At 37.5% G+C, this 57,671-nt stretch carries 47 protein-coding genes and 1 pseudogene; 25 read left to right on the top strand and 23 right to left on the bottom strand.

Annotation, left to right across the window (positions count from 1 at the left end):
* The first annotated feature begins 140 nt into the window (after window positions 1-140).
* From odhB to LVD51_RS07115, 7 genes and pseudogenes are all read left to right on the top strand, one after another.
* Window positions 141-1,370 (top strand): 2-oxoglutarate dehydrogenase complex dihydrolipoyllysine-residue succinyltransferase, encoded by a 1,230-nt coding sequence (odhB, locus tag LVD51_RS07145; RefSeq protein WP_236970522.1) that lies wholly within the window; start codon window positions 141-143, stop codon window positions 1,368-1,370.
* 421 nt (window positions 1,371-1,791) lie between these two features.
* Window positions 1,792-2,178, top strand: a pseudogene (locus tag LVD51_RS20205) (DUF2157 domain-containing protein); the annotation flags it as partial.
* 889 nt (window positions 2,179-3,067) lie between these two features.
* On the top strand, window positions 3,068-3,640 hold the full coding sequence (locus tag LVD51_RS07135; RefSeq protein WP_236970520.1) for a GDYXXLXY domain-containing protein: 573 nt from the start codon (window positions 3,068-3,070) through the stop codon (window positions 3,638-3,640).
* Between the two features lie 259 nt (window positions 3,641-3,899).
* Entirely contained in the window at window positions 3,900-4,394 is a 495-nt protein-coding gene (locus LVD51_RS07130; protein WP_236970519.1) for an SRPBCC domain-containing protein, read from the top strand.
* A gap of 3 nt (window positions 4,395-4,397) precedes the next feature.
* Window positions 4,398-4,703 carry a hypothetical protein gene (locus tag LVD51_RS07125; protein ID WP_236970518.1) on the top strand — a complete coding sequence of 102 codons (306 nt, stop codon included), beginning with the start codon at window positions 4,398-4,400 and terminating at the stop codon, window positions 4,701-4,703.
* Between the two features lie 170 nt (window positions 4,704-4,873).
* Window positions 4,874-6,355, top strand: coding sequence for a pyridoxal phosphate-dependent decarboxylase family protein (locus tag LVD51_RS07120; protein WP_236970517.1), 1,482 nt, complete (start codon window positions 4,874-4,876; stop codon window positions 6,353-6,355).
* A gap of 30 nt (window positions 6,356-6,385) precedes the next feature.
* Complete coding sequence (locus LVD51_RS07115; RefSeq protein ID WP_236970516.1) at window positions 6,386-7,153, top strand: class I SAM-dependent methyltransferase; 768 nt, start codon at window positions 6,386-6,388, stop codon at window positions 7,151-7,153.
* A 99-nt stretch (window positions 7,154-7,252) separates the two neighbouring features.
* Here the strand turns inward: LVD51_RS07115 and LVD51_RS07110 are convergent, their stop codons facing one another.
* A complete protein-coding gene (locus LVD51_RS07110; protein WP_236970515.1) occupies window positions 7,253-8,914 on the bottom strand; it encodes a hypothetical protein in 1,662 nt (553 codons plus the stop codon).
* 152 nt (window positions 8,915-9,066) lie between these two features.
* Between LVD51_RS07110 and LVD51_RS07105 the strand changes: the two genes are divergently transcribed.
* The 3 genes from LVD51_RS07105 to LVD51_RS07095 all read left to right on the top strand — a co-directional run bounded on the left by LVD51_RS07105 (window position 9,067) and on the right by LVD51_RS07095 (window position 10,768).
* A complete protein-coding gene (locus LVD51_RS07105) occupies window positions 9,067-9,483 on the top strand; it encodes a DUF6157 family protein (protein ID WP_236970514.1) in 417 nt (138 codons plus the stop codon).
* 17 nt (window positions 9,484-9,500) lie between these two features.
* A complete protein-coding gene (locus tag LVD51_RS07100) occupies window positions 9,501-9,812 on the top strand; it encodes a putative quinol monooxygenase (RefSeq protein WP_236970513.1) in 312 nt (103 codons plus the stop codon).
* Window positions 9,813-10,219: 407 nt separating this feature from the next.
* Window positions 10,220-10,768, top strand: a complete 549-nt coding sequence (locus tag LVD51_RS07095) for a nitroreductase family protein (RefSeq protein ID WP_236970512.1) — start codon at window positions 10,220-10,222, stop codon at window positions 10,766-10,768.
* Window positions 10,769-11,161: 393 nt separating this feature from the next.
* Here the strand turns inward: LVD51_RS07095 and LVD51_RS07090 are convergent, their stop codons facing one another.
* Both LVD51_RS07090 and LVD51_RS07085 read right to left on the bottom strand, forming a co-directional pair.
* Window positions 11,162-12,511 (bottom strand): FN3 domain-containing metallophosphoesterase family protein, encoded by a 1,350-nt coding sequence (locus LVD51_RS07090; RefSeq protein ID WP_236970511.1) that lies wholly within the window; start codon window positions 12,509-12,511, stop codon window positions 11,162-11,164.
* Between the two features lie 49 nt (window positions 12,512-12,560).
* Window positions 12,561-13,160, bottom strand: a complete 600-nt coding sequence (locus LVD51_RS07085) for a 3-keto-disaccharide hydrolase (RefSeq protein ID WP_236970510.1) — start codon at window positions 13,158-13,160, stop codon at window positions 12,561-12,563.
* Between the two features lie 183 nt (window positions 13,161-13,343).
* Between LVD51_RS07085 and LVD51_RS07080 the strand changes: the two genes are divergently transcribed.
* On the top strand, window positions 13,344-14,270 hold the full coding sequence (locus tag LVD51_RS07080) for a DUF6807 family protein (RefSeq protein ID WP_236970509.1): 927 nt from the start codon (window positions 13,344-13,346) through the stop codon (window positions 14,268-14,270).
* A gap of 114 nt (window positions 14,271-14,384) precedes the next feature.
* Here LVD51_RS07080 and LVD51_RS07075 read toward each other — a convergent pair whose 3' ends face one another.
* Window positions 14,385-14,957, bottom strand: a complete 573-nt coding sequence (locus LVD51_RS07075) for a T9SS type A sorting domain-containing protein (RefSeq protein WP_236970508.1) — start codon at window positions 14,955-14,957, stop codon at window positions 14,385-14,387.
* A gap of 278 nt (window positions 14,958-15,235) precedes the next feature.
* Between LVD51_RS07075 and LVD51_RS07070 the strand changes: the two genes are divergently transcribed.
* Both LVD51_RS07070 and LVD51_RS07065 read left to right on the top strand, forming a co-directional pair.
* Complete coding sequence (locus LVD51_RS07070; RefSeq protein ID WP_236970507.1) at window positions 15,236-16,111, top strand: AraC family transcriptional regulator; 876 nt, start codon at window positions 15,236-15,238, stop codon at window positions 16,109-16,111.
* A 105-nt stretch (window positions 16,112-16,216) separates the two neighbouring features.
* Complete coding sequence (locus LVD51_RS07065; RefSeq protein WP_236970506.1) at window positions 16,217-17,524, top strand: DEAD/DEAH box helicase; 1,308 nt, start codon at window positions 16,217-16,219, stop codon at window positions 17,522-17,524.
* Between the two features lie 1,563 nt (window positions 17,525-19,087).
* Here LVD51_RS07065 and LVD51_RS07060 read toward each other — a convergent pair.
* From LVD51_RS07060 to LVD51_RS07025, 8 genes are all read right to left on the bottom strand, one after another.
* Window positions 19,088-20,404, bottom strand: coding sequence for a TolC family protein (locus tag LVD51_RS07060; protein WP_236970505.1), 1,317 nt, complete (start codon window positions 20,402-20,404; stop codon window positions 19,088-19,090).
* On the bottom strand, window positions 20,388-23,585 hold the full coding sequence (locus LVD51_RS07055; protein WP_236970504.1) for an efflux RND transporter permease subunit: 3,198 nt from the start codon (window positions 23,583-23,585) through the stop codon (window positions 20,388-20,390). Before LVD51_RS07055 ends, LVD51_RS07060 begins: the two co-directional genes overlap by 17 nt.
* A 20-nt stretch (window positions 23,586-23,605) precedes the next feature.
* Window positions 23,606-24,736, bottom strand: a complete 1,131-nt coding sequence (locus LVD51_RS07050; RefSeq protein ID WP_236970503.1) for an efflux RND transporter periplasmic adaptor subunit — start codon at window positions 24,734-24,736, stop codon at window positions 23,606-23,608.
* Entirely contained in the window at window positions 24,726-25,175 is a 450-nt protein-coding gene (locus tag LVD51_RS07045) for a MarR family winged helix-turn-helix transcriptional regulator (protein ID WP_236970502.1), read from the bottom strand. Before LVD51_RS07045 ends, LVD51_RS07050 begins: the two co-directional genes overlap by 11 nt.
* Window positions 25,176-25,708: 533 nt before the next feature.
* Window positions 25,709-26,152 (bottom strand): PEGA domain-containing protein, encoded by a 444-nt coding sequence (locus tag LVD51_RS07040; protein WP_236970501.1) that lies wholly within the window; start codon window positions 26,150-26,152, stop codon window positions 25,709-25,711.
* A 301-nt stretch (window positions 26,153-26,453) separates the two neighbouring features.
* Entirely contained in the window at window positions 26,454-26,903 is a 450-nt protein-coding gene (locus LVD51_RS07035; RefSeq protein WP_236970500.1) for a GatB/YqeY domain-containing protein, read from the bottom strand.
* Window positions 26,904-26,923: 20 nt separating this feature from the next.
* Window positions 26,924-27,592 (bottom strand): ribose-5-phosphate isomerase RpiA, encoded by a 669-nt coding sequence (rpiA, locus tag LVD51_RS07030; protein WP_262912738.1) that lies wholly within the window; start codon window positions 27,590-27,592, stop codon window positions 26,924-26,926.
* Between the two features lie 199 nt (window positions 27,593-27,791).
* A complete protein-coding gene (locus LVD51_RS07025; RefSeq protein WP_236970499.1) occupies window positions 27,792-31,043 on the bottom strand; it encodes a S41 family peptidase in 3,252 nt (1,083 codons plus the stop codon).
* 202 nt (window positions 31,044-31,245) lie between these two features.
* Here LVD51_RS07025 and LVD51_RS07020 point away from each other — a divergent pair, with 202 nt between their 5' ends.
* From LVD51_RS07020 to asnB, 3 genes are all read left to right on the top strand, one after another.
* Window positions 31,246-31,977 (top strand): hypothetical protein, encoded by a 732-nt coding sequence (locus LVD51_RS07020; RefSeq protein ID WP_236970498.1) that lies wholly within the window; start codon window positions 31,246-31,248, stop codon window positions 31,975-31,977.
* Window positions 31,978-32,471: 494 nt separating this feature from the next.
* Window positions 32,472-33,683, top strand: coding sequence for an MFS transporter (locus LVD51_RS07015; protein WP_236970497.1), 1,212 nt, complete (start codon window positions 32,472-32,474; stop codon window positions 33,681-33,683).
* 168 nt (window positions 33,684-33,851) lie between these two features.
* Entirely contained in the window at window positions 33,852-35,675 is a 1,824-nt protein-coding gene (gene asnB, locus LVD51_RS07010; protein ID WP_262912737.1) for an asparagine synthase (glutamine-hydrolyzing), read from the top strand.
* On the opposite strand, the gene LVD51_RS07005 is transcribed toward asnB, so the two are convergent.
* A complete protein-coding gene (locus LVD51_RS07005) occupies window positions 35,649-36,323 on the bottom strand; it encodes a hypothetical protein (protein ID WP_236970495.1) in 675 nt (224 codons plus the stop codon). The genes asnB and LVD51_RS07005 overlap by 27 nt on opposite strands.
* A gap of 320 nt (window positions 36,324-36,643) precedes the next feature.
* Between LVD51_RS07005 and LVD51_RS07000 the strand changes: the two genes are divergently transcribed.
* The 5 genes from LVD51_RS07000 (at window position 36,644) to LVD51_RS06980 (ending at window position 41,659) form a co-directional block, all read left to right on the top strand.
* Window positions 36,644-37,738: a mannose-1-phosphate guanylyltransferase gene (locus LVD51_RS07000; protein ID WP_236970494.1), complete on the top strand. Its 1,095-nt coding sequence runs from the start codon at window positions 36,644-36,646 to the stop codon at window positions 37,736-37,738.
* 11 nt (window positions 37,739-37,749) lie between these two features.
* The gene (locus LVD51_RS06995) at window positions 37,750-39,078 is read left to right on the top strand and encodes a glycosyltransferase family protein (protein ID WP_236970493.1); all 1,329 of its coding nucleotides are present in this window, start codon (window positions 37,750-37,752) and stop codon (window positions 39,076-39,078) included.
* 75 nt (window positions 39,079-39,153) lie between these two features.
* Window positions 39,154-40,434, top strand: coding sequence for an LVIVD repeat-containing protein (locus tag LVD51_RS06990; RefSeq protein ID WP_236970492.1), 1,281 nt, complete (start codon window positions 39,154-39,156; stop codon window positions 40,432-40,434).
* Window positions 40,431-41,180 carry a hypothetical protein gene (locus LVD51_RS06985; RefSeq protein ID WP_236970491.1) on the top strand — a complete coding sequence of 250 codons (750 nt, stop codon included), beginning with the start codon at window positions 40,431-40,433 and terminating at the stop codon, window positions 41,178-41,180. Before LVD51_RS06990 ends, LVD51_RS06985 begins: the two co-directional genes overlap by 4 nt.
* Before the next feature lie 14 nt (window positions 41,181-41,194).
* Entirely contained in the window at window positions 41,195-41,659 is a 465-nt protein-coding gene (locus LVD51_RS06980; RefSeq protein ID WP_236970490.1) for a hypothetical protein, read from the top strand.
* A gap of 5 nt (window positions 41,660-41,664) precedes the next feature.
* Here the strand turns inward: LVD51_RS06980 and LVD51_RS06975 are convergent, their stop codons facing one another.
* Both LVD51_RS06975 and LVD51_RS06970 read right to left on the bottom strand, forming a co-directional pair.
* Window positions 41,665-42,114: a VOC family protein gene (locus LVD51_RS06975; protein WP_236970489.1), complete on the bottom strand. Its 450-nt coding sequence runs from the start codon at window positions 42,112-42,114 to the stop codon at window positions 41,665-41,667.
* Window positions 42,115-42,141: 27 nt separating this feature from the next.
* Window positions 42,142-42,789 carry an MBL fold metallo-hydrolase gene (locus LVD51_RS06970; protein WP_236970488.1) on the bottom strand — a complete coding sequence of 216 codons (648 nt, stop codon included), beginning with the start codon at window positions 42,787-42,789 and terminating at the stop codon, window positions 42,142-42,144.
* A gap of 64 nt (window positions 42,790-42,853) precedes the next feature.
* Here LVD51_RS06970 and LVD51_RS06965 point away from each other — a divergent pair, with 64 nt between their 5' ends.
* Window positions 42,854-46,207, top strand: coding sequence for a hypothetical protein (locus LVD51_RS06965; protein ID WP_236970487.1), 3,354 nt, complete (start codon window positions 42,854-42,856; stop codon window positions 46,205-46,207).
* Between the two features lie 128 nt (window positions 46,208-46,335).
* Here the strand turns inward: LVD51_RS06965 and htpG are convergent, their stop codons facing one another.
* The 8 genes from htpG to LVD51_RS06925 form a co-directional block, all read right to left on the bottom strand.
* Window positions 46,336-48,237 (bottom strand): molecular chaperone HtpG, encoded by a 1,902-nt coding sequence (gene htpG / locus LVD51_RS06960; RefSeq protein ID WP_236970486.1) that lies wholly within the window; start codon window positions 48,235-48,237, stop codon window positions 46,336-46,338.
* A gap of 504 nt (window positions 48,238-48,741) precedes the next feature.
* The gene (locus tag LVD51_RS06955) at window positions 48,742-48,963 is read right to left on the bottom strand and encodes a DUF6132 family protein (protein WP_236970485.1); all 222 of its coding nucleotides are present in this window, start codon (window positions 48,961-48,963) and stop codon (window positions 48,742-48,744) included.
* Window positions 48,960-49,514, bottom strand: a complete 555-nt coding sequence (locus LVD51_RS06950; RefSeq protein ID WP_236970484.1) for a Tll0287-like domain-containing protein — start codon at window positions 49,512-49,514, stop codon at window positions 48,960-48,962. Before LVD51_RS06950 ends, LVD51_RS06955 begins: the two co-directional genes overlap by 4 nt.
* Window positions 49,504-49,755, bottom strand: a complete 252-nt coding sequence (locus LVD51_RS06945) for a hypothetical protein (protein ID WP_236970483.1) — start codon at window positions 49,753-49,755, stop codon at window positions 49,504-49,506. The genes LVD51_RS06950 and LVD51_RS06945 overlap by 11 nt, the downstream gene beginning before the upstream one ends.
* Before the next feature lie 318 nt (window positions 49,756-50,073).
* The gene (locus LVD51_RS06940; protein ID WP_236970482.1) at window positions 50,074-50,394 is read right to left on the bottom strand and encodes a rhodanese-like domain-containing protein; all 321 of its coding nucleotides are present in this window, start codon (window positions 50,392-50,394) and stop codon (window positions 50,074-50,076) included.
* Between the two features lie 280 nt (window positions 50,395-50,674).
* Complete coding sequence (locus tag LVD51_RS06935; protein WP_236970481.1) at window positions 50,675-52,093, bottom strand: MBL fold metallo-hydrolase; 1,419 nt, start codon at window positions 52,091-52,093, stop codon at window positions 50,675-50,677.
* Between the two features lie 472 nt (window positions 52,094-52,565).
* Window positions 52,566-52,874, bottom strand: coding sequence for a hypothetical protein (locus LVD51_RS06930; protein ID WP_236970480.1), 309 nt, complete (start codon window positions 52,872-52,874; stop codon window positions 52,566-52,568).
* A gap of 639 nt (window positions 52,875-53,513) precedes the next feature.
* The gene (locus tag LVD51_RS06925) at window positions 53,514-54,287 is read right to left on the bottom strand and encodes an AMP nucleosidase (RefSeq protein ID WP_236970479.1); all 774 of its coding nucleotides are present in this window, start codon (window positions 54,285-54,287) and stop codon (window positions 53,514-53,516) included.
* 228 nt (window positions 54,288-54,515) lie between these two features.
* On the opposite strand from LVD51_RS06925, the gene LVD51_RS06920 reads away from it, so the two are divergent.
* Genes LVD51_RS06920 through LVD51_RS06910 form a run of 3 tightly spaced genes read left to right on the top strand, consistent with a single transcriptional unit; the run spans window position 54,516 to window position 57,257 of the window.
* Window positions 54,516-55,361 carry a cupin-like domain-containing protein gene (locus LVD51_RS06920; protein ID WP_236970478.1) on the top strand — a complete coding sequence of 282 codons (846 nt, stop codon included), beginning with the start codon at window positions 54,516-54,518 and terminating at the stop codon, window positions 55,359-55,361.
* Window positions 55,362-55,397: 36 nt separating this feature from the next.
* The gene (locus LVD51_RS06915) at window positions 55,398-56,459 is read left to right on the top strand and encodes a VOC family protein (RefSeq protein ID WP_236970477.1); all 1,062 of its coding nucleotides are present in this window, start codon (window positions 55,398-55,400) and stop codon (window positions 56,457-56,459) included.
* Window positions 56,460-57,257, top strand: coding sequence for an SDR family oxidoreductase (locus LVD51_RS06910; RefSeq protein ID WP_236970476.1), 798 nt, complete (start codon window positions 56,460-56,462; stop codon window positions 57,255-57,257).
* Window positions 57,258-57,671 lie beyond the last annotated feature (414 nt).

Genomic DNA, 57,671 nt, shown 5'->3' with positions numbered 1-57,671 from the left:
ATGTTAATGAAAATATAAAAGAACTCCATATTATATACCGAAGTATTGGGATTTTTTTTGTGAAATTCTGTAGTTCAGTGAATAAATGTGGTTTATTTTGCATATTTGCAGAGTATAAAATTTGCAATCAAATCTAAGCTATGAGCATAGTAGAAATGAAAGTGCCAACCATTGGCGAATCAATAACTGAGGTTACTCTTTCGGCCTGGTTGATAAAAGACGGAGCGTATGTACATTTGGATGAACCCATTTGTGAGTTTGAATCAGACAAAGCAACGCTAGAATTTCCGGCTGAAGCATCGGGAAAATTAATCCATGTGGCCCAAGAGGAAGACGATATTGAGATCGGTGGATTGGTGGCCAAAATAGATACATCGGTAGCACCACCATCTGGTGAGGAATCTAGTGATCCAGCTCCAGAAACCAGTGCTGCACCATCACCTGCACAAACAGAGGCCAGTGCCAATACTTATGCAACTGGTCATCCAGCCCCAGCTGCCGCTAAAATATTGGCGGAAAAGGGAATTGATCCAGCTGCGGTTAAAGGCAGTGGTGTCGATGGTAGAATAACGAAAGCCGATGCTGAAGCAGCCCAAAAAGTAGCTCAGCCAGCTCCTAGTCCGACTGTAACAACTGAAACAGTTGCGCCATCAGCTGCGGTTGCATTTTCTAGAGAAGAGCGCAAAGAAAAAATGTCGCGGATGCGTAGAACGATCGCCAAACGATTGGTTTCTGCCAAAAACAATACTGCGATGTTGACCACTTTTAACGAAGTGGATATGTCTGAAGTAATGAAGCTTCGAAAACAGTACCAAGAGCGATTTGTAGAAAAATACGGTATTAAGCTCGGCTTTATGTCCTTGTTCTGCAAAGCTTGTGCACAAGCCTTGGTAGAGCTTCCCGATGTCAATGCCAAAATAGAAGGTGATCATTTAATTTATCATGATTATGTTGACATATCTGTTGCCGTATCTACTCCAAATGGCTTGGTAGTACCTCCAGTACACAATGTTGAGTCATTAGGATTTCATGAGATAGAAGCAAAAATTAAGGAACTGGCCCTTAAGGCTAGAGATGGTAAGTTGTCTCTAGACGAAATGTCTGGTGGAACCTTTACTATAACCAACGGAGGTATCTTTGGATCGATGATGAGTACTCCAATATTGAATGAACCTCAGTCTGCTATTTTGGGTATGCACAATATTGTCCAACGACCAGTAGCTGTCAATGGGGAGGTAGTTATCCGACCTATGATGTACTTGGCATTGTCTTATGACCATCGCGTAATCGACGGAAGTACTTCGGTTACCTTCCTAGTAAGAGTAAAAGAATTATTGGAAAATCCTATGCTATTGATGATGGGATTGTAATTTCAACCTAATAAAGATATTCTATAAACCCTTAATCCTAGTTTCATACTGGTTTAAGGGTTTTTTTATTCCATTAAAATAGAATGCTTTTTTGGAAACCTGTACATGTTTTATTCTAGGTCATTGGTTAATTTTATATGTCTGAGGTTTGGAAAATTATGGGTTTAATTTTTTTTAGTTTTAATATTAGTCTACTATGTGAATGTAGTGGATTTGACTGTTAGGCTTGTTTTTTGAGAAAAATCCAATACTTATATGTATATTAGGAAGTCGTGGTAATGAGGTATTTATGAAATGACTTTGTCCTAAATATCGGTCGTAATATGGATAATCACTAAAGTTGATGTAGATGAATAATATATTTTTAGCGTCATTAGTCCTGAATTATTACCAAATGCATTTGACCTAATATAACCCTAGAATGAGCTTACAAAAGGATATTTCAGAACTTGTAGAAAGCCAAATTATATCTCAAGAAACGGCAGATAGAATCAATGAATACTATAAAATAAAACGAGAAGATGAACCCAATCGTCTATTTATGGCATTCGGTTTATTGGGTGCTATATTGGTGGGTTTGGGCATTATCCTAATCATAGGGCACAACTGGGACAATTTGTCCAAGGAGGTCAAATCCATCTGTTCTTTTCTACCCTTGATTATTGGTCAAATATTTTGTGGTTATGTATTATTGGAGAAAAACCGCAATAAAACATGGCGGGAAGGGACAGCGGCTTTCCTGTTTCTCTCTGTGGCCGCTTGTTTGGCCCTCATTGGTCAAATTTACAATATCCCTAGTGATTTGTCTTCATTCCTTTTGACTTGGTTGTTGCTCTGTCTACCATTGATATATATTATGCATTCTTCCCTGTCCTCATTATTTTTTATTTTGGGAATCACAATTTATGTCACTCAAACAGGTTTTACAAGCAATGACAATAGCAGTTCTTGGATATATTTACTTTTGCTATTTGCTGTGTTGCCGCATTACTACCAACTATATCGCCGTTCTCCCAATGGCAATTTTATAATTTTTCACCATTGGGCAATTCCTATATCTATTCTCTTTGCTTTGGGAACGATATCCTCCGGTCATGAAGAATGGCTTTGGGTGAGCTATTCTAGTTTATTTGCTTTATTTTATATAATTGGAAATAGCGATTATTTTGTAGAACAGAAATCTCGGAATAACGGCTATTTAATATTGGGGGCTTTAGGTACAGTTATCCTTCTTCTCATATTGAGTTTTGACTGGTTTTGGACTGATTTGAGAAAAGCGAATATTTTGCTAAATGAGATTATGACCTCACCCGAATTTTGGATGTCCGCAGTAATTACTGTTTTATCTCTGTCTTTGGTGATGGCGTATAGAAGAAGAGTTTTTCACCCCCAATTTAAGCCATTGGCCATTAGTTTTATTCCCCTATTCATCACCTTTATTGTCGGAATGTTCTCTTCATTATCCATTGTTTTAATAAATATAATATTGTTTGCCATCGGGGTTTTTATCATTCGAGAGGGAACCAAAATGAGACATTTGCCTTGGTTAAATTTCGGAATGTTAATCATCGCAGCATTGGTGACTTGTCGATTCTTGGATAGTAATCTAAGCTTTATTTTACGTGGACTCGTGTTTGTTGGAGTAGGTCTAGGATTTTTTGTGGTTAATTATTGGATGATCAAAACATACAAAGCACATGAAAACTAAAACTGTACTTTATATATTTTTCACCTTAATGGTAGTGAGTCAACTTTATGTTCCATCAAAGATGGTGTGGCAACAGGAATCAGTTATTCATTCAGGTACTGTATTTAAATTTCGGACGGCTCCAGTAGACCCTGTGGATGTTTTCCGGGGAAGATATGTTGCCCTAAATTATGCCGATAATCAATATGAGATGAGTGAAAAGAGAGAATGGAGGAATGGAGAAACGATTTATGTAGTTTTTAAAAAGGATGATTTTGGCTATGCTATTATAGATTCAATATCCAAAGAAAGACCCGCGAATGTCGACGACTATTTAAAGACTACAGTAGATTACTTTACATCTGAAATCCCTCAGACCATCACAGTTGTTTTTCCATTTGATCGATTGTATATGGAAGAATCAAAAGCTCAAAATGCTGAAGAAATATATCGTAGAGAAGGAAGTAAAGGGGAAAAAGAAACCTATGGCTTGGTTAGTATTAAGGAAGGAAGGGCTGTATTGTTGGACGTCTTTATTGACAATATCTCAATTAGGGAGATCGCGGGTAGGACGGTTAATTAAAATGAGAATAGTCTGTCAACTATAAAATTTGTTTCTATCTTTTTGTGGTTTTAAAAAACTATTTACCCTGTAATTATTGTTGAATAGTATAAATGAGGTCAAAATGTGTATCCTGCCCTATATTTTTTGTTTGTAATGTTACTTGGTATAACATATAGTAATTGTAAAAGCTTGATCTAGAAGAAATTAAAATGTCGGTATCTAAAAATTGTATAAATTTTTGGGAATCGACGATTATCTCATCTTAAGCTATTAAAAAATGGAAAATTTTAATTGGACCGAATTTACAAAGCGAGTAGCCATAACTTCTGATTTGAGTACAGTGTATAATGCTTGGACGGTAAGCCATGATCTTGAAAAATGGTTTCTGTCAAAGGCGGTATTTTACAATGCATTTAATCAAAAAATTCCTGACAAAGACAACGTTCGGTCTGGATGTAAATACGAATGGAATTGGTATGCACAAAATCATTTTGAAAGTGGAGAAATTTTGGCTGCCAAAGGGGTAGATTTTTTAGAATTTTCATTCGCGGGCAATTGTAAGGTCCAGGTTTCAATGCGTAATCACAAGCATTATGTTTTAGTGGAATTGATTCAAAAAGAAATTCCCTTGGACGATCGATCTAAGGAAAATATACGCTTAGGTTGTGCATTTGGATGGATATTTTATTTAATAAATCTCAAATCGGTACTGGAAACGGGGAATGATCTGAGGAATAAGGAAGTAGAGCTTCTCGGTATGGTAAATAGTTGAAAAATGGTAGAGGAAGAATTATTTATAAAGATTGGTAATGAGATTGATGATGCAATTAAAGGCCAATTGTTTGGTAAGCCTTGTTTCAAGATGAATGGTAAAGCATTTATATGTTTTTTTCAGAATGAAATGGTTTTCAAATTGTTTGGCGATGCACATCGTGAGGCTTTAGCCTTGGAGGGTTCACATTTATTTGACCCTTCAGGTAATAATAGGGCGATGAAACAATGGGTTCAGGTTTCTTATACTCAGCGTAATTATTGGCGGCGTTTTGCTCAAGAAGCAAGAAATTATGTCGCTGTGCAATAGGCTAATTGTGTCTAGTAGAAAAAATTTAATTAATAATTAGACTCATGATTTTCGGTATTGTTAGATTCTAAGCCATCACTTTTTCTGATTCGATAATTAGTGTATAAACTATATTGGGTTTGTCAATTATAAGTAAATTGTCGATAAGGAAACTAATTAATATTAAAGTTATGGATAATAAACGAAGGGCTACATTAGAAATAGAGAAAGAGGAATTTAAAAAAATTGGTCATCAACTTATAGATAAGATTGCGGATTATATTGATCATATAGACAATCACCTTATTACAACAAATAAATCAAATCTTGAAATCAAATCATTATTAGGTCAAGGTAGATTGCCCGATACTGGTCTTCCGGTTATAGACATTGTCGAAAAAGCCACTGAGCTGTTATTTGACAATTCTTTGTTAAATGGCCACCCCAAATTTATGGGATATATTACCTCTTCGGCTGCTCCTATCGGCATGCTGGCCGAATTGTTGGTTGGTGCAGTGAATCCCAATGTGGGAGCTCAATTAATTAGTCCAATGGCCACTGAAATAGAGAAGCAAACTATACAGTGGTTGGCCGAATTTATTGGATTATCAAAAGATTATGGAGGCATTTTAGTCAGTGGTGGAAATATGGCAAATTTTACCGCTTTTTTAGCAGCTAGAACGGCTAAAGGGCCCAGTATTATAAAATCGGATGGATTATTGGCTTTCCCTAAGCAAATGATGATTTATTGTTCTAAAAATACCCATACCTGGGTGGATAAGGCGGCAATTTTATTTGGTCATGGTGCTAATTCTATCCGATGGATACCGACAGATAATTCCAATAAAATAGATCTTGACCTGTTAGAGCAAGCGATAAATACAGATATTCGTGCCGGTCACCAGCCCTTTATTATCGTTGCTTCTGGAGGAGATGTGAGTACGGGAACTGTGGATGATCTCAAAGCCCTTGGCAAAATGAGTAAAAAATATGATTTATGGTTTCATATTGATGGGGCTTATGGGATACCAGCCGCCGTTATACCCGAATTGAAACCAATATTTGATGGAATTGAAGAGGCTGATTCTTTAGCCTTAGATCCCCATAAGTGGTTATATAGCCCCTTAGAAGCTGGTTGTACCTTGGTGAAAAATTCCAAGCATTTAACCGATACATATAGTTCTCATCCCGAATATTATAATTTTAAAAAAGAAGGAGACGAATTGACTCAAAATTATTATGAATATGGCCTGCAAAACTCTCGAGGATTTAGAGCTTTGAAAATTTGGATGGCCTTACAGCAAGTTGGGAGAAAAGGGTATGAAAAGTTGATTGGAGATGATATAGCTTTATCTAAACTTCTCTATCAGATGGCAGATCAACATTCTTCACTGGAAGCAATATCGCAAAATCTCAGTATCACTAATTTTAGATTTATTCCTGTTGATGGCCATCAATATGAGGATGATTATTTAAATACTATCAACGAGACTTTATTGAATGAACTTCAGGCTGGGGGAGAGGTGTTTTTGTCTCATGCATTGGTCTTTGGAAAATATTGTTTGCGCAGCTGTATTGTAAATTTTCGAACGACAGAAAAGGACATCTCAGAAATTATTGATATTATTGTTCGTGAGGGGAGTAAAATTCACGAAGCGCTATCGGTTAAATAGCCGTTATTTTAGATAATTAAAAAGAGACCATTGCTGAAATTATTGAAAGCAAAAGCATTCGCTAAAAAACATGTTCGAAGATATAGGGAAGGTAGAAATGTCTTTACCCATCCTGTTTTTGTAGATACTAAAGCGAAGACGGAGAAAGAATTGTCGAAAGGCCCACAGCGATCCGATATTATTAATTTTCTGCTTAGTCAAATTAATGGTCCAACTACCTATTTAGAAATAGGTGTTTGTGATCCTGCAAACAATTTCGATTTAATAGTAGCCGATAAGAAGTATAGTGTAGATCCAGGATTGGAATTCTTTGAGAATCCGGTTGATTTTAAAATAACCAGCGATGAATTTTTTGCTCAATTGGGTGAAAATAAAATCTTATCTTCTGATATACAATTTGACCTTATTTTTATTGATGGGTTACATCTGGCTGCCCAAGTTGACAGAGATATTACTAATGCCTTACCTTATTTAAGTGAAGACGGATTTATAGTACTACATGATTGTAATCCTCCCACAGAATGGCATGCAAGAGAAAACCATCTCTATCGATTGACTCCAGCTCGAAATTTTTGGAATGGTACCACTTGGAAAGCTTTCTTAAAATGGCGGTCAAGTCATCTTGTTCACAGTTGTTGTATCGATAGCGACTGGGGTGTGGGTGTTTTATCAAAAAAAAGGAACTTTGGAGGACTTTCCCCAATACACAATGAGTTTTATGAATACGGATGGTTTGATCAACATCGCGTACAATCATTAAATCTTATTTCTTTTCGAGAGTTTAAAGAATTTTTTTAGGGAAAGGCGGTTGTTGTAATAGTGATTTTTAGACTATTTTAATTTCAAACATAAGACCTAAAAATTATATTCTCCCTATATCCTTTAAATAATAAGGCTTTACATATTCTGTTTGGTTACTATAATATTATAGATTTCACCTTGGTCGATATCCATATCTATTCCATTAATTAGTGATGCTCCAGTAAGGATTTCTTTGTGATCGGTGTCAACATTATACCATTCATAATTGGCTTCCGGGTCTACGGCGTACCATTGAGCGAACTGATTGATCCTCGGATAATCCAAAGGCATTTTCATAATGTGTTGTTGTCTACTGTTGCTAAACATTAGTTGACCCTGCCACTGTTGTTCTGTCGTTAGGGTTATGAAAAGTGAATCGTTGGATAACACACTTCCATATATCACATCATTTTGCCAAGGTTGAATAGTGATATCATTGGTTTTCATTAAGCAGTACATGATGATGGTTCTAGCAAAATTGCCATCTCCATGCCAACCTTCGATAATTCCCCTGTTTTTCCATTCTGCACATTCAGGGCGAAATGCGGAATCTTGGATGGACCAAAAAACTTGAACTTCATTATCTATCCATTCCATAAGTTCTTCAACAGGTTCTCTGTTGTATAAATTAATGCCCCCTTCGATGGCATCGGCAAATCCATCGGCACCATATCGCTCCCAATTGTAATTGTGATACTTATCTTTCAGTATTGGCAGTGGATGTAAGACAGCATCTCGATATAGTTGGTGTTGATCGATAAGATAAAGGGTGTAATAGGCATTGTAGGTATAGCCCCAGTTGTCGACAATTCCCTCTTCAACTATGTCGCCAGTAACCATATTAACTTCATTGAAAAACATGCCATCGGGATTTCTTCCCACTTCTAAGACTCGGTCCATTATAGGGTAGAGGGCTTTTCGGTAGGCTTCTTTTTTGTCGGTGTCCACAAAGTGCACAGTAGCATATAATTCACTGAGCCCTCCTATGATTTCACAACCGTGGTCTCGCAATCTAAGTGATTCGGCTTTTAATAACCTATTGGGGTTTTCAATTAAATAATAGTCTCCTATTTCAATGGCCCAATCGAGGTATTTTTGATTTTGAGTCATCCAATAAGCTCTCGTCAAGGCTTGTAATAATTCGCCATAAACTTCGGTTTCTTTGGATTGGCTGAAAAAATCTGGATTAAATCGACCATTGTATCGAGCGAGTTTATGAAGATCGTCGAGGATGTCAAACATCCTTTCACTCCATGCGGTATGACCGGCAAATTCAGTCAAAGGTACCAGGCCATCTTTGACATATTCTGAGGAACTAAATATGATTTTGGCCGTATCAATGGATTCTCGGGCAAAACCTTGTTTGCTAAATGAATAATCATCAGTAAGGCTACCCAATCTAGTGGTATTTTTTTCTTCGAAACGCAACATATTTGTCATGGTCGATTCCAGCATAGGTCTATCTGCTATCATAGCTGTGAGCACCATAAAGGGATAATTGTCGGCGGCTGAATTGTGCCCGTTCCAGATATCTGTTCCCTTGGTGAGATTTTCCGGAATAAGACCTGATACGGGGTCGGCAACAGTCAGCCAATCTTTTGTGAAGTCGACGCAACGTCGATACCCTTCATTGGCTAATTGTCCATTCGCCAATGCTTGATCGAATTGCCGATGATGTTTCTTTGTCTCAGAATGGCATGAGATTATGGTTGGAATTATTAATAGTGATGCAGATATATAGAGAAGGGCGATTTTCATTTGTTAAATATTTCCCCTAAAATACAATGAGTTTAGAGTATTTAGAGAAATGCAGATATTTTTTTTAATTTTCGAATTTAATCCATCTTTTAAATAAAATGTTCCTTGTTGTGGCAGTATAAAGTTTGGAGAAGATATAGTAAAAGTATAATATGAAAGTACACTCAACGAATTATTACAATACCTTTATTGAGATTAGTGAAGATAGCAATGTTGATCAAGCGCAAGAGCCATCGTTAAGAGCTGGGAAAAAAACCATAGCTTTGAAGCAGTTTGAATTAATCCACAATCATCCGTATCAGTTCACTTCCGATGAAGTAATGCTGGAAGTACATATGTGGAATAAGGATATAAATTCTGGAGAAAGGCAAAAGACGAAAGAGACTTTCTTCTCCAAAGGTCAACCCTGTTTTAGAGCATCGGCATTGGGTAAAAAATGGGGATGGGGCATTCATCACAATGAAGAAGGGAAAATGGCTATTTATGGAGTAGAGTCTCCAATGTACATGAGTTTTGTTGAAGATCAAAATATAGTGAAAGTAAAGGCTATGCGTTCAAAACGCAAATAAGAAGAAAAATAAGAAATATGAAATACGGATTACATGGAAAATTATCAGCTCTACCTGGTAAAGGACAAGATTTGGCGAATATCTTATTAGAAGCGGCTACTATGGTGGCAAATGCACCGGGATGTCAACTCTATGTTGTAAGTACTGATACAGAATTGGATGACACGGTATGGGTAACTGAAGTCTGGGATAGTAAAGAAAACCACGACAAATCTCTAAATGTGCCTGGAGTTCGTGAATTAATTGGTCAAGCCATGCCTTTGTTGGATGGAATGCCAGAAAAAGGTCATGAATTCAATGTCATCGGTGGTCATGGACTAAAGGGATAGATGGAATTTTGATAACTGTATTGAAGGACGGTTCAGGTGGCGATTATTCCCGAAATTTTAATGAGTATAATACCCTAGTTATGACTGAGAAACCATATGAAATAGAGATAAAAGGATTTATACGAATTACATTTTATAATGACGGAAAAGATTTCGAGAATATTTGAAGTTTGACGAGGCTATGACTGAACAGAATTGCTCTTTGAGCAATCAAAGGTCGTAAATCGACCTTTGGTGAAGGAACCGAGGCCAACCAGCCGAGGGTGGGTAAGGCAGCATAGCCGTAGCTACGGCGAGTATTTTAAACGAAGTAAAACTTCTAATAAATCGAAAGATTGCCGTTAATTATAAATGTAATTCGTATTAAACATCATCTGTATAATCATGTTGTATATTCGGACTCAGAAATGTCAAAAAGAGCTTTGGACTTTTATCAAGAGATGAATCAAAGGCGGTCTCTGCGTGAATTTTCGAACAGAGAGGTTGCTAAATCCATCATAAGCTCTATTATACAAACCGCTTCGACCTCACCTTCGGGAGCGCATAAACAACCCTGGAAATTCTGTGCGGTATCTAGTCCTGAGATAAAACGAAAAATTAGGAAGGCTGCGGAATTGGAGGAGGAAGAAAATTACCGTAATCGAATGAGTGATGAGTGGAAATCTGACCTCGAGAAAATGGCTACTGATGCTCATAAACCATTTTTGGAAACAGCCCCTTGGTTAATAGTAGTATTTAAAGAAGTTTACGGTCTAGATAGTCTAGGTCGGAGACACATGCATTATTACGTCAACGAATCTGTAGGTATAGTTTGTGGGTTTTTGCTTGCGGCTATCCATAATGCAGGGTTGGTTGCTTTGACTCATACACCGAGTCCAATGAATTTTTTAACTGAGGTTTTATACGAAATACATTTTGTAATGACGGAAAAGATTTCGGGAATATTTGAAGTTTAACAAGGCTAAAAACACAGACATAGCCGCAGCTACGGCGAGTATTTTAAACGAAGTAAAACATCAAATAAATCGAAAGATTACCGTTAATTATAAAGGTATTTCGTATAAGATCGCCCCATAAATGAAAGACCTTACCTCTTGATCCCCGTTGGATATCCGGCAGAATCTACTTATGTGCCTTCTATTCAAAGAAAGAGTTTGAATAAAGTGGCGGTATTCTATGAATAGGATGATCAATAAATGGTTATTGGTTCGATTCAGTTCTATTTTTTCAAACACTTTAAACAGCCGATTTAATCATTTTGTAATGCGATATCGAACAGGAGTATTGTATTACACCTAGCTAATAAAAATGATTTTGTCAGTCAAAATGTAATCCCTAAATTTTTTGATCTAGGGATGGAGGATAAGGTAGTTTTTTAAATCTTCTTCCCAAGAATCGACCAATTCTTTTTTGTATCTTTCTTCGAATCGATCTGGTGGTAGGAGGGACTGGGGAGGAAGGTCTTCACCGATGGTGTATTTCATCTCTCCATTTTCCGACTTGGTAATTCTAAATTCATCGTAGACTTCGCCTAGGATGGTTTTAGAGACATAGTGAATCTCATTCTGAGAGACGTTTATTTCCTGAAATAATTGTAGTGAAGTTCCCGTGCGTTCTTCCCATCCTTGAAATTGAATGGCATTTTGGTAGGGGCCTGCAACTGAAACCACATAAACGGGGAATTCGTCATCGATCCGTCCACGGGCATAGAGGTGTTCGTGTCCTGTAAGTATAACGGGGACTTTGTATTTTTCATAGAGGGCTTTGAATTCTGGGAATCTCAAGCCTGGCTTTCGATTTCGAGCACTTGGATGCATGGCATAATGATGGGTTATAAATACCCAATCGCCCTTGAATTCTTTCAGTCTTTCTTCCGTCCATTCCAAAATAGCTTTTCTATCTTCAGCATATTTGTAACGGCACATATTCAATGAAATCACTCTGATATTGTTGTAATCAACATAGAAGGTTTCTTCATCATGTCCTTTTGGGCCATTTTCAGGGAAGGTGAAATTGTAATACCATTGCTGTCCCATATTCTCTCCACTCTTGGCTACAATGTGCTCGTGATTGCCCGGAGTAGCGAGGATGGGAATGTTTTGAAATGCCCAACCCCCTGTTGGGAAAAATTCATTCCAATTTTCTTTATTGAGTCCACCCCGGTGCACTAAATCCCCTCCAAAGAGGAAAAATTTAGCATCTGGTCTCTGAAGAACAGCTTGGCGAACGGCTCGACTTCCCATAGAAAAAATATCGCGTTGTACATCTCCAAAGTATATAAATGTAAAATCTTCTTCTTTGCCAGTGGCAGTTTTAAATTCAGCCCATTCCGACCAAAAATTACCGTTCCCTACTCGATAAGAATACTGTGTGTTGGGAGAGAGACCAGTTAAGTTGACACTGTGATAATTCCAGGTAGCATCGTCTCCAGTGTGGGCATTGGATTCAGCCTTTTGACGTTGGACGCTATTAGAAAAAAATGGAGAAGCCGTGGCTTCGCAATATTCTACGTAACTTATTTTTTGGAGTTCCGTCGTACGCCAGTTGATGGATTGACTTGTGGCTGGATCAGTTTTCCAAGATATATTGATGTGGTGAGGAATATCGTAGGGATTGAGATGGTCCAAGGATAAGTTAGAAAAACTTAACATAGTAAAGACTGGTACCAAGACCATACTTAGCTTCATAATTGATTTCATATTGTGGAATTGGAGGGCAAATTTATTGGAAATTACATATAATTAATGGCTAGTGGATTAATTTTTTGTAAAATAGGTCTTTGGCCTCTATTGTCATGCCTGCATTGTGGCATTGAAGTGCTATATAACCGGTTTTGTATTCACTGTCTCTGTATTTCATGACAGACTGCCCATTGATGAAGATTTCAATGTTAGGTCCTATAGCTATTACATGCATATCGAACCATTCATCGTCTTTGGTCAAAAGTTTAGTAGCTTTTCCAGTCGGTTTGCCTGGTTTCCACAGCCACCCTGTGTGAGCAGATTGATTGTGACATATCTGTGCTTCGTAGCCATGGGGGTAACTTTCCGGATTGTTGGCAGGAGGATTAGCTCTAAAATACAGCCCCCCATTGCTTCCCCCTCCCTGATCAGAAATTCTAAATTTTCCTTTGACTTCTAAATCAGAAACCAAGGGCTGAGCATAGAGATGACCATTGGCTCCAGATCCGGTAATTACACCATCTTTGGCTACCCATTTGGCTTCTCCTCTGACCGTCCAAGTGGATAAATCATCGTTTTGTAATAAGGGTTGCCATTCTTTTGACTGACCATAAGAGAAAGATAGAATGGTGGTAAGAAATAAAAAGTTGAAAAATATTTTGAGCATAGTTGACTGTTTTCTGTCTTTGATGTTGTAAATATAGGGAAAATGTGAAATTAAATTCGGCTAAAAGAGTGTGAATTTGTAGTATGGTTTATTATGTTGGTCAATGGCAGAATTTAATTAAAATAGGATAAAATTATATTAACTATGTGAGGGAAATTTTGACATTTTTCTCATTTTTATACCATGAGAAAATACATAACAATAATGGCCCTATTAATCCTTATGGGCCAGGTTGGAAACAGCCAGCACCTCAGTGCTACACAAGATAAGGATGGCATTTTAGTGACAGAAAAAGGGGATAAGTTGTTGTATTACCAGTTGTCCACTGTGGATCTAGATGGTCAATATCCTCGGGCGAATTATTTGCACCCGGTATACGGCATCGATGGAGAGGTCTTAACCGAAGATTTTCCAAAGGACCACCTTCATCAACGCGGTGTATTTTGGGCATGGCATCAACTTTATGTCAAGGGGCAGTCGGTAGGAGATCCTTGGGAGACTAAGAATGTAGAGTGGGTTAATAAATCAGCTGAAATCAAGCAATCTAGTAAAAAAGCGATTACATTGGAGGCTGCTACTGATTTGTTGACCAATATTTATCCCAATTCATCATCTCCCAAAGCTGTTGTTCGAGAACATTCAGTCATTACCATATATAAGACTAAGAAAAACTATAGAATAATAGATGTAGAACTGGGTTTGCAGGCTTTGGTGGAAGGTGTGGAAATCGGTGGATCTGATAATGAAAAAGGTTATGGCGGGTTTTCAGTGCGTATGAAGATGCCAGAGGATATATTATTTACAGCTAAAGAAGGGGTAATAGAGCCGGTCAACCTCGCTATGGAAGCCGGTAAATGGGTTGATGTATCTGGTTCTTTGGCCGTGGATGGAGGAAATGCTGGTATTGTAATGATTCAGAGCAAGGACAATCCTCTACCTAACGATAAATGGATTTTAAGAAAAAGAACAAGTATGCAAAATCCTGTGTGGCCTGGGCAGCACCGAATAGCCTTATCACAGGATGGGTCAACAGTATTGAAATATAGATTGATAGTGTATAAAGGAGACTTGTCGGCCAAAAAGATTGAGAAAATAGCCAAGAATTTTTAATCTATTATAGATTCAATTGGGATAATTAAAAGAATACAAACAGTGGTTTGTGAAAATAAAAAAGGTCTTCCCTTTAACTGGGAAGACCTTTTTTATTTTTGGATACTACTTTTTTTACTTGTAAAAAGAGTGGTTGTACATTTCATCATTGAATTTGATTTGTACAGTATAATTTCCTTTAGGTAAATCAGAAATGTCTAATCTTCTAGCGTATTTAGGTGCATTCTTTTTTACTTCTGAATACAGGCTAAAACCTTCAACGTCATATAGTTCTACTTCAACATTCTTGTTAAGGGTTAATATGTTGATATCTACTTTGTTGTCACTTACATTTACTACTGGTTTGTAAGTAACCAATTTATCTGTCATCAATGCGATATTGGTTCTGTTGACCAATACAGTGTATACGACTTCTTTTAATTCGTCTTCTATTTTTACATTGTAAATACCAGCTTCCAATTGATCGAGGTTATATCTCTTCAATTTGCTGTAATCGGCACTAATGTTGTCATGATGTACGATTCTACCGAAGTTGTCAATGATTGAAACCTCGACATCCTTCATTCTCCAATCGTTGATATCGAGTACAAAAGATTTATCACTTCTAACGATAAGGTTAGGATAAGATTCAGCTTGTACAAAATAAGACGAAAGAGTGATCATTAATATTACCAAGATGTTTTTCATAATAAATGATTTTAGATATAGGGTAAAATAATTTTTATCAATTCCTTATGACAAAGATAATTTGCGAGATTCGAAATATTGGTATCTATTTTAGCCATTAAGTGTGCTATTTTAGCATCAATAAAAAATAAAGTGTTATTTTGTGTTAATTTAAAACAGTTGATAAATGTTTGCCAGTAGATTATTTTAAAATGTGATTAATATTTAGATTTTTTGAAATATTCTAGTGAAGTATTCAGAATTTATTTTGTCGTAAATAAACATTTAATTATTAGTCAATGAATCAGAAAGTAAAACCACAGTTAGAGAAAATAATACCTGGATTTGGTTCTTCCTTTACCTTGCGCAAGTTTGAATCCACCAATCCCAATGATGAGGCATATTGGCATTTTCATCCAGAATTGGAAATAGTGTATATAGAAGATGGCAGTGGAAAGCGCCACATAGGTAGCCATATTTCCTACTACAAAAAGGGAGATTTGATTATGATTGGACCCAATTTGCCTCATTTTGGATTTACAGATAGGTTGGCCAAATCACAAAATGAAATCGTCATCCAGATGAAACAAGACTTTTTGGGTAAGACTTTTTTTGATATTCCCGAGATGGTTCACGTTAAACGGTTGTTTGAACGATCCCAATCGGGGATTCGGTTTCACGGCAATACCAAGCGATGGGTAGGAGAGAGAATGAATGATATGGTTCATATGAATCATGTGGAGCGTTTGACTACTTTTTTGACCATATTAAATGACTTGGCCACCACAGAAGAATATACCAATCTGAATGCTGGTAGTCTAGGCTTTAATATCCAACCACAAGACAATGAGCGAATTCGATTGATTTATCGCTACGTCAGGGAAAATTTTCAAGATGAGATCAGTATTGCAGAAGTCGCTCAATTGATCAGTATGACTGAACCCGCTTTTTGTCGTTATTTTAAAAAGGTAACGAAAAAGACCTTTATTTCATTCTTAAATGAATTTCGAGTTGTCCATGCCTGTAAATTGTTGGCAGAGGAACATATGTCGGTTTCTGACATTTGCTTTGCTGCCGGTTTTAATAATTTCTCCCATTTTGCTAAAAATTTCAAAAAAATTACTGGCCATACTCCTTCCGGTTATCGTCAACAGCTGGGTTTATTGGTTTATTGATATGGAAGAGTAATTTTCTGAGAACCTCGTTCTAGTTCTTCGCTGTAGATTAATTACAATGTATTCTTATCAGTTATCAGGGGATTACTACTATCTTTGCGGTCGATGATGAAAATAAAAGACAACCAAAAAATATTAGAGAAATTAAAAATCTCAGCGCTTAATCCCATGCAGGTTAAGGCGGGTAAAGCGATAACATCTAATGAAGAGGTGATGATATTGTCACCTACAGGTACAGGTAAAACCCTGGCATTTTTAATGCCGTTATTATCAATATTAAACCCTGACGATGGAAGGATACAAGCCATGGTCATTGTGCCCTCTCGGGAATTGGCTATACAAATAGAACAAGTAGTTAGGGAAATGGGCAGTGGATTTAAGGCCAACGCCGTATATGGAGGACGAGCCATATCCAAGGATAAAATGGATATTAAGCATAAACCGGCCATATTAATAGGTACACCAGGACGAATAGCCGACCACTTGCGCAGGGAAACCATTTCACCTCATGGAGTAAGGACATTAATCTTAGATGAATTTGATAAGACTTTAGAGGTGGGGTTTGAAGAAGAGATGGAAGAGATTATGGCCAGTTTTAAGAATTTGAAACGAAAAATACTCACTTCAGCAACCAGGAATGTTAGTATTCCTCCCTTTGTAGGGATTAAGAATCTCCAAGTATTGGATTTTTTAGAGACTGGACAACCGAAGTTGACCTTGAAATCCATTATCTCTCCAACCAAAGACAAGTTAGATACATTGTCCAAAGCATTGGCGCATTTGGGAAATCAACCCGGTATTGTGTTTTGCAATTTTCGGGATTCTATTGAGCGAGTGAGTGATCATTTAACAGCCAAGGGGATTTTACACGGTTGTTTTCACGGTGGAATGGAGCAGGAAGATCGAGAAAAATCTTTAGTTCAATTTAGGAATGGATCATTACAATTGATTGTGGCCACCGACCTGGCTGCTCGGGGGATAGATGTACCGGAACTTAAATATATTATTCATTATCACTTACCTACCCGAGAGCATGAATTTATTCATAGAAACGGGCGAACTGCACGGATGAAAAGCACGGGTACCGCCTATGTTATTAAATGGGTAGATGACGTGCTTCCCGACTTTATCGGAGACTTGGAAGAGGAAGTAATTACCGATGCCCATATACCGGCCTTACCAGAATGGAAGACGGTAGTCGTGTCTGGTGGTCGTAGGGATAAAATATCGAAGGGGGATATCGCTGGCTTTTTTTATAAGCAAGGCAATCTGAAAAAGGAGGAATTGGGGAATATCGAGTTAAAACAGGATTGTAGTTTTGTTGCCGTCAATACAGAAGTGGTATCATCCCTAGTAGAATTGACCGATAATGCGATGTTAAAGAAAAAGAAGGTCCGAGTGAATGTGTTGTAAAGCCTATATACTTTGACCTCACTATTATGTTCGTATTCTACAGAAACTGTTGGATGGTATAATATTCAAGACATCATTTGCAGTCTTTGCTTAAGTCGAAGAGATCATATCTTTTCATTCCATGTAATGATATAATAGGATAGATTGGGCAAAAAGTGTGACAAATCCATGAGCATAACCATTCATGGTATCATTCAATTCACATCAAACTTTGATTTTAATAGAAACATGATGTTTGCTGCCGATTTACGGGGCAATCACGCCGGAGCACAGGTGCAATTCGCTGCCGAATTGAAGTGTGATCAGGCCAAAACACCTTGTTAAAAAAGTCCTGAAAGGACGACACATGTTAGCATAGGGTGCAACCCTATGAATTAATTGTCATCTTGAAAAGAAGTCCTGAAAGGACGACATAATAAATTAAGGTAGAAACCTGATGAATTATAGGGCGATGTCGTCACAGCGCAGTGGCTGGTCACCCGAAACACGGAGGTTTCGGCTAAATATCCTCGGCACAGTGGCCTCGGTTCCTTTGCCAAATGCCGATTTACGGCATTTGGTTGTCCTGTTGGACAACTTTGCTCGGTCATCCTGAAGGGATGATATGTTATAGCCGTGGGTGAACGAGCAAAGTGCGAAGCACCAGAGCCCGTAAATCGGGCTCTGGCGAGAGAAGTCATGCCCACTGTGGCATGACGAGATTCCATAAAGTGTAAACAAAGTTTATTTGGCGGACTTTTTTGCATTGTCAATCTTCTGACAAGAAGAGATCATATCTTTTCATTCCCTGTAATGATATAATAGGATAGATTGGGCAAAAAGTGTGACAAATCCATGAGCATCACCATTCATGTTGTCATTCAATTCACATCAATCTTTGATTTTAATAGAAACATGATGTTTGCTGCCGATTTACGTGGCAATCACGCTGGAGCACAGGTGCAATTCGCTGCCGAATTGAAGTGTGATCAGGCCAAAACACCTTGTTAAAAAAGTCCTGAAAGGACGACACATGTTAGCATAGGGTGCAACCCTATGAATTAATTGTCATCTTGAAAAGAAGTCCTGAAAGGACGACATAATAAATTAAGGTAGAAACCTGATGAATTATAGGGCGATGTCGTCACAGCGCAGTGGCTGGTCACCCGAAACACGGAGGTTTCGGCTAAATATCCTCGGCACAGTGGCCTCGGTTCCTTTGCCAAATGCCGATTTACGGCATTTGGTTGTCCATCGGACAACTATGCTCAGTCACATCATTGACCGATTTACGGTCTTTCCCCGCCCATCCACGACACTGTGGTCGTGGCTCCCTCATCGTAGACCTATTTAAGGTCTACGGTTCTTCGAACTACATTCGGTCGTGAGCTTCATTCAGTCATCTTTGCCAAATGCGGATTTACGGCATTTGGTTGTCCTGTTGGACAACTATGCTCAGTCACACCAAAGGTCGATTTACGACCTTTGATTACTCTAAAGGGCAACTTCATTCGGCCAAGTCAAAATTTTATCCGGCAGGATAAAATGTATTTCGAATTATTATTAATCCAATTCAACATTGGATTACTGTAACAATTGACCACTGAGTAACAAAAGCTGTACTTCGGCAATTTTCACCTCAAACTTTGAAGTGTTCATATTTGTCTCAGCATTTAAAAGGTTTAATTGTGCCTGTCTAAAATCAACGGAATTTACTTGGCCTATTTTAAATTTTTCTTCTGTTCTCAAAAAATTCGTTCGATTAATTTCTACATTCTTTACCTCGGTGCGATAAATCAATAATTTATTTTCATAATCGGCCCATGCATTTTCAAATTCGAAATTCAAATCCTGAAGCAAAGATTCCTTCTCCAATTCTAATCCGAACTTGCTGACTTTGGCATTTTCTATAGCCAATTTAGTGGCACCAGCATCAAATAGATTCCATTTCATGGTTACACCAAGGTTTAGACCATTGTTGGATTGAGAGGATAACAATGAAGCGGCATTGTTCTTAGAATATGTGATTCCATAAGATCCATTGGCGGTGAAAGTGGGTAATTTCCTCGCTTCAGCCAAATTGATATCTAAGTTGCCGATTTCGATATTTTTATCCATTTGTCTTATCTCTATATTGTTGGCCAACATGGATTGTTTCAAATCTTCGGCCGAGAGATAAGTCAAAAATTCGACATTGTCTTCCACTGAATAATCCAGTCCTTCAAGATCGACTATGATATTGTTGAGATTGCGTTTGGCATTTTCGAGTTGAAGTTGTGCATTGAAGAGATTGAGACTGTCGTTGTTGAGGTCTACTTGAGCATTTAAAATGGCCAGTTGATTGCCTCCGTATTCGTATTGAACCTCACTTCGGTGAAGTCGCTCAGCCGAAATATCCAATACTTCTGTCAATATCTTGATATTTTGTGAGAGAGCAGCGACTTGATAATATTGAAACAATGTCTGTGCCGCAACATTTTCCAAAGTGGCTTTTACTTGAAGTTCGTTTAACTTCAATCGATCTTGTAGTTGGGCGATATTGTACTTTCTTCGGTAGCCGTCAAACAGGGTATAGCCCACATTTAGTGAGGCATTAGCCGATTCAGAAGCCGCTGCAGTTACATTTGTTTGTCTTCCATCTTGAAACAGAACTGTCGAGTTGTCTAATTTAAAATTAGCTCCACCATCCAAACTTACCGTTGGCAATTGACCCGTATTCCATTTGGAAGTATTGTTCTCTGATATTTTTAAATTGTTTGATGCAATCTTAATTCCAAAATTATTTTCCAATGCGCGTTTGACAGCTTCATCGCTCCCAATAAAATTTTGACCGATTACTGGAAATAAAATAATTTGAAACAGAAACAGAACTGGGAATAAGCGATTAGTGAATGTCTTCATTTTCATATTGTAATTCTTTAATGGCTCGTTCAACACTGACAGGGTCAACATTTTCACCTGTCCATAACCATTTGAAAAATAATTTAATTCGATTGATAAATGCCAAATAAATAGGCAATACGATAAGGGTTAGTACCGTCGCAAATCCGATGCCATAGGCAATAGAAATGGCCATTGGAATCAAAAATTGAGCCTGTCTACTGGTTTCGAATATCAAGGGAGCCAAACCGGCAATTGTCGTAAGTGAAGTAAGGAAGATAGCTCTAAATCTAGATTTTCCAGCCTCATATAATGCCTCGTCAAATTCCATTCCCGCTTTGAGGTTTCCATTGAATTTACTAATGAGCACTAAGCCGTCGTTTACCATAATTCCGATAAGGGCGATAATCCCCAATAGTGACAGTATGTTTAACGGAAATCCATGAATCCAATGACCTAGAGAAACCGCCGTCATGCTAAAGGGTACCAATAACAACAGAAGCAAAGGCTGAGAATATGATCGAAATGCAAATGCAATAACGATATATATCAAAGCGATGACAATGGGGAAAACCACTTTTGCCGAAATGGTAAACTTATTGGCCTCTCTATTTTGACCTTCATACAGGGCTGTTACTGTAGGGTATTTAGCCTGAATAGCAGGGAAAATACTGGTTCTGATTTCTTCAATAATATCGGTGGCGCTGGCGCTGGGATCTTTAAGGTCTGCAGTAACTTGAATTTCTCGCTGTCCGTCTAGGTGATTAATGGCGACCTCTCCTCTAATGATATCGTAGTCGGCAATCTCTCCCAAGGCCACAAGATCTCCACTCGGTGTATTGATTTTCATTTGATCTAGTTGTTGAATGGTCGACCGACTCTCGCGATCATATCGAACCCATACCTTGATTTCATCCTCTCCTCTTTGGAAACGCTGTACTTGAAATCCAAAGAAACTGTTACGTACTTGACTCATTACCGATTTGGTGGTTAGACCGAGAAGATGGGCATTTTCTTTAAGATCAATTTGAATTTCTTTAATACCTGCGGGATCATTGTCGGTCACATCCTTCAATAGAGTAATATTGGATAGGGCTGATTTGAGTTCCGTTTTGGCGGCCTTTAAATCTGGAATGTTGTTCCCCAAAAGTGAAACGGCCACAGGACTTCCCCCAAAATTGGATCCTGATCCAAACACTAGACTTTCTACTCCTTCAATGGGGCCCACTTTATCCCGGATGGCATTTGTGATTTCATAGGAAGGAAAATTTCGAAGTTCACCTGGAAGTAAATTTATGGTAATGGTGGATACAGCAGATCCTGGTCCTATTCTTTTTACTATATTTTCAACGACCTGTAGGTTGCCCTCCTGTTTTTCGGTGTATACTTCGTTGACTTCCCATGCTGCTGCTTCTATTATTTGTGACAATGAATCGGTGATGCCTTCATAGGTCCCTTCTGGCATTTTTAAACTGATCTGAATCCTATCCGAGGCAATATTGGGAAAGAAGGTAGTTCGTACAATTCCCCCTTGGATACTGCCTATGGTAATTATAAATAATCCGAGGAAAATGGAGAAAGTTAAAAACTTATTATTGAGTGCAAATTTGAGAAAGGGAGCGTAAAAACGATCTCTTAGGAAGACCATGATCTTGTCTCCATACTTATTGATAGAGCGCAAGCTAGTGAAAATTTTTCCGAAGACACTGTGGTTGGGCTTTCGGTTTTCTTCCCGAACCAACGCCGTGGAATGAGCTACGTGAGCAGGTAGAATAATTAGGGCTTCGATCAGTGATACTGCTAATGTCAATATTACTATGACAGAGACTTCTCCAAATACGTCACCAATTCTTCCGTCCAAAAACAGGAAGGTAGAAAAGGCCAATACCGTGGTCAAAATGGCAGAAATAATGGGAGGTAATACCTCCATCGTTCCATCAATCGCTGCTTGGACAGGTGATTTTCCTTTCTCAAAATGATGGTAGATGTTCTCTGCAATCACAATACCGTCATCCACCAATATCCCAATAACGATGATCATCCCAAAAAGAGAAAGTACATTGATGGTCACACCGATATGAGCTGCAAAAATAAACATCCCCAAAAATGAAATCGGTAGTCCAAAAGCTACCCAGAAGGCCAATTTCGTATTGAGAAACAAAGACAAAAAGAATAATACCAACAGAATACCTATAATGGCATTTTCGGTGAGCAACTGTGTCCGCTGTGTTAAGGTAACGCTGCTATCGCTCACCACTGATAACTGTATGTTGCTATATCTTTGATTGAAATCTTCGATGTATTCTTTGATTTTATCAGCACTTGAGATCAAATCTTCAATATTGGTATTGCTGATATTGATGTTGACAGCTAGGTTGCCGTTAAAATAACTGGCATTTGGCGTCTCTTGAAAGATGTCGTTAACTGAAGCCACATCTCGCAACAACACAACACTACCATCGATATTGGTTTTGACTACAATATTGTCCAAATCATCGGCGTGATAGGCTCTGTTTTTGGCTCGAATCAAATATTCTTCCGTATCTGTTTTTATATTTCCCCCAGTAGTCAATAGATTTTCATTCGAAACAGCAGCGGCCACATCGTCAATGGTCAAATCATAGGCGAGTAAATCCAATTCTCTAACGGCTATTTCAATTTCTTCAAGTGGATATCCGGTTATATCGATTTGTGTGATTCCATCCATTTTTCGGATGTCCTTTTCCACGCGTTGAGATATTTCTTTTAAACTTTTAAGGGGGACATTTTCACCGGAGACAACAAATGATATGGTTTGTCGAATGTTTTCCAGTTTGCCCACCACCAATGGTTCCATTCCGGTAGGATAGGAGGGGACTCTATCTACAGCATTTTTGACATCGGCCAGTACTACATCGATATCGTAGCCATTCAATATTTCAACGGTAATCAAACCGGCATTTTCGTTGGAAACTGATGTGACTCGATCAATTCCCAATAAGCCTTTTAGATTCTCTTCAATCTTTAGAACTACGCCTTCCTCGATTTCTTGAGGTGACGCTCCAGGGTAGGTCGCTTGTATAGTAATGATTTTGGATTCAACCAGGGGGAAAAAGCTAGATTTCATGGACCGCATTCCAATAAATCCAAAAATTATAAATGCCAGAACAACGATATTGACAGCTACGGAATACTTAATAAAAAATGTGATAATACTTTTCATGACTTTTGTTTATGCTGTCCTTAGTGATTGATGACTTCTACGATCATACCTTCATAGGCACCGGGAATAGGATTTTCTAACAACTGACTACCATCGACTAGATTGGATATAATAGCCGTCTTACTTTTGAAATATTCTACGTCTACCGGTATTAATTTAAGTTTTTGATCTTCGATAATATAGATTTGAGAATTGTTAACCAACAATTTTCTCGATACTTCATAGCCTTGTTCTATGGATCTGCCCTCGAGTTCAGCCGATAAATACATACCTTCTTTAAGTCCTTTGCCCGACACTTCGATATATACCTTTATTCCTTGAGTAGTCGTGTTAACGGTAGCGTCTATTCTGGCGATACGTCCCTTCCACGACTGAGTCTTCTCTAAATTATACAAGACGACGCTCTTTCCTATCATTAGATAGTCTTTATAGGATTCATTGACAGACACCGCTAATTCATACTGACTGGGGTTTATGATACTACCCAGTTTTTGACCGGATCGGATCAAAGTGCCTGGATATACCATAGCTTCGGTAACAATACTGTGAAACGGAACGCGAAGTGTATATTTTTTATGTCTCTCCTCTAGGTTTTTAATGTTGTAGTAAGTCGAAACAATGTTTTTACTATTGATGAAAAATTTTTCCTTGTCATTGTCAAATTCAGGTAGACTGGTCACTTTCTTGTGAATATCAAATTGATTGAGATATTGATTCCATTTGTCAAAAACCTCTGGATAGTCTAAGTTGAGGTCAGGCATTACCTGAGCAATTAGATTGTATAAAATCGATTTTTGAGCAATTAATCCCGCATTAAATTCGGCATCGTCTATTTCCATAATCACCTCTCCGTTAGCATAGGTCTGTCCAGGCTTGAACAATTTAGAGGCTGTTTTAAGAACTCCCTGTACTTCAGAATAAAGTTCTACCTTATGCAGGGCTTCTAGACTTCCCTTTTCCTCAATGATAATAGGAATTTCAGAATTTTTTACCGTTTGTGCATATGTTTTCGTAATGGTTTTATTTACCTGGGTCTGAGGTTTTTCCTTGGCCGAAACTATCTGTTGGGACAGTAAAATGGATCCCACAATAATTAATCCTCCTAAAATTATACCGGTGATCAATCGTATAATATTGGCATTATTTTTCATATGGTATGTTTAAGTTATTGTATATATCTTTTATAAGTAATTTGGCCTCATTAATCCTGTGTTCTTCAATTCCTGTTACTGCATCGTCCAAGATGGTAGTAAGAATGGGTTCGGCTTCTTTAAATGCTATCAAACCGGTATCTGTAATAGAAACAAGGTTGACTCTCTTATCGGATTTACATTGTCTACGCTGGATCAGACTCTTTTTTTCCATGGTCGTCAATAATCGTGTCAAAGTCGTTTTGTCTCTAGAGGTAACTAATGCCAAGTCATTTTGTGGACATTCATTAACATCAGTAAGTATTTTTAAAATAATGGCTTGTTCTTTATTGAGTTGAATGCCATTTTTTTGAAATTTTTCCATAACTAAGGCTCTAAACTCTTTTGAGAGTTTAGCCATCATCGGTATCAGACCTTCTTGGTTTACAATTTTATCCATAGTTTACGATTTCGCAATTGCTCGCAAAACTACTCAAAATAATAATTGGTTGTATGTGCAACTAATTATTTTGTCTTTATTTAAGATATAATTATGAAATTCACCTATTTGATTTTTTCAATATGTATTTCGAAGTGGTATAATAAATTCTAGCCGGTCAGACGGCAGATATGCTGGCTTTTCCTATAAGATAGCGATATTGAATCCAATATTTTAAATCAAAAAGTTTAATGGGCAGAAAATTATGCTGAATTCACTATAAATCTATTTTCCAATCAAAATAAGTTGAAATGGGTTCTAATTCGAGTGATGGTAATTCTGAATAGGAGAGAATATTGAATAATATCCATTGAATTCGAGGACGGATTTTTCCGAAAAAATTCTGTTTATAAATTTTAAAGTAAAGTTTCTGTAGAATTAATCCTTTATCAAATAAGCGGAGATGATAATAGATTGATTGACTATTCTTTAAATAAAGTCTAGGCTATTATTCTGAGAAATATACATAATAGAGGAAGGTTCATTAATTATGGTCATTCCCCGACATAATAAACATCCACTGTTCGTTTCACGGTATTGATCTCAATGGTTTTTGGTGTAAGCTGACCATATTTTTGATTAGGAGTAAGCTCTAGGTCATAGGCTTTTCTGTCGTATTTCATCAGCGATCCGGATACGGCATCAATGGCCCAGCCAACTAAAAAACCCAAATTGAGGATACTCACCACGTTGAATTCTCTATCGAGCCTAAAGAGTCTGGTTTCGTATCCATCCAATTTCATTTCAATATCGACATCTTGAATCGATCGTTTCATCGGTACCGAACAAGGGGTTCTGCACACTTCCAGTCCATCTTTGTATATCATGGCTCCACTAGGACTAGAATCAAAATGGATAATGTCAGAAGTTCCAGTAAATATTGTGGCGCAACTCGTACACATTGATATTAGTAAGGAGAGTATTATAATATTTTTCATCTTGGCCGTTAGTATTTATTCTATAAATATAGTATTTCTGTGATTTTGAGGGGTTATTTTATTAATAAATCTCTTGTTTTAATTAGACTCATTTGATGTGGGCCAGTATGTTCTAATTGATAGTGTATTGAAGAAATGCAATTATAAGCACTTTTGGTATAAGTCTACCTTGTTTGGAACAAGCAAGAGACAGGGAAGTAAATAAAAAGAGGTTGTCTGTCAACCAAACAACCTCGTTTTATTTTCAATATCACAGAATGAAAGAGTAAAAGTATAAATCATCTGTGAATATTAGATGGATTTATGATGCCAACACTTGTTTCACAATCTGTGCTATGGTTTTTCCATCGGCTTGTCCACCAATTTTTTGTTGAGCTATTCCCATTACTTTTCCCATGTCGGCCATTGACGATGCTCCAGTTTCTTCAATTATGGCAGTAATGGCTGCGGTAACCTCCTCTGTACTCAGTTGGGCGGGTAAGAATGCTTTAATATGTTCTATTTCTATGGCTTCTTTTTCCGCCAAATCTTCTCTGTTTTCTTTTTGATAAATATCCATGGACTCCTGTCGGGATTTTACCATTTTTTGGATGAGTTTCAGCTCTTTTGCTTCATCTACTTCATCGCCAGAACCATCTGTTTTCAATAACAAAAGCTCAGATTTAATGGCTCTAAGTGTGCGCAATTGATCTTTATCTTTTGCTTTCATGGCGGCGACCATCTTTTTTTGCACTTTTTCTTCTAATGTCATGTTTATTATTACTTAAGTTATTAAAATATCGTCAGGTGTCCGTTTTGATCTCCACTTATTATAGTATTGGCCATACCTACGAAGAGTCCATTTTCTACAACACCTGGTATCATGTTTAGTTTTTGATTGAGGTTAGCTGGGTCTGGTATAGAGTGAAAATTACAATCCAGAATATAGTTCCCATTGTCAGAAATTAAAATTTCACCATCTTCTTTTAACCTCCAATCACTAGTACATCCCAATGCTTCTACTTGTCGTTGACTTATTTCCTTGGCAAAAGGAATGATTTCAACAGGCAGTTTAAAAGTACCTAATGTCTTGACCAGTTTACTTTGATCCACTATAATAATATAGTGTTTGGTAATGGAAGCCACTATTTTTTCTCTGGTGTGGGCTGCTCCGCCACCTTTGATTAAGTGCTTATTCTGGTCTACCTCATCGGCACCATCGATGGTTATGTCCAATTCATCCACCGAAGCTATATCAATTAGTGGAATATTGAGCTCTTTAGCCAATTTTTCAGTACTTTTTGAAGTAGGTACACATTGAATATCTAGTCCTTCTTTTACTAACTGTCCCACTTTTAGGGTAGTAAAATAGGCAGTAGACCCTGTGCCCAATCCCACTTTCATTCCAGGTTTTATATATTCCGCGGCTTTCTCTCCAACAATTTGTTTAGGGTTTATCATTTTAGCTTTCTATGATTTATAAAATGGATGCTAAAAGTAGGAAATTTCATTGTATATCTAGTCACATCGTTCTCTTAGATTGATTTTGCCCTAGAGATTTATGATCACAGTATGTACAATAATTTTCTCCCTATAGTTTCTCTATCGATTGACATCAATACCATTTTAAATTCCCATAATCACAAATCTATGAGAAGTTTTAATTTCGTTTCTCGACTTTTGGAACCGCGGGAATGCGTTTTGGCGCAGTTTTTAATTCATTCTGTATATATTTAATTGCTTCATCCAATTGGATGTCTTTGCCTTTGGCCAATGCGGTTGGGTCTTCCAATACTTCTATATCGGGAACTACCCCTTTACCTTCGGGAAACCAACTGCCGTCTGGGTTATACATTCTAAAAGTAGGGGCAGTTATTCCTCCACCATCAATTAAACTAGGTGCTCCTGTTATGCCTATTAACCCACCCCATGTTTTGGTGCCAATTAAAGGTCCTAAGCCCGCTTTTCTGAAATAGTCAGGAAAAGCATCTCCTCCAGATCCAGACCATCCATTGATTAACATGGCTTTGGGACCAAAATGAGATACTGGAGGCCAAGACCACGTTTCTCCGTCTCTTACATCCCAGTATGCCAAAGGGGGGCGATTGAGTAATTCTACAAAACGATCGGGTATTTGCCCCCCATTGTTAAAGCGCTCATCGATGATTAGCCCAGATTTATGTATCTGACCATAAAACATGCGTACCAATTCTTTTTGACCATCTAGTCCAGTACTCGGCACGTAGATATATCCTATTTCTCCATTAGATACGGAGTCGACATAATGTCTATTTTTTTCTATCCAAGACAGATTTCTCAGTCGAGTTTCTGAATCGAGGGTTTTTACAAAGACTTTTTTACCCTCTTCAACAGAAGGTGTTTTACCGACCAATAATTCTACCGTCTTGTTGGCCAAACCTGAAAATGCAGCCCAAGGATCGGAATACTGGGTCAACATGATTCCATTGACGGCGAGTATATAATCACCTTCCGATACATCTATGCCGGGTTCGGATAGGGGAGATTTAACTTCATTGTCCCAAGGAGCTGCTCTTATTATTTTTTTAATCTGGTAGCTGCCGTTTTTATATTCAAAATCAACACCGAGGTAACCTACATTTCCGCTTCTAGAAGATTCATCGTCACCACCACCTCGATAAGTATGAGAAGCATTGAGTTCCCCAATTAATTCACCTAATATGTAGTTGACATCAGATCTTGTTTGGGCACTTTGAATGAGTTGGCCATAGTGGGATTTCAATTGAGCCCAATTGGTTCCGTGCATATTCTTGTCGTAGAAAAAGTCTCTTTCGATCCTCCATACTTCGTTGAATATTTGTTCCCATTCTTTTTTGGGATCTAGATTCATTTGCAAATCACCCACAGGTACGGTTTTATCGATTTTTTGCCCAGAATTGGGTGATATAATACCCATTTTATTGGGTTTGCCCGTCAGTATTTTTTTCTGGTCATGAGACAATACATAAAAGCTGACATCTTCGATTATGGTTTCTTCTTTGCGTTCATTGAGGTCATAATACTGCAATTTGGTTTTCTCCCCATTGGCATGAGGGATAGGATTTCTCAAATAAATAATTTTCCCCTCGATTGCAGAGATAGACCGAAAAGATCCGGCTGTTAGGGGAAGAATTACAGCCCTGGATTCCATACCATCGATATCGATAACCAGACTGTCTTTTTGTAAAGTATCACTACTTTTTGACGATGCAGATTTCTCTTCCACAGTATCAGTCTTCTCAAGGGAGGCTTCAGTAAATGCCACTGTGTCGTTTTGAGCTAAAAGTGGAGATGGCAATGATTTATTTAATGGTATCAAACCTATTTGGTTGCTTAAGGTGTATACCCAACTATTGTCGAATGAACTGTATTGAGGGGTGAAATTCTGATCGGTGCGAAAACATAGATATTTGCCATCAGGACTAAACACTGGATTGTTGTAATTGTAAAAGCCAGCAGTGATTTGGTGGACCTCCTTCTTCTCCACATCGAATAGAAATAGGGCATTCATTCTGTTGTCTAGACCTCTGTCATAGGTGATCCATCGGCTATCAGAAGACCAACTCATGGTGAAATTATTTAAATCACCCTGATACATCCATTTGCCTTGGTCGACTTTTGTCAGCTCTTTAGAGTGGATGTCCATGATGTAAATCGTCATAGTTTGATCGATAAAACCTATTTTTTTACTATCGGGAGACCACCATATTTTATATCGATATCCATCCTTGAAATTGCTGATGACTTCTTGTTTTCTGGATTGGTAATCGTATAAGTGTAATTGGTACTCTCCATTTTCATCACTCCAATAGGCAATTTTTTTGCCATTGGGCGACCAAGCGGGATATCGCTCTGCAGAACCAGATGACTGACTGAGATTATAGGTAGCACCTTTTTCGGCCGGAAGGTCTAAGACTTCCCCTCTGCTTTCGACCAGTACGCGTTGGCCGTTGGGAGATAGTTGAATATTACTTATTCGGTTGCTTAGACTAATATTTCTGGGTTTTGTCTTTTCATAATCATCGATGATATCGATATTTACGGGGCTATATTTTTCTGTTTTAAGGTCGAGTAAATAGAGTTGTCCACCGAGTTCAAAAACAAGGTCTGCAGGTCCAATGGATGGAAATTGGACATCGAAATCTTTGAAATGAGTGATTTGTTTATGTTTTTTAGTCTGTGTATCGTATCTCCAAATATTATATCTTCCACGATCATCTTTGTCGGATAGGTAATAGATTAATGAGCCATGCCACATGGGCATTTCATCGTTGTCGTCACTCTGGGTAATGTTTTCAGATTCGTATGAATTGAGATTGAATATGAAAATATCTGCAGCCATACCCCCTTTATATCTTTTCCATGTTCTATACACTCTGGATTTATAGGTAAATGCTAAGTGGGACTGATTTGGTGAATAAGATCCAAATTCTGCTTGTTCCAAAGGCAACTTCTGGGGCAGACCTCCATCTACTGGAACGGTATAGAATTGGTTGAATCGTTGCTTGCCGCTCTCCATTGAGGATGAGAATAGAATGTGATCTCCTTTGGGACTCCAATCAATAACGGTCTCCCTCATTCCGTGATGAGTGATTCGTTTGGGGATTCCACCATTGACCGACAAAGTGAATACATCCACACTTCCATCGTAATTGCCAGAGAAGGCTATGGTTTGTCCATCTGGTGAAAACCGCGGTGATGTTTCTGCTCCCGGTGGAGAACTCAATTTTTTAGCTTGGCCACCATTTTTGCTGACGATATACAAATCATCAGCATACGAAAATACGATACGATCTTTGGATACATCTGGGAATCGATAGATTCGTTCTTGTGCGGAAGAAGTATTGCTTAGGATTAGAAGTAAACCTAGGAAGAGGAAATATTGATTTTTCATAGCGCGATAGATAGTTTAAATAAATATTTAGGCGACATCTGCTGAGCTCCTAATATAATATATTTTACATTCCCTATATTCATTAAAATATATTGTTGGACTATTTTTTTAAAAAAATAAAACGATTACTATTGGAAATACGAGAAGAAAATTACAATAAATCTACTTCGAAAAATGTTTTGGGTTGCATAAATCTTAAATTATGAAAGCGATTGTATTTACTGTATTTAATATTTTGATTTTATTTGCCGGTTATGGCCAGTCCAGCTATGGATTTGGTCAAAATCTATATGTGTGGAATCATCAGGGAACCACTATGTATGAAACAGCTGATAAGTCAAGTAATAAAGTAGGTAAATTCTATTATGGACAACAGGCTAGGGTAGTGGATATGTCGATAAAGTCTAAAACTTTGTACCAGGAAATAGCAGAAGGATTAGGTGTAGGAGGTCATTGGGTAAAAGTGATTATTAAGCAAGACACAGGTTATGTATTCGATGGAGATTTGGCAAGGATGGAACCCTTGTTGACCACTCAATCTCTGCGAGGAATTGACCTTGTGAGTTCGGTGTATAAAAGCCAAGGACAGATAGAATCTGGATTGCAAAGTGGGGCAAAGGCTGGAAAGAAAATAGAAATGGACTTTGATGAAGGCATCCATTTTATTCGCAGAACAGTATCATCCTGTATATCTGAAGATTATATCATTGACAATGCGGATTTTAATGAAGCATATTATTTGATGTATACCATATATTCCAACCTTTTTGTGACAGAAAGCAGTGAAATGATATATCCTGTCTTTCAGCGCCAAGTGGGAAAAATTCATTATTTTACTCTAACTGAAGATGGGAAAATACAGGAAATACAACTCCAGCAGCAAGGACAGGGCTACAAAATATCTACTTACCACTGTGATACCTCGGTTAAGTAGAGGTGGATAATTAACATTTTATCTTTATTTAGGGATAGTTTATTTAATAAAATGGCTTATTTACTTTTCTAACCTTATATGGTATCTTCCATATCACGGATTTTCTTAGGTTCTATAGAATGTTGTAACGAGAAAATATTGTTTTCCTGCAAATCGTATATTATCCTGTCTCCGCAAGTTGAACATTACTTTTTGTAAATTATGGCCAAATTCTCAAACTGCCATCCTCTGCTAAATTGGACATTTGTACAATAACATAACAATTGATATTAATAGAATTTGAAATTAGCGATGGACGAATTTTTTGTTTGATTTTTTCATCTAAAACCATGGGTTGGCAAATTAATTTAAATATTTGGCCTATTTGCAGAATTAACTCTAAGAAAACTTAGTATAAAACTGAGCTTTATTAGGTTTTGTCGTAAGTTTGCGTTTTAGTAAAATCACCTGTGTTTTTCGCTTTGCGCAAGTGAAGTCAAGTTAAATCGCTTTTCATGGAGACTAATTATCGCTCTTTTCTAAAGAGTCATACCAAACCCGTTGCCTTTGGAGGGGCTCTGACTTTTTATTCGAGTTTGGGACAGACTTTTTATATCTCTCTTTTTGTACCATTTATACTCAGAGAATTTGGATTAAGTAAGTCTGAGTTTGGAAGTTATTATGCAGTTGCCACCATTTTGGCTTCTTTTCTCTTATTTAGGTTTGGAAAGCTGATGGATTACATCCCGGTCAAAGAATTTGCTTCCAAAACCATGTTGTTGTTATTGGTGTCGGGAATAATATTTGCCGCTTCATATTGGCCATGGATGATATTTATAGCTATTATCGGATTGAGATTGGGGGGGCAGGGCCTATTCCCTCATATTGCCTTTAGTGTACTCGCCCGTCGATTTGATTCCGAAAGAGGGAAGGCCATTAGTATAGCGTCCCTGGGCTTTTCAATTGGAGAAATGATCTTTCCGCTTATGATTGGATTGGTTATTTCCGCTTTTCATTGGCGTGCAGGTTTTATAGTTGGTGTCATATTGATGTTGTTGACCTTGTGGCCTATGTTGATTAAAATGGATTTATCTGATTTAGATCCTCAATCGGCTGTTAGTCGATTGAGTAAATCCAAAGAGAGAAGCCAAGATGAGAGAAAGTATCTAAAAACTGTGATCAAGGAGTCCAAGTTTTGGATGTTAATGATGCCGATAACCTTTATTAGTTTTATGACAACTGGCCTTTTTTTCTATCAATATGTATTGGCTGAAGAAAAGGGCTGGTCTATGGAACTATATTCTTTTCTATTTATGGGCTATGCCGGAGCAAGATTGTTGTTCACTTTATATGGGGGATGGCTAACTGATCAATTTACGGCTAGAAAAATATTTCCATTTTATCCGTTGCCCATGGTTATTGGGGTGTTAGTTTTGGCATGGGTGCCTGGTATGTTGGGGGCCGGCATATTTTTGGTAATGACTGGAGTTACTATGGGGTTAAATGGGGTGTTGCGATCTTCTGTGGTTGCAGAGATTTATGGTATTGAGCGAATCGGACATTTACAGAGTGTTTTTACATTTATGTTGGTGTTGAGTTCTGCCATGGCACCGCCTCTCTATGGCTATATGTTAGATTTGGGATTATCCTTTTCTAGTCTAAATATAATTACTGGTTTTTTATTATTAATAATAAGCTTAAATGCTTGTCGTTTACAAAAAAAATAAATAGATTTAAGCTTAAACTAGTTATATATGTCAGCATAATACATAATTTGCCAAATATTTAAGATGAATTTGGTGCGAATTGTGGTTTATTGTTAACTGTTTCTTAATATGTTAATTTTTTACTGATATATATAAGTTTATATTAATATCCTATAAGAAACTTAATGTATGTGTTCAATTGCCTTATATCACAATCCTAGTATTGACCCTTATATTGTAGAATCAACCCTTCGTCAAATGAGTGATTTAGCTCAACATCGGGGGCCCGATCATACCGGAATTTGCATGGGGGAACATTGTGGAATGGCACACAATAGGCTTTCTATCTTGGATATACACACAAGATCCAATCAACCAATGTATGATGAAAACAATGTCATTATCTTTAATGGCTGTTTGTTTAATTTTATTGAAATCAGGAATGAATTACTGTCCTTGGGATATATGTTTAAAACAGAGTCCGATACCGAAGTCATTTTAAAGGCATATCATGCATGGGGTCCTCAGTGTTTGCATAAATTTAATGGGATGTGGGCCATGGCTATTTATCAGAAAGACTGTGAGCAGGTATTTATCGCCCGTGACCGTTTTGGCATAAAACCATTGTATTATACCCATTTTGATCAACATTTCGCCTTGGCATCGGAAATTAAACAATTGCTGCCTATAGCAGGTACTGATCTTGATATCAAAAATCAAAATGATTATTTTTTGCGAGGTAGATTGGTGCACAATAATCACACCCTTTACGATAAAATAAAATCCTTTCCGGCAGGTCATTATGGAGTCTATGATATACTGCATCAAGAACTTAAAATATCCAGATATTATTCGATTAAAAAGGAAACCGTTGATCCAGACCCTCAACAATTGTTGGCCTTGTTTCAAGATTCGGTAGATATTCGATTGCGGTCAGACGTTCAAGTTGGCGTGACGGTTTCAGGAGGTATCGACAGTAGTGTGATTGCACTGACTGTGGCCGAACTAGGGGCTAAATCATTTAAATTGTACAATGCTGCTTTTCCTGATTTTGTCAACGATGAATCTCCATTTGCACAAATATTGGCTGATGAAATGCATAAACCTCTCCATAAAAATACCGTAACTTGGGATAGTTTTATTGAAAATTTGGGCAATCTGGGGTATTTACAAGACATTCCCGTCGGTTCGTTTGCCGTATTCGCTTCTTTTTTATTAAAGAAAAAAATATCATCGGAAGGGGTGAAAGTTATTTTAAATGGTCAGGGAGCCGATGAAATCTTTGGAGGATATACTAAGTTTCATTACTTCCATCTCAAAAATCTATGGCGAAAGGATAAGGTGCAGTTTTTTCAAGAGTTTTATTCTATGGGGATTAAGAATCAATACCCAGTAGAGACTCTAAAAAAGAAGTGGAATAGTTTTAGAAATATGCGAGGTAATGTTGACTACGACTGGTATCGCTCATCCCATAACGAAGTGTGGAGGGAAGATATTGTCGATTCTCATGTGAGTCCTTTTCAAGGGGATTTATATGATGTTTCTCAAAACGCCTTATTTGGTATGGGGTTACCTGTGATGTTACACGCTTTAGATCGCAATTCTATGTATCATGGTATTGAGTCTCGTTGTCCTTTTTTAGATTATAGATTAGTAGAATTTGTGGTTAATTTGCCCGATGATTATAAGATTAGGGAAGGAGTTCGCAAATTTATGTTGAGGGAAATTTTCGAAGGGAAACTGCCAGAGAAATTAAATAAGCGGTATCGTAAACAAGGTTATACCTCCCCTCAAAATTATTTTTTAAAGAAAAATACCACAATGATTATAAAAGATATTCACGATAAAAAAGATTTGATAAGTGAATTCATCGATATCAACCATTTTGTTAAATCTATGCATAAAAAACCCAAATGGGATTTGATATGGAGGGTGTGGACTTGGTTACACTGGCGAGAAACGAGTTTGAATCAACAACATGAAGTTTTAAAATCGCTTTCTCAAATAATCTAAACCATATATTATGCTCGGAATATGGGTATATGTCGGTAAAATTTTTCCACCGAATTCTTTTTTCATTTGATTCATGGGTTCCGTAATACCTACCATATCATAGGTTTGATATCCCAAGGATTGCAAATAATGCAAATCGTTGTCAAATAGGGCTTTATTGGCTATGCTAGCTATCCTGGCGGAATGTTTGTCTTCAAACTTTCTGAAATTGGAAGCATTAATGTAACCCATTGCGATTTTGTTGTCTTTGTCCCCGATACATAGATGCGCCGCCAGTCGACCTAGTTTTCTATGGTGTATTTCAGAATAATAGTAGTTGTCTTGGATCCGTACAATGGAGGAAGGATATGAATTTAGATTTTTGGCCTCAATGGTTGAATTAAACATTTCTAAGATATCTGGGATAATCAGTGGACGGTGAATGGTGAATTCTTCCATTACATCGTTGCGTAAATATTTTTGAAGTCTTTTGGAATAACCCAATCTAAAATCGGATTCCAAATCAATCCATCTAGTGGGTTGATTTACAGTAACATACCATGGAGGAGATTTTGGAATAGCCGTCATGGCATATATTTGGGCGGATATAGATGGAATGGAATTCGCGTAATAGTGGGTTTTTAATATCCGACCTTTGATGGTAATCATGGTTTTATTGTAGTTTTTATAAATGTTTCTTCCACCATACAATATTAACTAAAATCGCTGTTATTCTTTTGTCAACATCTTTTAAGATCAACTTTAGTAAATACCTTAATAAGCTTTCTAATCCAGATTACTGTGCGGAGAAATATTTCAGGAAGAACGATAATCATTCCCTTTCTAAAAAGTCAATTTAATTTATTTTTACAAATATATAATTTGGCGTCAATGTTAAGTTTACTTTATATAGTGGAATTTTATTGGACTCCTTTTTTAGCTATTCCAAAATATTAGATTAGATTCGTTTACTATTTATATCCTATAAGATGATAAACAAGGCAATGGACAAAGACACTTTCGTGGTTATTATGGCAGGTGGCGTGGGTTCTAGGTTTTGGCCTGCCAGTCGAAATTCACAACCAAAACAATTTCTAGATATCCTAGGGGTGGGAAAATCCCTAATTCAGATGACATATGAGCGGAGTTTGAATATTGTTCCCGCTTCCAATATATTTGTTATTACAAATGCCAACTATGTGGACCAAGTGGCAGAACATCTCCCCGAATTACCGGCCGAGAATATAATTTCAGAACCTGCACGTAAAAACACTGGACCTTGTGTAGCTTATATTTCCTTTCATATCCAAGCGATTTGTTCCAATGCAATGATATTGCTCTTGCCATCGGATCATATGATATCCAATGAGATGGTTTTTGTACGCAGTCTAGCCAAGGCCATCCAATTTATTGACGCTGAGGGAGGAATAATGACATTGGGTATGCAAGCTCATCATGCCAATACTGGTTATGGATATATTCAAACAGGACCACAAATTGAAGGTAAGAATATATATAAGGTGGCTACTTTTAAAGAAAAGCCAGATGCACAGACCGCACAAGAATATATCGATTCTGGCGACTTTGTTTGGAATGCCGGTATTTTCTTATTTAAGGCTGGAGATATTCTACATCAATTTTCGGTTTTTGCTCCAGAAATTTATCAGACTTTATATGGTGAAAATATATATGGTAGCCCTGAGGAAGAAGCCTTTATAAATGAACGCTACCCCCAAGTGACATCCATCAGTATTGATTATGCCATTATGGAAAAATCATCGAATATTTACTGTATGCCTATGGATATAGGTTGGAGTGATTTGGGTACATGGAAAAGTCTATTTGAACTTCAAGCCAAGGATGAAGATGAAATTGTGACCAATGTTAAACCAGAAAATTATTATATTGAAGGAGCTACAGGTTTATTGTTGCAGTTACCGAAGGGCAAAAAAGCCGTCATAAGTGGTGTGGACAATTTATTGATTGTAGATACCAATGATGTTTTAATGATATGGCCAAAGGATAGAGAGCAGGAAATAAAACAGGTTAAGGATGAAGTGGCATCCAACTGGAATTTGGAATAAATGACAAGGGTTTGAATAGATTTAAAGGGAAAAATATCTTATGTATTTATTATAAATTTCCACCTATTAAGGGGATTGGAACCATAAGAAATTTGCGATTTTATCATTCCCTTAAATCCGAAGCCAGAAAAATATTTGTTTTAACCACTACCAATAGACATTTTTTACCCCAAGACGAATACAACTATCTCGAAAAAGATGTAATAGAAGTCCCTACTGTGGATTATCGGTCGATTTATCATTTTTTTACTGGCAAGAGAAGTTCTTTAATTGTGCCCGATAATGCCGCAGGATCATCAAGAATATTGCGGTTTAGGAAATGGTTTAAAGATTCCATCCTCTCTCGATTTATGGACGAAGGTGGATCTTATTACGTCAATGCCGGAGTGAAAATTGCTTCTAAGATTATCGAAGAACAAGGGGTGGATATTATTATATCATCATATTCTCCATTTGATTCTCATCTCATGGCGTGGAAATTGAAAAAAAAATATCCGAATTTGTATTGGATTGCAGACTATAGAGATTTTATAGGAGATCCAATGTTGACCAATATGTCTGAGAATAGTTATCTCTTTAAAAAGAATCGTCAGTTGCTCAAGGACGTAGATGAAGTGATTACCGTCTCACAGGGCTTGAAGGAAAGGATAGACTTATACCATGATCATGTAAAAGTAGTGAGAAATGGAATTGATGCTTCATTGCTTCCACAACAGCCCATCTCAAAATACGATTTGTTCACCTTGGCCTACACAGGCATTATCTACCCTCATGCCCAGAAGGCCGACTTACTTGGACGGGCACTGTCCAATCTTATTTCCTCTGGCCATATTGAAGTTAGTCATCTTCAGTTTATGCATGCGGGGAAAGATGTCATGTTTTGGAGAAGTATTCTAGAAAAATATGGATTGGGACAAATCTTGGTCAATCACGGTATAGTACCACATAAGGAAGCCTTAGAAATTCAAAGAAAATCTCATGTCAACCTATTATTGTCCTGGTCTTCTGATAAGATGAAGGGCATATTAACCGGTAAGTTGTTTGAGTATATAGCATCGGGAAGCCCAATTTTGGCCTTGGTCAATGGCATTAGAGATGAGGAAGTAGAAAACATTATTTCCGGACATGGCTTTGGTAAAGTCTTTTATCACAAGGAGTCTGAACTACCTGCTCTAGAATCTTATATTTTCAATCTTTATCAGCAATGGCAGTATCGTCTTCAGCAACCGAGAATTAATACCGTTGATCATCAGAAAATCACCTCTTTTTTGTGGGAAACTGGCTTCAATAGATGGGCCAACAACCAAAGGAATAGCCAGTCTTTGAAAAATTCAATTTAAATTTTAGGTTTTTTTTAAAATATATCCAACGTTTCAAACCCAACCTTCGTCTTAAGGGCAATAAATCTAATGGAAATGAATAAATTAGCTATTTTAACCTTTATGGTTCTCGCTTCTGGAATTTTTACATCTTGTCTAAAAGATGAATGTGTTGAAAAATTGGAATACGCTGTCTATGAACCCGTATATTTGTCTGAAGAGCAGTACAATGAGGGGATTTCAGTATTAGAACCGCGTCCACTCCAACAGCCCGGGATCATATACACTTATCAAGACTACCTTTTTATCAATGAATTGAACAAAGGAATTCATATTTTTGACAATTCTGATCCCAACAATCCACAAGCGGTATCATTTATATCTATACTGGGGAATACTCATTTTGCCATAATAAAAAATCAAATTTTAGCCAATAAGTTTGGACACTTATTGTCTATTGATATTTCCAATCCACTATCTCCTGAAGAGACCAGCAGAGTATCTGATGTATCCAATGATTACTACTTTGAAAATAATAGGGGGTATTTGGCATATTATGAAAAAACTGATAGAGTAGAAACCATAGATTGTTCAGATCCTGAATTTAATTCTGTGCGTTGGACAGATCGACAGACTGGTAATATTTTTTGGCAAGGTAGACCTGAAGTTGATTTTTTGGCTGCCGATGCTAGTAACAGTTCCGGAGGAGGTGATCCAGGAGTGGGTGGATCTACGGCAAGGATGACTATAAGTCACAATACCCTCTATTGGGTCAATGACAGCCAATTATTGACCTTTGATATCAGCGATCAAAAAAAACCAAGAGAAATAAGTTCTACCAATATAGGTTGGGGGATTGAGACCATTTATCCGTTTAAAGACAAATTGTTTATCGGTTCTACTAGTGGAATGTTTATTTTTTCTTTGGAAGATCCCTACCGTCCTGAGTTACAATCCTCTTTTAGTCATGCCAATGCCTGTGATCCTGTAGTAGCCAATGACAATACAGCCTTTGTTACCTTGCGCAGTGGCAATGAATGCAATGGCTTTGTCAATCAATTGGACGTAATCGATGTGGAAAATATTAATGCTCCTTATCTTATTCGAACCTATGAGATGATTCAACCTCAAGGCATTTCACTACTGGATAAATACCTGTATTTATGTGAAGGTGATTTTGGATTGAAAATATTAGATGTTTCTCAGAGAGATGATGTCAAATTGTTAAATCATATAAAATCAATTAAAGCCAACGATGTTATTGCTCTTGGCAATGATATTCTCATGGTCATCGGTGATGATGGATTTACACAGTTCGATATATCAGAAAGAGATAATCCCAAATTGTTAAGTGAAATAACGGTTGATAAGCCATGAAAAAGACAATCATCCTATTTGTTTTCACTTGGCTAATATTTTACCTGGGGCCATTAAATGCTCAAGATCAAGACTTGGTAAAAATTACCCTGTCTTCAGGTAAAACTTATAAAGGAAAATTACTGTCCATTGATAGCCTAGGTGAAAAGGTCTACATAGAGACCAAGAAACAGTTGAGTTTGGGCTTACCACAGGAATTAATTGAGGATATGAAGGTGATGACATCCTTTGATGAAAGAAGACCTGGTCTTACACGCCTGAAAAATCATTTGGATATTGGAGGTGAAATAAACTACAACACCAACACGGTAGGCCCCCAAAATGGAAGACTAAATGGTATAAGTGTTCAGTTACGTATGGCCTATAGTTTGAATCAGCACTGGTCTTTGGGGTTGTTGACGGGAATGGATTCTTATAATGCTGATTATAGTGAATATCTCATACCCATCTTGTTTTCGACTACTTATTATATCCGACCTTATGAAATGTCACCCTTCCTACGCATAAACGCTGGATATAGTTTGGGTGTGCAATACCAAGATAGTCACTTACTTGACCACAAAGGAGGGATGACACTGAGACCTGGATTGGGATTGAGATTACCCAGCTGGCAGGGTTTATCTGCTGAGTTGGGATTGGGAATGCAGTGGCAACAAAACGAATTTGCTACTGTAAAAGGCAATCAGATCTCTAGATTTGATTTGACTTATAAGCGATTGGTAATGTCTTTGGGACTGAATTTTTAAAAAAAAATATACAGATGAAATATTTATTGATGAAAAGTAGGACTACTTTCATAGCTATTTGCATTGTCCTGTGTTTTGGTTGTGAAAAAAGTGCTACCGAACCAGAGGTCTTGAGTTTCGATGACTTATATGCCCGCCATGTTAAATCTCAATGGAATCTTACTACCTTCCACAATGCATTAATGGGGGGATGGAAATTTAAAGAGTCAAAATGTTGTGCTGTTGACGCCGATTGCGAGACGGTGTTGCGTTCGGATTTAATCTATGTATTTTCAAAAAATATTATCACTGTAGCCAAGGAGGGGGAAATTACTGAAGAAATTGAATATTCAGTGGTAAAGGATGATTTCGGTTTCAAAATTCAAACCTTAGACCCCGTTGAGTTTATCGATGGAGAAGTCTATATGACGGAAGATCAATTACTATTTTATCTATCACCCTTGGATGGATGTGACAGCTATTTTGTAAGAAATAAATAGATGTTCTATCGATTCTCGTTAATCTCTATCCAGTTTTTATAGGGATCTTGGATGTACAATTGTCTAACACCATCAGGACGAACGGTGAATTTGTTCTTTTCACCTTTCCAAGTCGAATACTGTATTTTCTTTGTTTGAAGTTTCTCCATTAACAAATCAAAGTCATCGGTAAATAATGCGAAGTGTGCTGATTTATGTCTTTTGTGTTTTAATTTTTCTTCCTCGATTAAATGTAATGCAACATTACCACCCATAGAAAACCATCGGCGTATGGCCGGATCCAGAGGGCAGTCTATCTCTTCAAGACCCAATACTTCAGCGTAAAATTCTGCAGCTACATCTACGTCTTTAACGATGATGGCCAAATGGTCAAAGGATAGTTTTGATTGAGCTCTCAATTGTGAAGAGCTCATAATGAAGATTAAACTCAATGTGGTGTAAAAGATGTTTTTCATCGCTGTATATTAATTTTTGATATAAGATTATCCGCGAACAAAGGGATTGTTACTTCTTTCGTAACCAATCGTAGTTTCTGGTCCATGACCTGGATATATTACCGTTTCGTCGGGCAATGTATACATTTTTTCTTTAATGTTGGTCAATAAGGTTTGATGATTCCCTCCGGGTAAGTCCGTTCTCCCAATGCTGTCTCTAAACAAAACATCTCCGGCAATCGCCCACTGTCCGGTGGAAGAATAGAGCACCATGCTGTCTGGAGAATGGCCCGGTACATTGATGATTTGAAGGCTGTGTTGACCTAATGTGATATTATCGTTGTCGTCGTACCAGTAGTCGGGTTCTGGTGACGGGGTATACGACATACCGTATAAATTGGCTACAGCTGGCATAGAATGCAAAACTTCCTTTTCCCCAATTGGAGCCCAGAGTGGACATAGGTATTGGTCTACTACATCGGCGTTGCCGAGGACATGGTCAATGTGGCAATGGGTATTAACAATCAATTTAACTTCCAATTTATGGTCGGCAATATATTTAAATAGCATTTTGAGTTCTAACTTCGAATTACAGCCGGGATCTATAATGATGGCTTCCCTTTCAGAATGGGATAAAACGTAGGTATTTTCTTGAAAATCGTTGAATGTAAATTTTTTTATTGTTATTTCCTGCATTTCTAGGTGATTTGAAAATATATTATTTGTAAATTAACCCTATAGTAAATGTAAAGAAGAAACCTTGAGAATATATTTTTTTGTAATAGTATTTTTATTTTCGTTGCAGTCAGTGGTGCAAGGACAGGTATCTACTGTCCAGTTTGGCAAGAATAGGGTACAGTATCACGACGATTTTGACCAATGGAGTTATTATAAAAGTGACAATATCAAGACCTATTGGTATGGCAAATCGAGAGATATCGGTTATGCAGCTGCCAAAATCGCAGAAAAAGAATATCCTGAAATATTGGATCTCCTCGAGCACAAGATGAACCACAAGATTGAATTGTTGGTATTCTCCGAAATGGGTGATCAAAACCAGAGCAATATTGGCGAAGATGAAATATTGTACAAAGAAAATGAATTGGTTTCCATAGTCAATAACAAGGTTTTTGTCTATTACACTGGAGATCTTACCCTCTTAGAGAAAAATATTAGAGAGGGGCTTTGCGGCATATTAATCAATGATATGTTCTTAGGAGGTAAAATCGAAGCGGGATTTCAAACCAATTATGCCAAGAAATTGCCCGACTGGTTTTTAAATGGTTTGATATCATTTGCGGGAGGGGATTGGAATCAAGAAGTCGATGATTCATTTAGACAATACCTCGCATTGAAAAAGGGGAAATTGAACTTTAATAAAATGCAAAAGGTTGAACCCATATTGACAGGCCACAGCTTTTGGTATTTCTTAGCCACTACTTATGGCAAAAGTGTTATTCCCAATTTATTGTATTTAACCAAACTCAATAAGGATTTAGATGAAGCCTTTAATTTTGTATTTGGGGTGAAGATCGATCAGATGATCGTTCAGTGGAAAAACTTCTTCGAGTCTATTTACGAAATTGAAAATAGAGAGGTCATATTGCCGGTAGATGCAGAAGAATGGAAACTTTGGAAGCGTGGACGAGCAAAAATTACCGATGGCGAATACCATCCCAGTCTAAATCAAGTGGCCTATGTATCTAATTTTGAAGGTAGATATAAAATATTCTTAAGAGATCTAGAAACCAAACAAAAAAAGAGGATCTTTCAATATGGAACAAGAAATCCTTTTCTTCCTGTAGATGAAAACTATCCCAGCTTGCGATGGTCAGATAATGGCAATGATTTGGCCATTATCTATGAAAGACGGGATAAAATTTATCTGAGGATTATCAATATTGCTTCAAAAGAATATTTTGAACAACTACTTCCCGAACGATTCGAGCGTATTTTTGGTTTTGATTTTATCGACGACAGATATTTGGTGATGTCGGGATTGACCTTGGGGAATATTGACTTGTATCGCTACGACATCAAGACCAGGCAGTCGGATCGGTTGATGAATGACTACTATGCTGATATGTATCCCGAAGTAGTAAAACACAATGAGGGCACCTTTATTTCATTCCAATCCAATAGAGATCGAAAGAGTTTGACCAATTGGCAAACCGATAGTATTCCCAATATTACCACTTCAGACATTTGGATGATGGACTGGGATAGTCCATTGAACATATTTCCTATTTATCAATCCAAAAGTGAAAAGGTCAAGTTGGTTAAGGCCACTGATAAGGCCGTATTTTTTTCCACAGACGCTACCGGGATTCAAAATTTAGCCATGGTACCCTATCAACTGATGAGGGAAGATTCTACCTTTGTCTATCGGTTTTTTAATAAGTATTATGAAATAGAGAAGGAAAAGAAAGATTCTGTGGATCAAGGATTACTTACAGGATTCCCAACATATCAAGTGCAAACTTCTAATGTATCGTATTTAACGGATTTAAATAGTCATCTTTCTTCAGCCATTGTCTCTCCAGAGAAGGAATCTCTACTGTATACCTTGATGTATAAAGAGAAATATCATTCGTTTGATCAAAGTGGTATTCCTCAAATGGCCGATGTCGACCCGGTGGCTTACTATCAGTATCTCGATCGAAAAATGGATGCTCAAACCAAACGCGATTCACTGAGAAAGGCAGAATACGATCCCAATCAAAAGTTTCAATCAGAATATGAGAATATATTTTCTCAGCAGTTTTTAGACAGTTTATTTAGGACTAAAACAGAGATTTTTACCAATCTATCATATGGCGACAAAAAGATATTGCCGGTGGCAAAGAGTGATTTTATAGATATAGAATCTTCTAAGGTCGTGCCCTATCGCTGGCAGTTCAATATTTTCGAGAGTTCATTCGATTTCAACAATGAGTTGCTCTTCGATGGATTGGATAGCTATGCCGGAGAAGCCGGAAGCTATGAAAGAATTCCCACAGGCTTATTGGGTAAAGTAGTGGTAAAAGATTTGTTTGAAGATTACGAATTTGAAGGAGGAGTTCGCTTCCCTCCAAGTTTCAATGCGGCAGAATATTATCTAATATACAGAGACCTTAAGCATCGACTCGATAAGAACGTGGCTTTTTATCGCAAGGTTCAATCCGATCGATTTCCTACGGATTCCGGTCTTCAAGGAGGACAGAAATATGAAGTGCTTTTAGGTCAATATGGCCTTACCTATCCTCTGGATTTTTACAATAGTATAAGAGCAAAATTTACGCTACGTCAAGATAAAACCATAATTAAGCCAACCTCAGTGGCCGAATTAAATACCCCTCCCGATGTATCTCAGCGCTTGGGTTTAAAATTGGAATACGTATTTGACAATTCATTTATCTATTCTACCAATATTCGTTTTGGCACACGAGCCAAATTGTTTGCCGAAGCCATGAAGAAAGTGGAGATTCAATTTATTGAAGACTTTAAGTTTGATTTTGCAGAAGGTTATCTCGCGGTTTTGGGGTTTGATATTAGACATTATTTGCCAGTCCTTAAACACAGTGTATTTGCTGTGCGTGGAGCAGGCGCGGTGAGCTTGGGGCCTGAAAAAATACTTTATTACCTAGGGGGAGCAGACAATGAAATCATTCCTCAGTTTAACGATGATGGACGAACCAATTATCGATATACTTATGCTTTTCAGACTATAGCTCCAAGCTTAAGAGGGTTTAAAAGCAATGTCAGAAGTGGCAACAATCACATGTTGACCAATGTGGAATTGAGGGTTCCAATTTTTCAATATATTTTCGGTAAGAACATGAAAAGCCGCATTCTCAAGGATTTTCAAGTGGTTGGATTCTTTGATGCTGGTATGGCTTGGGAAGGCAAAGATCCCTATGATCCCAATAATCCAATTAACTTTGTTGAAATTGAAAGACCTCCAATTCTATCTGCGAAAATTCACTATTTCAGAGATCCCTTTGTAGTAGGTTACGGAGGTGGTGTTCGATTGAATCTATTTGGCTACTTTGTTCGAGGTGATTATGCATGGGGAATAGATTCAGGTGCGATAGAGAAACCCATGTTGCATTTTTCATTGGGCCTTGATTTTTAGTGTTTCCCATTTAATTTCAATTACATTAGGGATAAGATAATCAAAGAGGTAGACCAAATCTAAAAAAATAAAAAGGTCGTAATACTTATAAGCAGTACGACCTTTAGTTTTTTATGATCTTACGATTTTTAGTTGCCTGCGTATTCCAAACTCTGCTTCATAAACTCAGTCAAGGATTTACCTTGTAACATGTTTTGATTTAATAAAGCAAGGTTGTAGAGGTATTTAGTGAACTCTTGTTTCTTATCTTCCGATCTCATATTGATCAACTTTTTGGCGATAAGAGGGTGATTGCCATTTACCACTACTTGGTATATATTCATGCTGCCCATGGCCATTTGACCAGACTGAAGACGTTGCATATCTTCCATTCGGCGCATAAATTCTGGTTTTACGATTTGTACCGGTGCAGAATCTGCGGGCAATGGTCTTATCTGAAATTGATGATCGGCTATGCTGAGGGTAGAAGTAAAGAGGGTTTTCAATTTTTCTTCTTCCTTCTCACTGAGAGCAGTTTCTAGCTTTTCTTCCTTAGCGACCAATTGGTCTACGGTTTCGCTATCAACTCTGGCAAATCTTACTTTATCCCATTTTTGTTCAATATTCTGTATAAAGTGATTGTCTAGGACTTGGTCTAGGACCAATACGTCATAACCATAGTTGGTGGCATCTGTTATATAACTGTCTTGCGCCTCTTTGTTGAATGCATATATGGCTACTTTGACGTCGTTTTTGTCGGTTTGGTTATCCTTGATTTTGTCGAAGTATTCATTTAAAGTGTAGGATTCATCGGCTACATTTTTGACCAAGGCAATGTCTTTGGTGCGATCGTAGAATTTGTCGTCGCTGATCATACCATACTTTACAAAGACACCTATATCACTCCATTTTTCTTCGTAGCTAGATCGATCTTCAGTAAACAATCCCTTTAATTTCTCTGCAACCTTTTTAGTAATATAACCGGTGATTTTCTTTACATTTCGATCGCTTTGTAAGGCACTTCGAGATACGTTCAGTGGAATGTCTGGGGAATCAATCACCCCGTGTAGTAAAGTTAAAAATTCCGGAACGATTTCTTTCACTTCATCAGTAACATAAACTTGGTTGGAATACAATTGGATTTTGTTCTTTTGAACTTCCAACTGATTGTTAATTTTGGGGAAGTATAAAACCCCGGTTAGGTTAAATGGAAAATCGATGTTTAGGTGAATCCAAAACAATGGTTTTTCACTGTAGGGATAGAGTTCATCGTAGAAATCAATGTAGTCTTGATCGGTTAATTCACTGGGACCTTTTTTCCAAAGAGGGTGGGTGTTGTTAATGATATTGGCAACCTTTATGGTTTTAGGTTCTTTGTTTTCATCATCAGCACTTGCTTCTTCCTCAGCACCTGTTTCTTCTTGGACAACTTCGTCTCTTTCACCAAATTGGATGGGGATAGGTAAAAACTTGCAATATTTATCGAGTAATCCTCTGATTTTACTTTCTTCTAAATATTCTTCATCTTCGGGATTGATGTAGAGAATAATATCTGTACCTACAGTGGTTTTATCCGATGCTTCTAATTCATAGGAAGGATCACCGCTGCATATCCATTTTACGGCATCTGCGCCTTCTTGCCATGATTTGGTAATCACTTCTACTTTTTCGGCAACCATAAAGGCCGAATAGAAGCCCAGACCAAAATGACCGATAATGCCAGCTCCTTCGTCTTTGTATTTTTCTAAGAAATCATTGGCACTAGAGAGAGCCAATTGATTTAAATACTTTTTGACTTCGTCGGCCGTCATACCAATTCCCTGATCAGAAATGGTTAATGTCTTTTGTTCGGCATCTATGGCAATATTGATTTTAAGATTTTCCGTAGATCCTTTGTAGACTCCTTTCCTAGCAAGGGTGTTGAGCTTTTGGCTTGCATCGACAGCATTGGAGACAAGTTCTCTTAAGAATATTTCTTGATCAGAATATAGATATTGTTTAATAATGGGAAATATGTTTTCCGTTTGTACCGAAATGTGACCTTTTTCCATTTTTGAAAATATTTTTTTTAACTAATTAATATGTGATGTCAAAGGTTCAAAACTTATGCCATTCCAAGGTTTCTGCCATTTTGACACTTTGACAAGGATTTATAGGATTTATTACGACAATTTTGAGTCCTAACCTGCATTCTTTATTTCGTCATAATGGCTAGAGTTTTTCCTCTGAGCTTGGAAGAGTCACTGGTTTTGTATTGGTTGAGGGTAGATTCTCATGGATAATGGCTATTTATTCTCCATCAGAAATTATAATCTAGTTTTAAACTTGCCGAATGTGTTAAAGTGTCTGATTCTAGCCTCTAAAACATAGAGAAATATAATATTCAAGGTGGGTTTATAGTTATATAGATATTAAATAAATTCGTAGATTTTTCGAATTTACTCATGGTCTAGACCGGTTGTTACAAGGGGGAAACTGTAAGCCGGTCTTTTTTTATTTAATGCCTTTCATCGTATTTATTGATATTCGGCCTCAGATAGCAAGTTGCCCCTTACTTATTCTTTATTATCAGAATTTTTATCACTCTTTTCTGATTTGAACATTGAAAGCAATAAACCTCCCATGACGGCTCCATATAAACTACTGTTCAATGGATGGGAAGTAATCGCACAGGTATTCGAAGTGCAACCGACGTAGTTCCAATAGAGAAATCCCGCTATTCCTCCAATGGATAAACCAATGATGGTCAATATATTTTGCTTTATTAATTGTTTCATTTTAATTGAATTTTCCACATCCCTCTCAAATCTCCCATTGTATATCCTACGGCCTTATCAGCGGGGTATTTTAAATCAATCATTTCTTGGGTAGTTCCCGCAATATCAGAACTCGAACCATGGCATTTTAAACAGGTAGGCAAGGCCAATATTATGGGTTTGTAATAAAAAATATCCTTCGAAGATTCTACTTCGATAAAGTCAGTTTTGTCTGTTGATAATTTCTCCCATGCCATTTTATCTGCTTGGGAATGAATGGCATTATTTGGATTTCTGTTTTTGTCTGAGAGTCGTTGAATTTTTACATTATTGAACATGGACAAAGAATCGGTGAGCGGAATAGCTTTAACATTGCAAAAATCGACAGCATAATCAATTCCTCGCTGTTGGATGGCTTGTTTTACATTTTTCAACAATTCTTTTTGCATAATATTGGAAATACTATCGCCCAACTGCAAATACTGTTCTTCTTCCTGCGTCGTTAACGTTTGATTGTCCTTACATGCCATCAAGGATAAAATAGACATGAGTAAAAGCAGTCTAATGGTCATAGTCTTTAGATTTTACTTCTTCGAAAATAATATTTTCAGTTTCCCCGTAGTTCCTTCGTGGAATGGTTTGACAATTATTGGAACAATTGTTTAAATCTAGTATTGTCATTAACGTAAATATCCCTCCTATAGGAATGAGCATATATTGGTGATCTATTATCCCTGTCGCAATGACAACCACCCCAATGATGAGGCGAATAATTCTAAATAAATTCCATGGTCTATATATCCTTTCTAACATCTAATTATTAATTTATGGTATTAGTATGATGTCATATCTTTAACTGTCCCAATTGTTTTACCTAAGATAAGATCAATATTTCTGTATGGAGAATGATCATAACAATATTTGATTTAAACAATAGTAAATAAAAACGCTGACTTAAAGTATAAGTAATTACGACTGTGCGCTATAGGATTGGGAAATACAAAAACCAATGCAAGAAGAATAGGTATTATTGCAGGTTCGAGTTTTTCACAATAGCTTACATCTTTCATGAGGATATAGAGTAATATATGAGTAATTTACTCTATATTCTACAGGGTTTAACTACATCAATTAAGCTTTTAAAGCTGCTTGTACATTTTGCATAGACCCACCATTGATTACCCCTTCTATACCGTAATTCTTTAGGATGGATTTGGCCCTACTACTTCTAGCACCACTTCTGCAGAAAACCACTATATTTTCTTTGTTTTGAAATTTCGGTAATTGACTCTTAATGGTGTCTAAAGGTATGTTTACTGCCCCTTTAACACTACCGGAAGAATATTCTAAGGGACTTCGGACATCGACCAGATAGGCATCGTTTTTAAGGATATCAATTAAACCGCCATCCTTTTCTGCCGGTGAAAAAATGTTTTTTAATATTTTAAACATGATATTTTGTTTTAATTATAAATGTGATTGAATCGAATTGAGAATTAATAGCTTGTCAATTTGTTTGAGTCAATTAATATTGGACAATAAGTTTCGATGTTGTCTGATTACTCGATGTTTTCATCGTTTTAAATTTAGGGAAAAGGTGGTTCCAAAAAAAATTCGAACTCTACCTGAACTAATTTATTTAGAACCAACCTTTTATTGATGTTTTTCCACAATGATGGAAAAATGATTTATAGCTATGGGGGTTGTTTACCACTATCTACGGTTATTTTATTTACAGTAGGGTAGTAGGGCAGACGTATTCACTGAGATTGAATTTGTCTGATTCTTTAATACTTTTAAATCCTCCACTGACATCGATAAGATTTTCAAATCCTCTGGCCTTAAGGATAGAGGTAAAAATCATAGATCTATAGCCACCTGCACAATGCACATAGTAGGTCTTGTCCTTGTCTATTTGATCAATGTTTTCATTGATATAATCTAAGGCTAGGTTTGTGGAACCGATAATGTGTTCTGAAATATGTTCACTTTCTTTGCGTACATCGAGGATGGATAATTCGGGATTATCCTCCAGATATTGCGCTAGAGTGTCCACAGATATAGAGGTGATTTCGTCAATTTCTTTGTTCGCTTTTTGCCAAGCTGAGAATCCCCCTTTAAGATATCCAATGGTGTGATCGTATCCCACACGCGCTAGTCTGGTAACTACTTCTTCTTCCCGTCCTTCATCTGCTATAAGTAAGATGTTTTGTTTGATATCGGGAATAAGGGCTCCAACCCATGGTGCAAAATTTCCATCGATCCCAATGTTGATTGAATTGGGGATAAAACCTTTGGCAAAGGTTTGGGCATTTCTAGTGTCCAGGAGCAGGGCATCGGTTTCATTGGCCATAGATTCGAATGCTTCTGGATCCAGTGCCTGTAGCCCCTTGTTTAGGACGTTATCTATGCTTTCATAGCCCTGAATGTTCATCATTACATTCTCGGGAAAATATTTAGGAGGAGGCATTAATCCGTGTAAGACTTTTTTGATAAATGCTTCCTTGGACATAGGTTGAAGGGCGTAATTGTTTTTCTTTTGATTGCCCAGCAAGTCAGTGGTTTCTTTACTCATGTTTTTACCACAAGCAGAGCCAGCTCCATGGGCGGGATAGACCACAATGTCATCGGCCAGCGGCATTATTTTTTCGTGTAGTGAGTCGTAGAGGTGTCCGGCTAATTTTTCTTGGGTCAATTCAGCGACCACTTTTTGAGCCAAATCAGGTCGTCCTACATCCCCTATAAATAAGGTGTCTCCAGTAAATAATCCTATATCTTTACCTTCTTCATCCGACAATAGATAGCAAGTACTTTCCATGGTATGTCCAGGAGTGTGGATGACTCTGATAGTGGCATCACCTACTTTAAGGATTTCATTTTCCTCAGCAACATGGGCTTCAAATCCCGGTTGTGCAGTGGGGCCAAAAACTATGGTTGCTCCAGTTTTATTTGCTAGGTCTATATGGCCACTGACAAAATCGGCATGAAAATGGGTCTCTAAAACATATTTTATTTTTGCACCATTTTTTTGGGCTTTGTCAATATAGGGTTGCACTTCTCGAAGGGGATCAATGACGACAGCTTCACCCTTACTTTCGATATAGTAAGCTCCTTGGGCAAGGCATCCAGTATAAATTTGTTCTACTTTCATAATGCGATTATTTTTATATAACAAAGATAGGATGTGTTCGAGATTAAATTGGTAACATATGTTACAGAGAGAGAATCTCAGCCTCCATCCAGAGGAAAAACCAATTGCAATCTCATCTATCCTTTTTTCTATATTTTATATGGCATTGACTATGCTCCTGTAACAGTTTTATATTGCCATATGTTTTAATCTTCCAAAGTGGTTATCTCATATTGACCGGTTTGCGGTCAATGATACTTTTGGCTAATCCATCCGAGATCAAGAGATCTCGGTTCTCTCATCGATGATCCCTATTGGATCATAGGTGGTTTTGCACTTCATTCGGTCATCCTGAAGGGATGATATGTTAATAGCCGTGGGTGAACGAGCGAAGTGCGCAGCACCAGAGCCCGTAAATCGGGCTCTGGCGAGAGAAGTCACAGCCACTGCGCTGTGACGACACTGTATTTAAATTGACAAGTTTAAGTACTTGTCACAGTAATAATATAATTGCTTGAAGGAGCCACGACCACCGCGTCGTGGATGGGTTGGCCCGTAAATCGGACTCTGGCGAGAACGACCAAATGCAGTACGAAGTACCCAATCCAATTAATGTGGATTGGATGATGATGACTGAATGAAGTTGTCCTGTTGGACAACCCAATGGACTAAATGTCCATCGGATGAGGGAACCGGAGCCACTGTGCTCCGGGTGTGAACGACCAAAATGCAAAGCATCGTAGACCGTTAATCGGTCTACGGGGAGAGAAGTCGCAGCCACTGTGCTGCGACGACACTGCATTTAAATTGACAAGTTTAAGTACTTGTCACAGTAATAATATAATTGTCTTGAAGGAACCAGAGCCACTGTGGCATGACGAGATTCCATAAAGTATAAACAATGTTGATTTGGCGGACTTTTTGCTCTATAGGCTTTCTTTGACAGATAATCATTGTTTTAATTCAATGATACTAGATATAATATGATTATTTCGGCAAAAAGTGTGACAAATCCATGAGCATAACCATTCATGGTATCATTCAATTCACATCAAACTTTGATTTTAATAGAAAAAAATGTTTTCTGTCGATAGGAGAGAATTCCTTGTAAGCAAATGAGCAAATTCTTCGTATTTATTCATTTACTTCTTTTGAAGCAAATTTATAGTCTTTTTATACCCTGATCAATACGTAGTTAGTTGATGGCTTACCTCGGGATCATCGGTTACAGGCAGGACTCCAACCATCAACCATGGTTCTCGGCTCTTCCTCCTTATGTTACATTTTCTCAAAACAGCTATACAATAAGCAATCCTAGGGCAATGTATAAAGTTAATGTCCTCCTTCTAATAGAGGATTCTTAATCGTGGTATTATTTAATGATGGACAATAACTCCTAATCAGTGAGATACGTTCAATTGGACAGCAAATACAATGACAACTAGAACCGAAGGTGTTTGATGGTCACCGATTTATTTATCAATTTGCGCAGACTTTCAATGCCTATTTTAAGGTGATCTTCTGCATATTTTTTAGTGACATCCTTATCACTGGCTTCTGTTTTTACTCCTTCTGGCACCATAGGGATATCGGAGACCAGCAAAAGGGCTCCAGCCTGAATGTGATTTTTAAATGCGGCTACAAAGATGGTGGCTGTTTCCATATCTATAGCCAATGCTCGAAGGGTTCGAAGGTAGTCTTTGAAGTCTTCTCTGTGTTCCCATACCCGTTTGTTGGTGGTGTATACCGTTCCCGTCCAGTAGTCGAGACCAAATTCACGTATGGTAGTAGAGATGGCTTTTTGCAAAGCAAAGGCAGGCAGTGCTGGTATTTCAGGTGGCAGGTAGTCATTGGATGTACCTTCACCTCGAATGGCTGCAATAGGAAGGATTAAATCACCTACTTTATTTGTTTTCATTTTCAATCCACCACATTTCCCCAAAAAGATCACAGCCTTGGGTTTAATGGCTGTAAGTAGGTCAATAATGGTACCTGCATTGGGACTGCCCATACCAAAATTTATGATGGTAATGTTGTCGTGAGTAGCCGATTTCATAGCCCGACCATCACCTTTTATCTCGCAATTATACCATTTGGCGAATAATTCCAAGTAATTATTGAAGTTGACAATTATAATGTATCTGCCAAAATCTTTGAGTTCAGTTCCCGTATATCTCGGGAGCCAATTGCGGACTATTTCATTTTTCGTTTTCATATTTCATATTCATTACTTAAATGTATAGAAATTTTACGGCTCTGTAAAGTTGGTTTTTATTTTTACTTGAACTTAACCCTAATTCATAGTTAAGTCTGTACATTCAATAAGATAAGTTGTATATTCGTCCTGTTTTTTTAAACTTACTATTTTTTAAATTTTATATAATTGTTAAATTAGGGATTCAAAGTTGAAGTCGCTGATATTTTCGATAAAAAATAATGGGGTATGAATTTAAAAGCTATTGAGCGCGTATCTGGAATTTCTCCAAGAGATTTTCAAAAAAATTATTTAAATACCAAGACACCAGTGGTGTTGACCGATATAACCGAGGATTGGCCAGCGAAAGATAAGTGGACTTGGGATTTTTTGAGAGATAATTATGGTCACCTAAAAGTGCCATTATTTTCCAAAGATTACCACAAACCGGGAAAGGGATATATGACACCTGCCACCCACATGAAGTTGGGGGATTATTTGACTTTGATACAAAATGAGCCTACTGACTACAGGATGTTTTTGTACAACATTTTTGAGCATGCACCTGAATTGGTCAACGACTTCTCCATGCCCAATGTAATGGGAGGATTTATGGATAAATATCCTTTTATGTTTTTTGGAGGGGCAGGATCCAGTGTCAATCTTCACTACGATATAGATTATTCTTGTGTTTTTCACACTCATTTTCAGACAGAAAAGGAATGTATTTTGTTCGATGAAGATCAAGGAGTATATTTATACAATCATCCATTTACTGTACAGAGTCACGTCGACGTGCTAAATCCAGATTACGATAAATTTCCGGCCCTTAAAAATGCTACTGGATATCGAACCATCCTCAAGCATGGAGAGACCTTGTTTATGCCTATGGGCTGTTGGCATTTCATGCATTATGTCGTAGGTGGATATTCTTTGAGTTTACGTGCCAATGCATCTATTTTTACTAGAGCCAAAGGATTGATGAATATTTCTAGACACTTTGTAGTGGATAAGGGAATGAATAAATTAATGGGACCTAAGTGGAAAAATTTAAAAGAAGATATTGCGATTAAGCGGGCAGAGAAGACCCTATAATTATTTATTCATTCGATTTTAGACCAAAGAATTATTATGCAGAAACCTTATATTAGTGGAATACAACAAATGGGCATAGGGGTAAGTGATGTTCATGCAGCATGGGCTTGGTATCGAAAGATCATTGGTATGGATGTTCCCATATTCGATGAAGCAGCGGAAGCGGGATTGATGTTGCCATATACTGGAGGAAAACCTCAAAGTAGACATGCCATACTTGCTATGAACCTCAATGGCGGCGGGGGCTTTGAAATATGGCAGTATGTAAGTAGAACTCCTGAAAAAGCCGAATTTGATGTATTGCCAGGAGATTTGGGTATCAATGCAGCCAAGATAAAATCGAGAAATGTAAGTAATACTTTTGCTCATATGGAAAGCAATAATGTTAAATTGCTTTCTGGTATTGAGAAGGATCCTTTAGGTAGACCTCATTTTTATTTTCAAGATCCTTACGACAATGTATTTGAAGTAGTGGAGTCCCAACATTGGTTCGGCAATAGGTATCGAGACAATGGAGGAATCAGTGGTGCAGTAATAGGGGTGAGTAATATTGATAAATCGGTTGAATTTTACACCAATATATTGGGCTATAATCAAGTGAAATTCGATGTGACTGATGATTATGCTGGTTCTAAGACTTGGAGTGGTAATACCAGCCAATACAGAAGGGTATTGTTGACTAGAGAAGCTCCTTATAGAGGGCCATTTTCTGAAATGTTGGGAAAATCTGAGATTGAATTGATCCAAGTCTTGGATCGTCAACCCAACAAAATATATAAAAACAGATATTGGGGTGATTTAGGATTTATTCATCTGTGTTATGATATTGTGGGAATGGATGAGATGAGAAAACTATGTGAATCTCACAATTCACCTTTTACGGTAGATAGTAGTAATAGTTTCGATATGGGGGAAGCTGCAGGTCATTTTAGTTATGTAGAAGATCCCGATGGGACTTTAATTGAATTTGTAGAAACCCATAAAATTCCTATCTTGAAAAAAGTGGGGTGGTATTTGGATTTGCGTAAACGTAAACCGGAAAAAGCCCTGCCAAAATTTATGCTAAAAGCACTTTCATTAAACAGAGTAAAAGATTAGATGAATACCACTTATAAAGACCAATGGATTTGGATCACCGGTGCCTCTGCGGGATTGGGTAGAGCAATGGCCAAAGGATTTGCTGATTTGGGAGCCAATTTGATTTTGTCGGCAAGGAACGTCGAAAAATTGGAATCGGTTAAGCAAGAATGTGGTGGATTGGGGCAAAAACATATTTTACCTCTAAATCTAGCCAATCAAGATGAATTGCCTTCATTGGTAAACCAAGCTTTGGGATTTGGTGGTCAAATCGATGTATTGATCAATAATGGTGGAGTAAGCCAGCGATCTATGGCTTTGGACACCCAATTGGCGGTATCTAAGAGGTTATTTGAGATCAATTTTTTTGGAACTATTGCCTTGACACAGTTGGTATTGCCATCGATGATTAAGCGGAAAATAGGTCAGGTCGTTGTGGTTTCCAGTATTGTTGGAAAATTTGGCAGCCCATTAAGGTCTTCCTATGCGGCTAGCAAACACGCTATTCAAGGTTATTTTGATTCATTGAGATTTGAAGTTCAAAACCACGGTATCGATGTTACGATTCTCTGTCCGGGATTTATACATACCGATGTGTCGAAAAATGCTTTGACTGGTGATGGCAAACCTCAAACTACGATGGACCAAAAGACATCTAAGGGGATGTCTACTGAGGTTTTTGCTAAGAAGGCTCTACGCATTATTAGACGTCGTAAGAAGGAAGGATATATCGGTCAATATGAGATCTTAGGAGTTTATATTAAACGATATTTCCCCAACCTCTTTCACCGAATTATATCCAATTCCAAAGTGACATAAAAGGCGATTCGCTTTAGTATCTGATTCAGTATCTCAAATTGACCGATTTACGGTCAATCATCCTTTTGGTCACACCATCCGAGCTCAAGAGATCTCAGTTCTCTCATCAATGCTCCTTATACGAATTACATTTATAATTAATAAGCTCAGTCATACCTCGGCACAGTGGCCTCGGTTCCATCGTCAACTGCCGATTTACGGCATTTGGTTGTCCTTCGGACAACTATGCTCAGTCACATCAAATGCCTATTAAGGATATTTGGTCACTACATGACTTCATTGAGTTATATTCAGACGCTGCCTCGTCTATCGTCTAGTCCACCCGAGAGACGGAGCTCTCGGTTCCTTCATCTAGGCTCACCCACCCGGAGCACAGTGGCTCCGGTTCCTTCATCCAATCCACATTTACTGGAT

This window comes from Membranihabitans marinus (assembly GCF_021729155.1).
Lineage (GTDB): Bacteria > Bacteroidota > Bacteroidia > Chitinophagales > Saprospiraceae > Membranihabitans > Membranihabitans marinus.
The sequence above is the reverse complement of the archived record's forward strand: the minus strand, read 5'-3'. Positions and strand labels throughout refer to the sequence as shown.

Excerpts from the sequence above, each read along its gene's own strand:
- LVD51_RS07050 (WP_236970503.1), bottom strand. The coding sequence starts at position 24,736 with ATGAAAAATAATGCCAATATTATACGATTGATCACCGGTATAATTTTA.
- asnB (WP_262912737.1), top strand. The coding sequence starts at position 33,852 with ATGTGTTCAATTGCCTTATATCACAATCCTAGTATTGACCCTTATATT.
- LVD51_RS07070 (WP_236970507.1), top strand. The coding sequence starts at position 15,236 with ATGAATCAGAAAGTAAAACCACAGTTAGAGAAAATAATACCTGGATTT.
- LVD51_RS06945 (WP_236970483.1), bottom strand. The coding sequence starts at position 49,755 with ATGTTAGAAAGGATATATAGACCATGGAATTTATTTAGAATTATTCGC.
- LVD51_RS07055 (WP_236970504.1), bottom strand. The coding sequence starts at position 23,585 with ATGAAAAGTATTATCACATTTTTTATTAAGTATTCCGTAGCTGTCAAT.
- LVD51_RS07015 (WP_236970497.1), top strand. The coding sequence starts at position 32,472 with ATGGAGACTAATTATCGCTCTTTTCTAAAGAGTCATACCAAACCCGTT.
- LVD51_RS07000 (WP_236970494.1), top strand. The coding sequence starts at position 36,644 with ATGATAAACAAGGCAATGGACAAAGACACTTTCGTGGTTATTATGGCA.
- LVD51_RS06915 (WP_236970477.1), top strand. The coding sequence starts at position 55,398 with ATGCAGAAACCTTATATTAGTGGAATACAACAAATGGGCATAGGGGTA.
- LVD51_RS07035 (WP_236970500.1), bottom strand. The coding sequence starts at position 26,903 with ATGACATTAGAAGAAAAAGTGCAAAAAAAGATGGTCGCCGCCATGAAA.
- LVD51_RS07040 (WP_236970501.1), bottom strand. The coding sequence starts at position 26,152 with ATGAAAAATATTATAATACTCTCCTTACTAATATCAATGTGTACGAGT.
- LVD51_RS07045 (WP_236970502.1), bottom strand. The coding sequence starts at position 25,175 with ATGGATAAAATTGTAAACCAAGAAGGTCTGATACCGATGATGGCTAAA.
- LVD51_RS07075 (WP_236970508.1), bottom strand. The coding sequence starts at position 14,957 with ATGAAAAACATCTTGGTAATATTAATGATCACTCTTTCGTCTTATTTT.
- LVD51_RS06990 (WP_236970492.1), top strand. The coding sequence starts at position 39,154 with ATGAATAAATTAGCTATTTTAACCTTTATGGTTCTCGCTTCTGGAATT.
- LVD51_RS07100 (WP_236970513.1), top strand. The coding sequence starts at position 9,501 with ATGAAATACGGATTACATGGAAAATTATCAGCTCTACCTGGTAAAGGA.
- htpG (WP_236970486.1), bottom strand. The coding sequence starts at position 48,237 with ATGGAAAAAGGTCACATTTCGGTACAAACGGAAAACATATTTCCCATT.
- rpiA (WP_262912738.1), bottom strand. The coding sequence starts at position 27,592 with ATGATAAACCCTAAACAAATTGTTGGAGAGAAAGCCGCGGAATATATA.
- LVD51_RS06910 (WP_236970476.1), top strand. The coding sequence starts at position 56,460 with ATGAATACCACTTATAAAGACCAATGGATTTGGATCACCGGTGCCTCT.
- LVD51_RS06930 (WP_236970480.1), bottom strand. The coding sequence starts at position 52,874 with ATGCAGTGTCGTCGCAGCACAGTGGCTGCGACTTCTCTCCCCGTAGAC.
- LVD51_RS07130 (WP_236970519.1), top strand. The coding sequence starts at position 3,900 with ATGGAAAATTTTAATTGGACCGAATTTACAAAGCGAGTAGCCATAACT.
- LVD51_RS06925 (WP_236970479.1), bottom strand. The coding sequence starts at position 54,287 with ATGAAAACGAAAAATGAAATAGTCCGCAATTGGCTCCCGAGATATACG.
- LVD51_RS07105 (WP_236970514.1), top strand. The coding sequence starts at position 9,067 with ATGAAAGTACACTCAACGAATTATTACAATACCTTTATTGAGATTAGT.
- LVD51_RS07065 (WP_236970506.1), top strand. The coding sequence starts at position 16,217 with ATGATGAAAATAAAAGACAACCAAAAAATATTAGAGAAATTAAAAATC.
- LVD51_RS07125 (WP_236970518.1), top strand. The coding sequence starts at position 4,398 with ATGGTAGAGGAAGAATTATTTATAAAGATTGGTAATGAGATTGATGAT.
- LVD51_RS07120 (WP_236970517.1), top strand. The coding sequence starts at position 4,874 with ATGGATAATAAACGAAGGGCTACATTAGAAATAGAGAAAGAGGAATTT.
- odhB (WP_236970522.1), top strand. The coding sequence starts at position 141 with ATGAGCATAGTAGAAATGAAAGTGCCAACCATTGGCGAATCAATAACT.
- LVD51_RS07060 (WP_236970505.1), bottom strand. The coding sequence starts at position 20,404 with ATGAAGACATTCACTAATCGCTTATTCCCAGTTCTGTTTCTGTTTCAA.
- LVD51_RS07135 (WP_236970520.1), top strand. The coding sequence starts at position 3,068 with ATGAAAACTAAAACTGTACTTTATATATTTTTCACCTTAATGGTAGTG.
- LVD51_RS06935 (WP_236970481.1), bottom strand. The coding sequence starts at position 52,093 with ATGAAAGTAGAACAAATTTATACTGGATGCCTTGCCCAAGGAGCTTAC.
- LVD51_RS06985 (WP_236970491.1), top strand. The coding sequence starts at position 40,431 with ATGAAAAAGACAATCATCCTATTTGTTTTCACTTGGCTAATATTTTAC.
- LVD51_RS07090 (WP_236970511.1), bottom strand. The coding sequence starts at position 12,511 with ATGAAATCAATTATGAAGCTAAGTATGGTCTTGGTACCAGTCTTTACT.
- LVD51_RS07020 (WP_236970498.1), top strand. The coding sequence starts at position 31,246 with ATGAAAGCGATTGTATTTACTGTATTTAATATTTTGATTTTATTTGCC.
- LVD51_RS07080 (WP_236970509.1), top strand. The coding sequence starts at position 13,344 with ATGAGAAAATACATAACAATAATGGCCCTATTAATCCTTATGGGCCAG.
- LVD51_RS06920 (WP_236970478.1), top strand. The coding sequence starts at position 54,516 with ATGAATTTAAAAGCTATTGAGCGCGTATCTGGAATTTCTCCAAGAGAT.
- LVD51_RS07025 (WP_236970499.1), bottom strand. The coding sequence starts at position 31,043 with ATGAAAAATCAATATTTCCTCTTCCTAGGTTTACTTCTAATCCTAAGC.
- LVD51_RS06970 (WP_236970488.1), bottom strand. The coding sequence starts at position 42,789 with ATGCAGGAAATAACAATAAAAAAATTTACATTCAACGATTTTCAAGAA.
- LVD51_RS06940 (WP_236970482.1), bottom strand. The coding sequence starts at position 50,394 with ATGTTTAAAATATTAAAAAACATTTTTTCACCGGCAGAAAAGGATGGC.
- LVD51_RS06950 (WP_236970484.1), bottom strand. The coding sequence starts at position 49,514 with ATGACCATTAGACTGCTTTTACTCATGTCTATTTTATCCTTGATGGCA.
- LVD51_RS06980 (WP_236970490.1), top strand. The coding sequence starts at position 41,195 with ATGAAATATTTATTGATGAAAAGTAGGACTACTTTCATAGCTATTTGC.
- LVD51_RS07085 (WP_236970510.1), bottom strand. The coding sequence starts at position 13,160 with ATGCTCAAAATATTTTTCAACTTTTTATTTCTTACCACCATTCTATCT.
- LVD51_RS06975 (WP_236970489.1), bottom strand. The coding sequence starts at position 42,114 with ATGAAAAACATCTTTTACACCACATTGAGTTTAATCTTCATTATGAGC.
- LVD51_RS07095 (WP_236970512.1), top strand. The coding sequence starts at position 10,220 with ATGTCAAAAAGAGCTTTGGACTTTTATCAAGAGATGAATCAAAGGCGG.
- LVD51_RS06955 (WP_236970485.1), bottom strand. The coding sequence starts at position 48,963 with ATGAAACAATTAATAAAGCAAAATATATTGACCATCATTGGTTTATCC.
- LVD51_RS07005 (WP_236970495.1), bottom strand. The coding sequence starts at position 36,323 with ATGATTACCATCAAAGGTCGGATATTAAAAACCCACTATTACGCGAAT.
- LVD51_RS07110 (WP_236970515.1), bottom strand. The coding sequence starts at position 8,914 with ATGAAAATCGCCCTTCTCTATATATCTGCATCACTATTAATAATTCCA.